Raw genomic sequence first — 56,821 nt, forward strand, 5'->3', positions numbered from 1 at the left:
AACAACGGCATCCTCTGGCGCGGCGACGCCCAAGGCCTGCTCGGCGCGAACTACACGATCACCATTCCGGAAATACCCGGATACTTCGACATCAAGATCCCTATCAATATTCCGGTCACAGCGTCTTCCACCCCCGCCAATATCCCAGCGTTCGGAGCGGATCCGGTCGAATTCTCGGCGCTCGACGGCGCGGTCTTCGGCTTCATCGGCCCCTTCAAGTTCTCCCAAATCGAATTCGACATCGCCAATCCCGCCGTAGTGCTCAACATCGGCAATCCGGACGGCTCGACCGTGATCGACATTGCCGGGACCGGTGGCATCGGCCCGATCCGCATCCCACTCATCGATATTCCTGCGGCACCCGGATTCTTCAACTCCGGCGGTTCCTCTTCGGGCTTCTTCAACAGCGGCACCGGCAGCTCATCCGGCTTCTTCAACAGCGGCGCCAACAATTCGGGTTTACAGAACATTTCGCCAGGAATCCTGGGTAATTCGGGCTTCAGCAATGTCGGGGGGCTGCAATCCGGCCTACAGAACTGGGGCGCCGGCATCTCCGGCTGGGGCAATGCGAGTCCACTGGGTTTCTCCACTGCTGCCCAGTTGTCGGGCATCAACAACTTAGGCGACAACCTGAGCGGGCTTTGGCGCGCCGGGGTCAACGGGACGACATTCAACGTCGGCATGGCGAACCTCGGTGGGTTGAACCTGGGCAGCGTCAACATCGGCGGCGCGAACCTCGGCAGCGGCAACATCGGCAGTTTCAACCTCGGCAGCGGCAACATCGGCGTCTTCGACGCGGGCAGCGGCAACATCGGCAACTTCAATATCGGCAGCGGCAACATCGGCAGCGGCAACCTCGGGTTCGGCAACTCCGGGTCACTACTCGCGGCAGGCCTGAGCAACTCCGGCCTGGGCAACACGGGCAGCCACAACATCGGCCTGGGCAACTCCGGCGACGGCAATATCGGCTTCGGGAACACCGGCACCAACAACATCGGCATTGGTCTGCAAGGCAGCCACCAAACTGGCTTCGGCGCCCTCAATTCCGGCACTGGCAACATCGGCCTGTTCAACTCCGGCGCCAACAACATCGGCATCGGCAACTCCGGGACGGGCAACCTCGGACTGGGCAACTCCGGCACCAACAACATCGGCATCGGCAACACCGGTAGCGCCAATACCGGGTTCTTCAACGCCGGCACCGGGAACCTGGGGATCGCCAACGCGGGCAGCGCGAACACCGGTCTGTACAACGCAGGCAACGGCAATACGGGCAGCTTCAACCCCGGCGATCACAACACCGGCGGGTTCAACTCGGGTAAGTACAACACCGGTTACTTCAACGGTGGAAGTTTCAACACCGGCCTAGCCAACACCGGTGACGTCAATACCGGCGCATTCAACATCGGCAGTGACAACAACGGCTTCTTCTGGCGGGGCGATGACCAAGGTCTGGCCAGGATCGGCTACCACATCACCATCCCCGAAATCCCCTATCGCTATGACATACACATCGACATGTCGGTGCCCATCACCGGCACCATCGGCGCAATCACGTCGGCGCAGTTCACGATTCAGGAGATTCACTACGTGATCTTTGCCGCCGGCGGCGAGAAACTCAAAGAGGGTGACTTCGGTGGATGGACCATCGACCAGAGCACACTCCTGTCGCCGACGCCGATTGATTACGTCATTCAGGAGGTCCTCGACTACCCCGGCACCGGCACCTTCGGCCCGTTCACGATCGGTTTCGACTTCCAACAGCGTCCAGGATTCTTCAACACCGCAGGCGCTCCGTCGTCCGGCTTCTTCAATTCCGGCACTGGCGCTTTGTCAGGATTCTTCAACGATGGCGCGTTCATCTCCGGCATCGCGAACCTCGGAACCGATGTGTCCGGCTTCTTCCGAAACTTCAAGCTGCCGTAAGGAATCCTTTCAGCGGCTCGGCCACCCGTTGGTGCCGCGCAACCCGAGGAGCAACCCGCCGATTCCACCGGTACCGCCGTTGCTGCCAAAGTCCGTGCCGAATCCGGCGTCACCACCGTCACCGCCGTTCCCGAGCAGGCGCGCATCGCCGCCGTTACCACCGGCACCACCGCCGCCAGAGGCAGCGATGCCTCCGACGCCGCCGTCACCACCCACTCCGATAGAGCCGGCCCGGCCGCCACCCCCGCCGGCACCACCGGCGCCGTACGTGGCAAACCCGCCCGAGCCGCCCACGCCGCCCTCGCCCCCGAAGCCGTAAAGCAGGCCGGCGGCACCGCCGGCGCCACCCGCCCCGCCGTTCGTCCCGCTGGCGCCGCCGGGCCCGCCTGCCCCACCATCACCGAACAAGAGGCCGGCATGGCCGCCACCACCGCCCGGCCCGCCCTGGACATGCCCGATGCCGCCGGCACCGCCGGCACCGCCGGTTCCGTAGAGCATGCCCGCCTCTCCGCCGGTTCCGCCTGCCCCGCCCAGAGCCCCGCTGGTTGCACCCTCGAGGTGGCCCGCACCGCCCGTACCGCCCGCCCCACCCAGGCCGAACAGCCTTGCTGCACGGCCGCCGTCTCCGCCCTCACCGCCCGCGGCACCGCCGGTACCACCGGTACCACCGGCACCGCCCGCGCCGTACAGCAAGCCGGCGTCAGCACCGGCCCCGCCGCTGCCTCCGTCCACCCGACCCGCGCCGCCGGCCCCGCCGTTCCCGCCGGTACCGAACAGCCAGCCGGCGTGGCCGCCGGCACCGCCGGCTCCACCGGTGCCGTTGACGCCCAGCCCACCGGTGCCGCCAGCCGCGCCATTGCCCCACAACTGGGCGGCTCCCCCGGCCCCACCGACTCCACCGAACCCCGTTACGCCGAGCCCGCCGATACCGCCGGAACCTCCTGCGCCGAAAAGACCGGCCACTCCGCCGGCACCGCCGGCCCCGCCGTTCACCTGTCCGCTACCGCCACCACCGCCGGAGCCGCCCCTCCCGAAGACTCCGCCCGGTCCGCCGATGCCGCCCGCACCACCGTCGCCCGTCGTGGACGAGCCGCCAGCGCCGCCGGCGCCACCCCGGCCGAAATACCCACCCGCTCCGCCACTTCCGCCGTTCTGACCGCTCGCACCCGAGCCCCCGTTACCCCCGTTGCCGTAAAGCAAGCCGCCGACACCACCCGCGGCGCCGGTTCCCGGCGCCCCGTCGGCGCCATCACCGATCAACGGGCGGCCCCACAAGACTTGCGCCGGTGCATTGACGGCGTTGAGCAATTCCCCAAGCAACGTGGCACCGCCGGACTCGGCGGTCGCATAGCTTCCCGCACTGACGGCTATCGTCTGTGCGAACACGTCGTAGCAGGCTGCCGCTCGTGCGCTTACGACGCGGAACTGCTGCGCGTAGGACGCGAATAGCGCGGCCGCTGCGGCCGACACTTCGTCCGCTGCCGGGGCGAGGATCTCAACTGTTGCACCGGCTGCGACCAGGTTGGCTTCGGTGATGACTGAGCCGATGCCGGCCAGGTCGGCGGCAACAGCTGCCAGTGTGCGGGGCTCCACGTTGATAAATGACATCGTGTTCCTAACGCGAGCATGACGGGTCGTCAGCTTTGACGCTAGGCAGGGCGCCGATCCGGGACCAGCACAATGTTGAGAACAGACCGTTGCGTGTCTGACAAATACCGGCACACCTGTAACAAGTTGCGCCTCAAGCAATCTTAGGTGCGAAAGCTTCTGATGGACCCCCGATGCAGTGCACCGATAGCCTAGGTGGCGAACAGAATGGAGCGCTGTCATGGAAACCTGGCTGGATTGCCAATGAAACACACAGCGGACCAACCGCTTTCATCGTTATTGGTCGCCGACTTCTCCCGGATACTGGCCGGGCCCTATTGCACGATGACACTCGGGGATCTGGGCGCCGACGTCGTCAAGGTGGAAAGACCCGACGGAGGCGACGACACTCGCGCCTGGGGTCCTCCCTACGTCGACGGGGACAGCACCTACTACCTCGGGGTCAATCGCAATAAACGCAGCGTCGTCCTCGATCTGCGCGACGCGCAGGACCTGCGGCTGGCCAAGACACTGGCCGACAACGCCGACGTGCTGGTGGAGAACTTCCGACCCGGAACCATGGCCCGATTCGGCCTGGACGAACCCACCATCCGACAGGCCAATCCCGCGTTGGTGTATTGCAGCGTAACGGCTTTCGGAACCGACGCCGGCGCTCACCTGGCCGGTTACGACCTGCTCGTACAAGCGCTCGGCGGCCTGATGAGCGTCACCGGCAACGACCCGGAGCACCCCACCAAAGTCGGGGTGGCTGTTGTGGATGTGTTGGCGGGTCTGTTCGCCACGGTGGGCATCCTGTCGGCCCTGCGGGAGCGCGACCGCACCGGGCGGGGCCAGCACGTGCAGATCAACCTCATGTCGACATTGTTGTCCGCCCTGGCCAATCAGTCAGCCAGTTATGTTCTGGCGCAGGAAATCCCACGCGCAATGGGAAACTCGCACCCGAGCATCGTCCCGTACGGCACGTACTCGACCGGTGACGGAATGATCGTACTGGCGGTAGGAAACGATAAGCAGTTCGGCGGACTGTGTGAGGTCCTGGGTGTCACCGAACTCGCACAGGATGAGCGATTCAGCACCAACGACGCAAGAGTCCGCAATCGGGCACACCTGCGGGACCGGCTGGAATGGGTGCTGTCTGCCCAGTCCGCCCAACATTGGACCGCCGCGTTGGCCGATATCGGTGTGCCCGCGGGAGCGGTCAATGATCTCGCCGAGGCTTTCAGCTGCGCGGACCGCCTGGGGCTGCAACCGGTTCGCCAGACGCGCGACGACGACGGACCCCTCGGTCGGCAGGTAGCCAGCCCGGTCAATTTGTCCGGCACACCGGTGACCTACCGGACCCGGGCCCCTCGACTGGGAGAGCACAGCACCGAGATCCGTTCCTGGCTCGCCAGTCTCGAGGCAGAACGTCAAACCGCCTAATGGAGGCAACCATGCTCAACGCCACCCGTCCATATCAACGAGCCTGGCCCTCAATCGAACGTTTCGGGTCATTGCTTGCCGGTTGCGCAACTAACATCTGACCTCGTGGAACTTTATCAGCTGCGATACTTTCAGACCGTCGCCGAAGTCGGCACGCTGCGCGACGCTGCGGAAAAACTTGCCGTGTCGCAATCGGCCGTCAGTAGGGCAATCGCCATGCTCGAACACGAAATCGGAGTGGAGTTGTTCACCCGTCGCGGTCGGGCCAACGAACTCAACCGGTTCGGGGAGGCATTCTTGCGAACCAGTCTGGCCTCCCAGCGCAGCCTGGAAACAGCCGTCGCGGGTGTGCGACAGCTCGCGGACGTCGACGCGGGGACGGTGGCACTCGGTTTCCTGGTTTCTCTGGGCGTGTCCACGGTTCCGCGACTCATCCGCCGCCATCACGACCAGCATCCGGCGGCGCGCTTCGAGCTGCGTCAGTGCGCCGGTCCCGCCTTGGTCAACGATCTGACCACCGGTGTCATCGATGTCTGCCTGAGCTATCCGATGGCGTTCGACGAATCGCCAGGGGTCAAGTGGCACAAGCTCTTCACCCAACAGCTCTACGCTGTGGTGGACCGGGACCACCCGCTGGCACACCGGAACATGATTGGCTTCGAGGAACTCGAGAATCAGAAGTTCGTCGCCCTTGACCGCAACCACACGCTGCGCAGAATCTTCGACGACGCGTGCGTACGCCACGGTATGACGCCCGCCATTGCCTTCGAAGGCACCGACATCACCACCCTGCGCGGTCTGATCGGGGCACGGTTGGGCGTCGGAGTGCTCCCGAAGGCGGCCACTCCACCGCCGGACATCGTCGAAATCGCAGTCGACGACCCGAAGTTGGTTCGGCCCATCGCCGTCGGATGGATGATCAACCGATACCTACCGCCGTCGGCCGCCGCATTCCGTGACACTGCGATAGCCTCCTGCGGCCTGCCAGACCAGGACTTCAACGCGTAACCAAGTGGTCAAAGCTCGACCAGCACAACCTCATTGGGCTTCAGGCGGGTCCGTCGGCCCCGCCCTGTCCGAACAGCTGACCGCCACGGCCACCAGTACCCCCGGTGCCGCCCTGGGCCGCTCCCGCGCCGGCGCCGCCGTCGCCGCCCTTGCCGATCAGTTGGGCGCTGCCCCCGTTGCCGCCCAGGCCATTGTTCAGCGGCGCAGCGAAACCCGATGGTATGGCGCCCGCATTGCCGCCGTTGCCGCCATTGCCGAAGAAGAAGCCGCCCTGTCCGCCGTCGCCACCGACACTGGTCTGCCACACCGCGCCTTGTGCGCCCGGGGTGCCGGTAGCTCCTCCATCGCCGCCGGCGCCGCCGCTACCCCAGAGTTGGGCATCTCCGCCGTATCCGCCGAGCGCGCCCGGGCCGGCATCGCCGCCGTGGTTGCCGCCGGTGCCGCCGTTGCCGCCGTTTCCACCCGCACCGGCGTTGCCCCCGTTACCGATCAGGCCGCTCTGGCCGCCACTGCCGCCGAAACCCCCGAAACCGCCGTTGCCATTGAATGTCAGGCCGCCCGGATTGACGCAATCACCGCCGTTGCCGCCGGTGCCGGCGGCGCCGCCGGCACCGCCGGTTCCCCAGATCAAGCCGCCGGTGCCGCCGCTGCCGCCGTCGGCGCCGAAGCCGCCCGCACCGCCACCGATTGCACCTGCCACGGTCGCTGATTGGCCCGCCCCCCCATCGCCCCCGGCGCCGCCCGCCCCACCGTTGCCAAACAGCCCGGCGTTGCCGCCGGCACCACCCCTGACGTCGAGATTTCCTCCGTTGGCGCCGCTGACCACGGCGGTATCCGGCACGAATGCGCCGCCGTTGCCGCTGTTTCCGCCGGCTCCGCCATCCCCGTACAGCCAGCCCCCGTGACCCCCGTCGCCCCCGTTGCCTCCGGCTCCGGCGCTGCCGCCCACCGGGCCTGACGCAGCCGTACCGGTAGCGGCGCCGCCGTCGCCGCCCGTGCCGCCGACTCCGCCCTGTCCGAACAGCAGACCCCCGGCGCCGCCGGCACCGCCGGCACCGCCATTGCCACCGTTCTGGCCAGGATTGAAACCAGGAAGGGCCGCACCCCCCACACCGCCCTCGCCTCCAATGCCACCCTGGCCGCCGAGCCCGTACAACCACCCGCCCGCGCCGCCGGCGCCACCATTGCCGCCGGCCCGGCCGGGCTGACCCACAGCGCCGTCAGCGCCCGCCCCACCGGCTCCACCCACTCCGCCGGCGCCGATGAGGCCGGCCGCGCCGCCGTTGCCGCCGTTCTGCCCGGCACCGCCAGAACCGCCGCTACCGCCGTTGCCCAGCAGCCAGCCGCCGTTGCCACCGTTCTGACCTGTCCCGGGGGCGCCGTCGGCGCCGTTGCCTATCAGCGGACGCCCCGTCAGTGTCTGTACGGGGTCAGCGAGTAAGCCCGAAAGTTGTTGTAGCGGCGAGGTATTTGCGGACTCAGCCGTGGCGTACCGGCCCGCTCCGGTCGCGATCAACTGCACAAATTGATCGTGGAAGAGTCCTGCTTGAGCACCGAGGGTCTGATACCACTGGCCGTGCGAGCTGAACAGGGCCGCAATGGCGGCCGATACCTCATCAGCGCCGGCGGCCAGGACGGTGGTGGTGGGCGCGGCGACGGAGAGGTTCGTGTCACTGATCATGGAGCCGATAGCAGCGAGATCGGACGCCGCCGCGTTGAGGACGTCCGGCGCTGCAATCAGATACGACATCGAAACTCCCTACCGTCTAACCGCATGCATTGAACTGGCACCAACGGTATGGACACCCGATATCGGCTTCCAGTAGAAGTTTGCGAACGCACTTTTGCGGATAGCGCAACTGAGCGCGGCGAGCGCCGGGAAACGGGCAGCCCAAACCGCCCGGCTGCCCGACGACGGGCACGGACCATTGGGCTGGCTCTACACGCCGTCGGGCGACGTCACCGCCCTGCGGACCGGCTCGCTGATGATCAGTTGGATCAAGCGACTCGCTGGGCGCACCGACATCGCACTCGCGGGCCTGCGGCAGCGGGGTCGCCGCTTGGGGGATCTCGAAACAATTGCTGCGCTTAAGAATTCACTTTGAATCGGCCGACGCCCAGCTCCACAGGAGCCAGGGTGCCGTTACCTTGGCGGTAAGTGTTTCATCCATGTAAACAAGTGCTCACACTCGGTTCCGCCGCGTCGAGAAAGGGGTCGACCCAATGAAGGCACGCCACAGTCGCGTCGTGCTGGCGCTCGCCAGCCTGGTAGCCGCCGCGATGACGGTTCCTCCGGCCGCCGCCCAGTCCCATCCCAACAATCTGCCGCCCTACCACAAGTTCTACGGCGCCATCGCCTACGGCCACGACGGCTCATCGGGCAAGGCATGGCGCCAGAAGAGCCAGTCGATGGCCGAGCGACTGGCATTGGAGCGCTGCGGCATCGACACCTGCAATGTACTGACCAGTTTCACCAAGTGCGGCGCGGTCGCGCACGACGGCGCGACCTATCACGGCGGCACGGGCCTCACGCGGGAGGCGGCTGAGCAGCGCGCGATCGCCAACCTCGGCGGCGGTTGGGTGGTCAACTGGGCGTGTCACTGACGCGCCCGTTCAATCACGTTTCCGGACAGGGTAATTCGCTCACCGCCTAGACTCCTGGCTACTCAACCAGTGGCAAAGGAGCACAGCAGTGGACAGCGAAACGTACCGGCGGGGCCGGCAGATCCGCTCGGAAGTCCTCGGCAAGGACTACGTCGACAAAGCGCTCGCTCAGCCTGACGCCTTCACCGGGCCGCTGCAGGACCTCATCACCGAGTACTGCTGGGGGGCGGTGTGGGGCCGTGACGGGCTGACGCGCAAGACTCGCAGCATGCTCAACCTGGCCATGACGTCGGTATTGAACCGACCGCACGAGCTGCGGACCCACCTTCGGGCCGCGATCACCAACGGCGTGACGCGCGAGGAGATCCGCGAGGTCTTTCTTCAGGTCGCCATCTATGCCGGGGTGCCCGCCGCAGTCGACAGCTTCCGGACCGCCGGCGAGGTGTTCGCCGAGTTGGAGGGGGTTGAGCGTCCGGCAACCGAGGTCACCTTGGCGCGTTTAGCGACGCTCTGAGTTACATTTCCGATAGAGAATGTTATTATCCGGATTTAAGAACAATACTCGCATCTAAAGCAGTAAAGGCGCCGCTACCAGGACCGATGTGTCCAGACGCCGCCGCGGCGGGAGGATGGTTTCCGTGATCGAACACGCTGACGGGACACGTACGCCGGTCATCGACACCAGCGTGCACATCTTCTTCCCGACCAACAAAGACCTGCGTGGCTACCTGCGCGAGCCGTTCAAGAGCCGCGGGTTCCCCGACTATGAGATGGATTGGTACGGCGCACCCGGCAGTGAGTACGCACCCAACACCGAAGGACCCGAACGCGGCCGCCAGTACCCCGGTTCGGACCCGGAATTCGTTGCAGGTGAGCTTTTCTCGAAACGCGGGGTAGACGTCGCGATCCTGCACCCGATGGGGCGCGGCATCATGCCCGACCGCCACCTGGGCACCGCGCTGCATGCCGCCCACAACGAGATGATGGTGGGACGCTGGCTCGAGCACGACCAATTCGGCGAACGATTCCGCGGCACCATTCGGGTGAATCCCGACGACATCACCGGTGCACTGCGCGAACTGGAGAAGTGGCGCGAGCATCCGCGGGTCGTGCAGATCGGCGTACCACTGCAATCGCGTGAGGTCTACGGCAAGCCGCAGTTCTGGCCGCTATGGGAAGCCGCCGCCGCGGCAAATCTGCCGGTGGCCGTGCACATCGAATCGGGCGAGGGCATCGGCTTCCCGCCCACCCCGTCCGGGCACACCCGCACCTACGAGCAGTACGTGAGCTTCATGGCGCTGAACTACCTGTACCACCTGATGAACATGATCGCCGAGGGCGTATTCGAACGTTTTCCCGCACTCAAGTTCGTGTGGGCCGACGGCGCCGCAGATTTCGTGACGCCGTTCATCTGGCGGATGGACACCTTCGGCCGGCCGCACCTCGAGCAGACGCCGTGGGCACCGCGGATCCCCAGCGATTACCTGCCCGGCCATGTGTATTTCGTGCAGGGCGCCATGGACGGGCCCGGTGACGCCGACTTCGCCGACCAGTGGTTCGGCTTCACCGGGAAAGAGGACATGGTGATGTTCGGGTCCAGCTACCCCCACTGGCAGTGCGCTGACGTGCGCGACATACCGAGCGCCCTGTCCCCCGAACAGCGGGACAAGTTGTGTTGGCGCAATGCCTCCGAGCTCTACGGCATAGACATCGCCGTCGGCTCGAGCGCACAGTAGAAGTGAGTGAGACCTAGAAGATGGCCAGGGATGGCAGGGAGAATGCAATGTCGCTGACTCACATGCATGAACGGGTTCCCGCCGCCGAGCGCATCGCCGTCCGGTGCGTCGACTCCGACGTCCACCCAGTGCCGAAACGCGGTGAAATCACCCAGTACATCCCGGAGCCGTGGCGCAGCAAGTTCTTTCTCGACCACAAGGTCGGCGAGCTGATCTACTACGACGCACCCGATTATGCCCACTCGTTCGCAATGCGGGTCGACACTTTCCCGCCCGACGGCGAGTTCCCGGGCAGCGACCCGGACATGGCGTTTCGTCAGCTGATCATGGAGGCGGGCTCGGACATCGCGATCCTGGAGCCGGGTGGGCGTACGCCGCGGCTGCCGGAGGCACACCAGGCCTACTCGACGGCGTTGAACCACTGGCAGGCCAACCACTGGCTGGACAGCCACAACAACTGGCATCAGCGCTGGCGCGGTTCCATCTGCGCAGCCGTCGAGGATCCCGCCGGCGCGGCCCGCGAGATCGAGGAGTGGGCGGGCCACCCCTATATGGCTCAGATTCTGATCAAGGCCGAGCCGCGCCCCTCATGGGGCCACCCCATGTACAACCCGATCTGGGCAGCGGCCACCAAGCACGACATCACGGTGAGCTGCCACCTGTCCCGCAGCAACTACGAGATGCTGCCCACGCCGCCCGTCGGCTTCCCCAGCTACAACCACGACTTCATGGTCACCTACTCGCTGTTGGCCGCCAACCAGGTGATGAGCCTGATCTTCGACGGCGTCTTCGACCGGTTCCCGACGCTGCGCATCGTGTTCGTCGAACACGCCTTCACCTGGATCCTGCCGCTGATGTGGCGGATGGACTCGATTTACGAGGCCCGCAAGTCACGCGTCGAGATCAAGCGCAAGCCGTCGGACTACGTCAAGGAACACATCAAGTTCACCACCCAGCCGCTGGACTACCCGGAAGACAAGACCGAGTTGACCCGCATGCTGGAGTGGATGGAGTGCGACAAGATCCTGTTGTTCTCCTCGGACTATCCGCATTGGACCTTCGACGATCCGCGCTGGCTCGTGAAGCACCTGCCCAAGGGTGCCCGCGACGCGGTGATGTACAAGAACGGCATTGCGACCTACCACCTTCCAGAGACCGTCCCGGTTCTCGAGGGCCAGGTCCGGGTGCTCTGAATGCTCGAGGAACAGCCGCGACCCCGCCTGGCCCAGGGTCGCGAACACGTTGTCGCGACAGTGGATGAGATCCCGCCGGGTAGCCACAAACTGGTGCCGATCGGACGCCACGGCGTGGGCGTGTACAACGTCAACGGAACCTTCTACGCCATCGCCAATTACTGCCCGCACCAAGGCGGTCCGCTGTGCTCCGGTCGGGCACGGGGACGCACCATGGTCGACGAGACCGCCGCCGGTGATGCCGTCATGGTGCGAGATCTGGAGTACATCTACTGTCCCTGGCACCAATGGGGTTTCGAGTTGGCGACGGGTACCACCGCGGTCAAACCGGAGTGGAGCATTCGCACCTACCCGGTCCGGGTGATCGGCAATGATGTGCTGGTGCAGGCGTGACCGGCGTGTCGTCCTTCGAAGTCAACGGCGGCAACGTCATCTACGAAATCCTGGGCAAATCAGGGGATCTCATCGCCTTGACGCCGGGTGGCCGGTTCAGTAAGGACATCGAGGGGTTGCGCCCACTGGCCGAGGCTCTGGTCGACGGCGGCTACCGCGTGCTGCTGTGGGACCGACCCAATTGCGGCGCCTCGGATGTCCAGTTCTACGGCCAGAGCGAATCCCACATGCGCGCCGAAACACTGCACAAGCTGGTGACAGGTCTAGGTTTCCAACGGTGCATCCTGGCCGGAGGGTCCGGCGGCGCAAGGGATTCCATGCTCACCACCATGCTGTATCCCGAGATGGTCACCAAGCTGGTGGTGTGGAACATCGTCGGGGGCATCTACGGCACCTTCGTGCTGGGCTCCTTCTACATCGTCCCCAGCATTCTCGCGGTGCGGGGCACCGGCATGGACGGCGTGATCAAGGTCTCCGAATGGCGCGACCGCATCGAGGAGAACCCGGCCAACAAGCAGCGGTTCGTCGACTTCGACGCCGGCGATTTCCTCAAGGTGATGCTGCGCTGGCTCAACGCCTTCGTTTCCAAGCCCGGCCAGACCATCCCGGGCGTCGAGGACGAAATGTTCGACCGCATCCAGGTTCCCACGCTGATCATCCGCGGCGGCGAGAACGACATGGACCATCCCAAACGCACGTCACTGGAAGTGCATTGCCTGATCAAGGGTTCCGAGCTGATCGACCCGCCGTGGCCGGAGGACGCCTGGGAACGGGCGTCGGAAGACCGCGCGGCGGGCCGGGTGACGCATTTCAACATGTTCGACACCTGGGTGCAGGCCGCGCCCGCGATCCTCGAGTTCCTGGATCGCTGATGCGTTCACCTGGTGCGGATGTGGACCTCGCAGTTGAGCGAGGCCTCGAGGGCAGTGTGGATGCGGCTTTCCGGAACCCGATCGAGGTCGGACTCGCGCAACGTGACGTACACGATGTCATAGCCGTCATCGCCTGCCTCCCGCACGATCTCGCCGCTGAGCCCGAACGCCGACAACACGCCGTGGGCGTCGTCGTCTGTGCCCCGGCTGATGAAGGTGACCACACCGACCGCCGGCTCGCTGCGAAAGGCTCTGCTGCACAAATCGATTGCGGTGCACTTCGTCACCTCGACGTCTTCGCCGGCAATCAGCAGTTCAACCTCGCGCCGCCCGGACGGCCTGCTGGCGAGGTCGTATTCGACTACTTCGGCACCTATTTGACGAGTAAGCCCGAGGAGCGCAGTCATGCCCTCGCGTAATTGCGCCGGCGTAAGCGCTCCGCTCTGGTCGACATTGACGCGCACCACCGCAGTCCGCATGCGGCCAAGCCTAACGGGAAAGGCCTAGCCCATGACCACCGCCGACATTGCGATCAGCACCGTCGCCTGGCCCGGCTTCCCGCCCCGGCTACTCACCGAAGGCCGCGAAGACCTGGCGGCATACCGCGAGCGAGGGGGCTACCGGCTGCTCGCCGGTGCCGAGGAGTTGCTGGCCGAAGTCGAGGCCAGTGGCCTACTCGGGCGGGGCGGTGCGGCGTTCCCGCTTGCGGTCAAGCTGCGCACGGTGCGTAACAACGGGCATGGACCCGTCGTCGTCGCCAATGGCGAAGAGGGAGAACCCGCTTCGGTCAAAGACCGCTGGCTGCTGCGCAACCGGCCGCACCTGGTGCTGGACGGGCTGCGCCTGGCGGCGGCGCTCGTCGGCGCCACCCGCGCCTACGTGCTGGTTTCCGACCCGGACTCGGCGCGCAGTGTCGAGGCGGCGGTGAGCGAGCTGGATTCCCGCGGTCTACCCGTCGCAGTCCGGTCGGTGGAGCCCGGTTATGTGGCCGGCGAGGAGACCGCCGCCGTGCAGGCCATCAACGGCGGGCCGGCCAAGCCGACCGACAAGCCGCCGCGCCCCTTCGAATCGGGAGTAGACGGCCGACCCACGCTGGTGAGCAACGTCGAGACGCTGGCCAATCTGGCCCACATCCACGGCCATGGCTCGGCGGCTTTCCGCTCGCAGGGCACGACGCAGTCACCCGGCACCTTCCTGGCCACCATCACCGGTGCGGGCAAGCCGGCCGTACTCTACGAGCTGCCGCACGGCTTGCCGTTCGCCGAATTGCTTGACCGGCACGGGGTTTCGCCGGACAAGTTGCGCGGTGTCCTGATGGGCGGTTACTTCGCCGGGCTGGTCAACCGGCGGGTGCTGGACACCACACTGGATCACGAGACGATTCGCGGTATCGGCAGCGGCCTGGGCTGCGGTGCGATCTCGTTGATCACCGCCGAATGCCCGGTCGCGGTGGCGGCCTCGGTGTCGGCGTACTTCGACCGCGAGAACGCCCAACAGTGTGGGTCGTGTTTCAACGGAACTGCGGCCATGGCCGCCGCCGCCGGTGCACTGCGTGACGGCGCCGCCACCGCAGAAGATGTCGACCGACTCAAGCGCTGGTCGGTAGTGCTGCGCGGGCGTGGCGCGTGCCAAACACTGGATGCCGCATGCAACGTCGCCGCCACCCTGCTCGACCAATTTCCCGACGAGGTGGCGCGCCATCTGGACGGGACCTGCCCCGACTGCAGTCGCGGCGCATACCGCGCCGAGCGCCCCTACGAGGCCATCGGGGGATCATGAGAATCCGATTGGACCGCACCGTTTGCGACGGCTTCGGCGTGTGCGGCAAGCACGCACCCGGCTACTTCTCGCTCGACGATTGGGGCTACGCCTGTCTGATCGGCGACGGCAATGTGCCGGACGAGGACCACGACAAGGTCGTGCGGGCATTACTGGACTGCCCGGTGCATGCCATCACCGAGATCGGCGAGCCCAAGCCGAGCATCCCGCACCCCGAACTGCACGACGAGGACGATCCCGCCTCACACGTCAAGACCGAGGACAACGAAGCCGAGTGGGGTTTCATCCGTTGACAGGCGCGCCGGCAGCACCGGGACGGCCGCTGCCCCAACTCAAAGACGAGAACGAGTTCTTCTGGACGGCGGGCGCCGACGGCGTGCTCCGTTTTCAGGAATGCCGGGCCTGTCAGGCGCTGATCCATCCGCCCGCTCCGGTGTGCCGTTACTGCCGTGGTCATGACATCGGTGTGCGCGACGTCTCGGGCAGGGCGACCCTGGCCGGGTTCACCGTGAACCACCGGTTCAGTGTGCCCGGTATGCCGGCGCCCTACGTCGTTGCGCAGGTCGCCATCGCCGAGGATCCGCGAGTTCGGTTGACCACCAACATCATCGACGCCGATCCAGCAGGCCTGGCGCTCGGCCAAACCGTCGAGGTGGTGTTCGAACACATCGAGGACGTGTGGCTGCCGCTGTTCCGTCCCGTCCCCGACGCCCGGCCCGCCCCGTTGCCCGAGGACGAGATTTCGCCGGAACGCTTCGGCGAACACGTGCGCCCCATGTGGACCACGGAGAAGTTCGAGGACAAGGTCGCGCTGACCGGCATCGGCATGTCACCGATCGGCCGCCGGCAGATGGTGCCTGCGCTGTCACTGACCGTGCAGGCCTGCGAGACGGCGATCGCCGACGCCGGCCTGACTTTCGCCGACATCGACGGCCTGTCCACCTATCCGGGCGGCGGAAACTTGGGCGGCTTCGGCGAAGGCGGGGTCACCGCTGTGGAAGCCGCTCTGGGTATCCGGCCGACGTGGCACAACGGCGGAATCGAAACCTTCGGTCCGGGCGGCTCGGTGATCGCGGCGATGCTCGCCGTCTCGGCCGGCTTGGCCCGTCACGTGTTGTGCTTCCGGACGCTGTGGGAAGCCACCTTCAACGAGCTGATGAAGCAGGGCAAGATCATTCCGTCCGGCGGCCGCACCGATAGCTGGCAGTGGCCTTTCGGGGCCACCTCGGCCGCGCATACGCTGGCGCTCAACGCACAACGCCATTTCCACCGTTACGGCACCACCAAAGAGACGCTGGGCTGGATCGCGCTGAATCAGCGCACCAACGCCGCACTCAACCCGACCGCCGTGTACCGCGACCCGATGACCATGGACGACTACCTCAACGCGCGGACCATCACCACACCGTTCGGCCTCTACGACTGTGACGTCCCGTGTGACGGCGCGATCGCCGTCATCGTCTCCGCCGTCGACGCCGCCCGCGACCTGGCCAAGCCTCCCGTCCTGGTCGAGGCGGTGGGAACGCAGATCATCGAGCGCATCGACTGGGATCAGAGCACGCTCACCCACGAGCCGCAGGTCCTGGGGCAGGCCGCACATCTGTGGACGCGAACATCGTTGCGCCCCAACGATGTTGACGTGGCCGAGTTGTACGACGGGTTCACTATGAACTGTCTCTCGTGGATCGAGGCGCTCGGGTTCTGCGGCATCGGCGAAGCCCGGGAATTTCTGGACGGCGGTAGGAACATCGCCCGCGACGGCGTCATACCGCTCAACACGCACGGCGGCCAGCTCTCGCACGGCCGCACCCACGGCATGGGCCTGCTGCACGAAGCCGTCACCCAGTTGCGCGGCGAGGCCGGTGACCGCCAGGTCGCCGGCGCGCGCGTCGGGGTGGTGAGCAGCGGCGGGCTCACGCCCAGTGGTGTGATCCTGTTGCGGACTGACGCATGAATCCCCGCCCGCGCGTGGTGATCGTGGACGGCGTGCCCATGTCCGGCGTGATCGCCGAGGCCGACGATCCCAAAGCCGTGATCGTGGCGATCCACGGCGGCGGCACCACCGCCGTCTACTTCGACTGCCCGGGCCATCCCGAGTTGTCGCTGCTGCGGTTGGGCGCGGAACGGGGTTACACGGTGATCGCGCTGGACCGGCCGGGACACGGCAGCTCGGCGCCGTATCCGGAGGCGGTGCAGACTGCCGAGCAGCGCGTCGACCTGGCATACGGTGTCGTGGACCGGATTCTGGGCGAGCGGCCGCGCGGTGCGGGAACGTTTTTGCTGGGACATTCCGGCGGCTGCGAGCTGGCGACCAGAATGGCCGCCCACGACCGGGGCGCCGCCCTGCTGGGTCTGGAACTGGGCGGCACCGGCCGGCGCTACCACGACGCCGCCAAGGAGATCATGAAGGCGGCCGCGGTGAAGGAGCGCCCGCCCGGCACCCGCGAGCTGCTGTGGGAGCCGATGCGGCTCTACCCGCCCGACATCCTGCGCGGAGTCACCAACTCGTCGACGTCTCCGGCATACGAGCGCGACGTGGCGGTGAACTGGCCGCACCGCTATTTCCCGGAACTGGCGCCGCTGGTGCGGGTGCCGGTGCGGTTCACCATCGGCGAGCACGATCGGGTGTACCGGGGCGACGACGACAACCTGGCCGAAATCTCCGAAATGTTCCGTCGAACGCCGGTTTTCGTGAGCCACCGGCAACCCGACGCCGGGCACAACCTCAGCCTCGGCCTCAGCGCCGCCGAATACCACCGCACCGTATTCGAGTTCGTCGACGAGTGTGCGGCCGCCCACGCGTCGATCGTGAAGCCAGCTTCACAGTCGGACTCGAGTGTGAAGCCAGCTTCACCCTCGGCGGGCTGCGACGCCGATCCGGACGCCGGGTGATGCGCGCCGGATCCGCGGTCTTCCGCTCCTTTTCGCCGCGCCCCGAACCCGCTACCGTTAGCGTTACAGTCAGGCGTTCAGCTGTAATGGTGTCAGCCCGCAGCTCAGCAGCAAGGAGCGTTCAATGACCAAATCGAAGGTCATCTTCGATCCCTTCTCCGAGGACTTCTTCAACGGCGCCTGGGACACCTATCGGCGCATGCAGGAGGAAGCGCCGGTGTATTACAGCCAGGAGTACGACTTCTATGCCCTCACCCGCCATGCCGACGTGGCGGCGGGCCTGAAGAACTTCGAGACGTACTCCTCGGCCTACGGCATCGATTTGTCGATGGTGCGGACGGGCAAGCGGCCGGAGCAGAAGTCCATCATCTTCATGGACCCGCCCGATCACCGGCACATGCGCAGCCTGCTCAACAGGGTTTTCACGCCGCGCGCCATCGAGGCCCAGCGGCAGATGGTCGGCGAGAAGATCGACAAGTACCTCAGCAAGGTCGATCCCGACCGGTTCGATGTGGTGCAAGACTTCTCCGGGCCGTTCCCCGTCGAGGTCATCACCACGATGCTCGGGGTGCCCGAAGAGCATGCCCAACGGGTGCGTCATCTGATCGACGAGTCACTGCACCGCGAGCCCGGTCAAGTCGAGGTCGGAGAGCGGGGCATGCAGGCGAACATCGAAACCTGGATGTTGTATTACGGGCTGCTGCAGGAACGCCGGGCCGAACCACGCGACGATCTGTTCACCAGGCTGATCAACGCCGAAATCACCCGCGAGGACGGCCAGCAGAGCAAGCTGGATGACATCGAGATAGCGGGCTTCGCGACGCTATTGGGCGGCGCCGGCGCCGAGACGGTGACCAAGTTGCTGGGTAACGCGCCAGTGGTGTTCGCCCGGTTCCCCGACCAATGGCAGAAGCTCCTCGACGACCGCAGTAAAGTCCCGGCGGCGGTCGAGGAGTTGTTGCGCTATGAGGCACCGTCGCAGTATCAGGTTCGTTGCTCACTCAAAGACGTTGAGCTGCATGGTGTCACGATCCCGGCGATGAAGCCGGTGTTCCTGATCAACGCCGCAGCCAACCGGGACCCGGCAGCCTGGACCGATCCGGACAAATTCGACATCGACCGCGACCGGCACGAGGCGCTGAACCTCAGTTTCGGCTACGGCATACACAGCTGTCTGGGCGCGGCGCTGGCGCGCATGGAAAGTGTCATCGCGCTGGAAAAGCTGCTGGACTTCATGCCTCGCTATGAGGTGGACTGGGAGAACTGCAACCGCGTGCATATGCAGAATGTCGCGGGCTGGCAGAACGTACCGGTAAAGGTGTTGCCATGAGAATCGAAGTCGACTGGGATCTTTGCGAAAGCAACGCCGTGTGCATGGGCATAGCGCCCGACGTGTTCTTGCTCGGTGACGACGACATGCTGACCGTCTTGCAGCCGGAAGTCACTCCGGAGAACGAGGATCTGGTTCGTGAAGCGGTGCGGCAGTGCCCGCGCCAGGCGATCTCGATCGTTTAGCGGCGCCTTCACGCCGAGCGTGAACTGGCGGCGGCCGCACGCCGATATTCTCGCCCTGACTGCACGTTCGGCGACGGCGTCTGACCAAGTCCGGTCAGCGCTCTTTGATGGCCTGCTCCGGACAGCACTCGATGGCCTCGCGGGTGGCCGCTTCGAATCCTGTTGGCACATCCGTGGTTATCGCTTCGGCGTACCCGTCGTCGGTCAGGCTGAAGACTTCCGGGCACAGCGTCAGGCACATACCGTGCCCACGGCAGCACTGGTCGTCAACCCAGACCCTCATGCCTGCGTGAACTCCAGGTGCAATTCGGTCAGCCCACGCAGGATGTACGTCGGAACGTATTGGTAGCGGCGATCATTCGCCGGCCCGTGCGCCCGCTCGTCGATCCTGATGTCCGACGTCCGGTCCAGCAGACGCTCGATCGCAACCCGCGTCTCCGCTCGGGCCAGCGGAGCTCCCGGGCAGCTGTGGATCCCGCGCCCGAAGGACAGATGCTGCCGCGCGTTCTTGCGGGCCGGGTCGAACGTCGCCGGCTCCTCGAAGCGACGCGGATCGCGGTTGGCGGCCGCTTGCAACACCATCACCGTGGTGCCGGCCGGTAGGTCGACGCCTCCGATAGTGGCGGCCACCCGATTCAGGCGGAAGTCGCCCTTCACCGGGCTTTCCACGCGCAGCGCCTCTTCGATGAAGTTCGGGATGAGGCTGCGGTCCCGGCGCAGCTGCTGCTGAATGTCGGGGCGCTCGGCCATGATCTGCAGCGCCGCGCCCAGCAGTCGCACCGTGGTTTCCTGCCCGGCCGAGAAGACGTTGCTGGCGACGCGGGCCACATCTTCGACTTCCGGTATCGAACCATCCGGATAGGTGGCGGTCGCGAGACCGGTCAGCACGTCGTCGCGGGGCTCGCGGCGACGGTCCCGGACATAGTCGGAGAACAGTCCGTACAGGAACTCCAGCGGACTGTGCGCCAGGGATTCCTTGCCGGTGCCGCCCACGCCGCCGCCCGAGTGCTGGCGGATGCCCCTGACGAAGGAGTCCCGATCCTCCATCGGCACACCCAGCAGATCGGCGATCACCAGCAGCGTGAACGGACCGGCGAAGCCTTTGATGAAGTCGCCCTCCCCCGGCGCCAGAAACTCGTCGAGCACCTGGTCGGCGAGTGCCCACATGGCGTCCTCGTTCTCCTTGAGGCGCTTCGGGGTGATCAGCCGCATCAGCAACGAGCGGTGGTTGGTGTGGGTCGGCGGGTCCAGGGTGGGCAGCTGGTCGCTGAACGGCAACTCGTTGCGGTGCCGCTCGATCAGCTCCGTGACATCGGATTCGCCGTCCAAGGACACCGGGAAGCCGGGGAATGGGCCGGTCACCGAGATGCAGGAGGAGAAGGTCTGCGCATCGTTGAGCACGGCACAGGCCTCGTCCCAACCGGTCACCATGGTGACGCCGTGGTGCGGTTCGCGGGCGACCGGACACTGCCGGCGCAGTGCCTCGTAGTACGGGTAGGGGTCCTCGACGAGCTGCCGGTCACGGAAGAAATCCAGTTCGGTGAAGTCATTCACCATTTCGTGCTCCGTTCGAATCTCGGCTAGCGAGAATGCGCCTCTCATCTAGGAGTATTACATTTCCACAGCCGCCGCGGGACCGCAAACGCCGCGATGGCCGGGTCAGGCCGGAAGCAGATCCGCGGCCACCGACCGGCTTGCCAGAAGCCCGCTGCGGAAGGTCTCGACGGGTCCGATCGAGTCCAACGGCGCGGCGGCCGCGGACAGTGCCCGGGCCTTGAAGATCTGGGCGGCCATGCTGAGCCGGTGCTGGACCCGCCCCACGCTGTCGTCGAGTTCGGCGGGCCAGGTGGTGCCCCAGAGCGTGACTTCGGTGACGCCGTGGTCGAGCGCCTGCAAGACGCCACTGCGCACCCGCGGGTCCGAACCGAGGAGGTCCGGGGCGGCCGCCAGCGCTTGCGGGCGCGGATGCGTCCCCACCGACGCCAGCACGCCGTCGAGGTCGAGCGTCTTGGCGCCGAGGATGTGCAACGGCCGGTCGTCGGGGTGGTCGGTAAGCAGCACCGTGACGTCCCAGCCCGCCATTGCCCGGTCGAACAACCATCCACCGGCGAACGTCACCACATCGACGACGCTGGACGCGACGACGTCGAGCCGGTATCTCATGTCGTGCTCGTCGGGTTGAGCGGGGCGAAGTCGCGCGCCAACGTCTCCGCGTACTCCTTGAAGACCTCGGTCAGGGGTATCGAAGGATCGAGCAACCATGTCATTTCCATTCCGTGGATGAACGCGAGGATTTCTACTGCCTTGACGGCGGGATCTATGTCGGCGCGGTAGCGGCCCGCGGCTTGGCCTCGGCGGATGCCGGCGGCGACGATCTCGGTCGCGTCGCGTTGCCGATTGACCAGGCGGTCGTGCAGCGGCGCGTCGGGGGCGATGTTCTCGACCAGCAGCACGGTGAAGGTGCCCACCAGATCGGGCTGCCGGTTGAACCGATCGGCGACCTGGGCGATCTCCCCCAGCAGATCCCCGCCGCGGTCGGAGTGCGTGTCGTCGTCAAGGTCGCGCGCATCCAGCACCGCGTGCAGCAGTTGTTCCTTGGATTCGAAGTGATGCAGCAGACCCGCGGGAGTCACCCCGGCCTCGCGGGCGATCTGGGCGAGCGTCGTGTTGCGCCAACCGTTGCGCGACAGCAGCCGCTGCGCCACCTCGAGGATGCGCAGTTTGCGGTCTTCACCTTTGGCGAGAAGCGTCTCGTACGGCCGTGCGTCGGGCACCGAATTCCTCGTCGAACCGCGTGGGCAACCAACCTAGTGAATACACAGTAGGTTGGTTTTGCCGACCTGACAAGCCCCGGATGGCGCCGGGGTCAGCTCACCAACTCAACCAGCGTGGCGTTTGCCGTGCCGCCGCCTTCGCACATGGTCTGCAGTCCGAAGCGGATGCCGTTGTCGCGCATGTGATGGACCATGCGCGTCATCAACACGGCACCTGACGCGCCCAGCGGGTGGCCCAGCGCAATCGCGCCGCCCAGCGGATTGAGCCGCTCCGGGTCCGCGCCGGTCTCGGCGAGCCAGGCCAGCGGCACCGGCGCGAAAGCTTCGTTCACCTCGAAGACCCCCACCTCGTCGATCCGGACACCGCACCGACCCAGCACCTTCTCGGTCGCCGGAATGGGACCGGTCAGCATCAGCACCGGGTCGGCCCCGGTTACCGCACCGGCGCGGTAACGCACCAGCGCCGTCAGACCCATTTCCAGCGCAAGCTCCGACGTCGTCACCAACAATGCGGCGGCGCCGTCGGAGATCTGCGAGGAGTTGCCGGCATGGATCACACCGTCTTCGAGGAAGGCCGGCTTCAGTCCGGCCAGTTTCTCCACGGTGGTCCCGCGTCGCACCCCTTCGTCCCGGTGGACCAGACCGGCCTCGTCATCGGTGAACACCGGAACGATCTGTTCGGTGAAGGCGCCGCTGTCCTGGGCGGCAGCGGCCCGTTCGTGCGACAGCGCCGAGTATTCGTCGAGCCGGGTCCGGGACAATCCCCACTTCCTGGCGATCAACTCTGCCGAGATCCCCTGGTTGAACGAGAAATCGTCATAGCGCGCAAGGACTTTCGGTCCGTAGGGCATACCGGTCGCCCGAGCCGAACCGAGCGGAACCCGGCTCATCACCTCGACACCGCCGGCCACCACGACGTCCTGCTGACCTGACATCACCGCCTGCACCGCGAAGTCGAGGGCCTGCTGACTGGATCCGCAGGCCCGATTCACCGTGGTGCCGGGGATGCTTTCCGGCCAACCCGCCGCCAGCACGGCGTACCGGCCGATATTGCTGGACTGGTCACCCACCTGGCTGACGCAGCCCCAGATGACGTCGTCCACGAGATCCGGGCTGACCCCGGCACGTTCCAGCAGTTCGTTGAGGACGACGGCAGACAGGTCGGCGGGGTGCACGCCGGAGAGTCCGCCGTTGCGCTTGCCGACTGCCGTGCGCACCGCCTCGACGATGACCGTTTCGCGCATCGCTTCGCCCCGCCTCTCGATCGTCGAACGTGAACTCACGGCGCGGAAAACGCGAAAATTCCGCCATCAGTTCACGTTCGATGATTAATAAGGTACGTCAGTAGCTTCTGGGCAGCTTAAGCACGTGCGATCCGAGGAAGTTCAGGATCATCTCCTGACTGATCGGTGCGATCTTCATCAGCCGCGCCTCCCGGAAATAGCGCGTGACGTGATACTCCTCCGCATAGCCCATCCCGCCGTGGGTCTGCAGCGCCCGGTCCGCGGCGGCGAACCCGGCGTCGGCACACAGATATTTGGCCGTATTGGCTTCGCGTCCGCAGGGTTTGCCGTTGTCGTACAGCCACGTGGCCTTTCGCAGCATCAGCTCGGCGGCGTCGAGGCGGGCCAAGGCGTCGGCCAGCGGGAACTGAATCCCCTGGTTCATCCCGATCGGCCGGCCGAACACCTCACGGTCGTTGGCGTACTTCACGGCCTTGTCCAGCGCCACCCTGCCGATGCCGAGAGCCTCGGCCGCGATCAGCATCCGCTCCGGGTTCAGGCCGTCGAGAATGTACTGAAAGCCCTTGCCCTCCTCTCCGATTCGGTCTTCGACCGGGACTTCGAGGTTGTCGATGAACAGTTCGTTGGAGCTGACGGCGTTGCGGCCCATCTTGTTGATCGGCCGGACGTCGATCCGGCTGCGGTCGAGGTCGGTGAGGAACAGCGTCATGCCGTCGGTCTTCTTGGTGACTTCGTCATAGCCCTGCGTCCGGGTCAGCAGCAGGATCTTGTCGGACTCCATTGCCTTGGAGATCCAGACCTTTCGACCGTTGACGACGTAGTGGTCGCCGTTGCGCTTGGCGAACGTGGTGATGCGCGACGTGTCGAGTCCGGCACTCGGTTCGGTCACCCCGAAACACACGTGGACTTCTCCGGTCGCCACCCGCGGCAGAGTGCGCGCCTTGAGCTCGTCGGAGCCGTGTACCACCACGGGCTGCATGCCGAAGATCGACAGGTGGATGGAACTGGCCGCGTTCATGGCACCGCCGGACCTGGCGACCTCTTCGAGTAGCAGGGTGGCTTCGGTGATGCCCAGACCGTGGCCGCCGTACTCGGTCGGGATGGTCATGCCCAGCCAGCCGCCGTCGGCGATGGCGCGGTAGAACTCGGTGGGAAACTCGTGCGCCTGGTCTTTTTCCATCCAGTAGTGGTCGTCGAACTTGGCCGCCAACTCGGCCACCGACCGCCGGATCAGTTCCTGATCCTCGGTGAGCTCGAACTCCATCTCCCGCACCTTCCTGCGCCCGAGTCCTCTGCGCGAAAAGACACAAACTCGCACTCTGTCAGCCCAGATGATGCGAGTTTGCGACTGCTCGCCGGAGAACGTCAGTCCGTGTTGCCGGACAGCGATTTCGCGTTGGCCGCAAAGTCGGCGAACGACGAACCCGCCCGGGTGTCCTTGTGGTGGCTCGACGACCGGATGGACACGTCGTGCCCTTCGGCGGCCTTGCGCAGCGCGCCGACCGTCGCCTGCTCACGCGTGATGTGGGTGAACGGGTCGAACGAATACCAGCGCATCGCGTTTTGGTAGGTGATCTTGTGGATCTCGTCGTCCGGCACGTTGTTGAGCGACAACACATCCCACAGCTCCTCTGGGGCACCCGGCCACATCGAGTCGCTGTGCGGGTAGTCGGCCTCCCAACAGATGTTGTCGATGCCGATCATGTTGCGCAGGGCGACGCCCACCTTGTCGCTGATGAAGCAGGTGAGGAAGTGCTCGCGGAAGACCTCGGACGGCAGCTTCCCGCCGAAGTTCTGGTGCGTCCACGTCGAGTGCATCTCGTATGTCCGGTCGGCCCGCTCGAGGAAGTACGGAATCCACCCGGTGCCGCCCTCGGACAGCGCGACCTTGAGGTCCGGATACTCCTTGATGGGCCGCGACCACAGCAGGTCCGCGGCGGCCTGCACGATGTTCATCGGCTGCAGCGTGATCATCACGTCCATCGGGGCGTCGGGCGCGGTGATCGCCAGTCGGCCCGACGAACCGATGTGCACATTCATCACGGTGCCCGTGTCGCACAACGCTTTCCACAGCGGATTCCAGTATTCGTTGTGGAAGCTGGGGTAGCCCATCGCGGCCGGGTTCTCGGTGAAGGTGAGCGCGTGCACACCCTTCTTGGCGACCCGGCGCACCTCGGCGGCACACGCCTCGGCATCCCAGATCACGGGTATCGCCATGGGGATGAACCGCGCCGGATAAGCGCCACACCACTCGTCGATGTGCCAGTCGTTGTAGGCCTGCACCAGCGCTATCGAGAACTCGGGGTCGTCGGTGGCGAACAGGCGTCCGGCGAAGCCCGGGAAGGAGGGGAAGCAGATCGAGGCCAGAATGCCGCCGGCATTCATGTCCTTGACGCGTTCGTCGACGTTGTAACAGCCGGGCCTTATCTCGTCGAGACCGGTGGGCTCGATCCCGTACTCCTCCTTGGGCCGGCCGGCCACCGCGTTGAGCGCCACGTTCGGAATGACGGTGTCCCGGAACTTCCACATGTCCGAACCGTCCGGGTTGTGCACCAGCCGCGGTGCGTCGTCCAGGTACTTGGACGGCAGGTGGTTCTTGAACATGTTCGGCGGCTCGACGGTGTGGTCGTCCACGCTGATCAGGATCATGTCCTCTTTGTTCACGGGTTTTCCCTTCTCATCTGATCCACCTGATCGGGTGGGTGAAGCAGGCTTCAAGCCGCTGAGCAGAGCCCACCTGCGCCGAGCTCTCTATAGGTTGAAAACTATCTTCTCGCGAATCGAGAATCAACATCCAGCATAGGCGCCGCGACGGCTGCATGACCTGATCCCGCCGCGGAACAGGCACCGTCACCACCGCTTCGGATGCTGCGGTGCGAGCCGGCATTGACCCGCCGATCGATTCATGCAAGTCTATTGGTTGGAAATGAGAATATGATTCTCTCATGGCGAGAGGATGAACGGGGAAGGGTTTCCGGGATGCGCCTACCGCCGCTGCCCGCCGACCGGTGGGACGAGGCTGTCGACGGGGCATTAGCCGTCATGCTGCCGCCGGAGCGCCGCAACCCGCGCGACGCATCCAACGTGTTGTCCACCATGGCCAACCACCCCGATCTGGCCAAGGCGTTCCTTCGGTTCAACGTCCACCTCTTGTTCTCGTCCACCCTGCCGCCGCGCATTCGCGAACTGGCCATTCTGCGCGTCGCGCACCGCCGCGAGTGCGCGTACGAGTGGATGCACCACGTCGACCTGGCCAAGCGAGAGGGCATCACCGATGCCGAGATCGACGCGGTCCGCCGGGGTGGCGGCGCGTTCGACGAATTCGAGCAGGCGGTAATCGCCGGCGTCGACGAGCTCGACGAGAGATCCCAGTTGTCCGACGAGACCTGGGCCACGCTCGGGCAGCGCTTCGACGACCGCCAGCGCATGGACTACGTCTTCACGGTCGGCTCTTACATGATGCTGGCCATGGCCCTGAACACTTTTGGCGTTCAGCTCGAGACACACACCGAACTTGACGAGGAGAGCTAACAGTGGGCCATTTCCCCAAGCCAGCCGCCGGCAGTTGGACCCAGAACTACCCCGAGTTGGGAACCGCCCCGGTCGACTACACCGACTCCATCGATCCCGCCTTTTTCGAAGCCGAGCGCGACGCGGTCTTCAAGCGCACCTGGCTCAACATCGGCCGCGTCGAGCGCGTGCCGCGCACCGGCAGCTACTTCACCAAAGAGCTGCCGTCAGCGGGCCGGGGCATGTCGGTGATCATCGTGAAAACCAGGGACGGATCGGTCAAAGCCTTCCACAACGTCTGCCGGCACCGCGGAAACAAGCTGGTGTGGAACGACTTTCCGAATGAGGAGACCTCCGGCACCTGCCGGCAGTTCACCTGCAAATACCACGCCTGGCGCTATAGCCTGGACGGCGACCTGACCTACGTCCAGCAGGAGGACGAGTTCTTCGACCTCGACAAGGGTGACTACGGCCTGGTGCCGGTGCGCTGCGAGGTGTGGGAAGGCTTCATCTTCATCAACCTCGACCACAACGCCCAGCCGCTCGTCGACTATCTGGGCCCGATGGGCAAGGGCATCGAGGGTTACCCCTTCCACGAGATGACCGAAACCTATTCTTACCGAGCTGAAGTCGGCAGCAACTGGAAGCTGTTCATCGACGCGTTCGCCGAGTTCTACCACGCGCCGGTGTTGCACCAGGGGCAGTACACCAAAGAAGAAGCCGCCAAGATCTTGAAGTACGGCTTCGAGGCGCTGCACTACGAACTGGCCAGCCCGCACGGGATGATCTCGACCTGGGGCGGCCAGGCACCGCCGGCGGACATGCGCATGGTCAAGCCGATGGACCAGGTGTTGCGTAGTGGGTTGTTCGGCCCGTGGGACAAGCCGGAGGTCATCGCGAAGCTCGACACGCTGCCGCCGGGGGTCAACCCGAAGAAGGTGAAGCAGTGGGGCATTGACTCCTGGCACTTCTACCCCAACTTCATGTTGCTGATCTGGGAGCCCGGCTGGTTCCTGACCTACCACTACTGGCCAACCGCCGTAGACAAGCACATCTTCGAGTGCACGCTGTACTTCGTTCCACCGCGAAATGCCCGCGAGCGATTGGCGCAGGAGCTCGCCGCGGTGACGTTCAAGGAGTATGCGCTGCAGGACGCCAACACCCTGGAAGCGACCCAGACCATGATCGGCACCCGGGTGGTGAACGACTTCCCGTTGTGCGATCAGGAGATCCTGCTGCGCCACCTGCACAAGGTGACCGGTGATTATGTGGCCGACTGGGCAAAGGAGTGCCAGCTCAATGGCAAAGTTACCGTCTGAATTCGCCGACCTGGAACCGTTTCTGGATTGGGATCTGGCCACCGAACCACAGCGCTACGCCAAACGGCTGGCCTCGACGATGGGCCAGCTGCAGGAGTTCTACGACGTCGCCTTCCCGCGCCTGAACGACGTGATCGCCTACTGTGACAACTACCCGCTGGACGATCTACCCGAGGAAGCCCGCACGCTCATGCATTTGATGCAGTCGTTGGTGATGGTGTCGTTTCCGATCGAGGCATGGAAGCAACCGCGGGTGCCCGACAGCGGCGCGGCCTGGGTCGAGTGCATACGGGAACCGGTGATCTGAGCGGTGCTGACGCTCAAGGCGGCCGGGCTACTGGATGTCGATGCAGGCGAGATCGTCTCGCCCGGCATCGTGCGGATCGACGGCGACCGGATCGTCGGCGTTGGCGGTGAGCCGGAGGGTGACCTGATCGATCTCGGGGACCGAATCCTGTTGCCCGGGTTGATGGACATGGAGGTCAACCTGTTGATGGGCGGCCGCGGCGAGAAGCCAGGCCTGTCCCAGGTGCAGGACGACCCGCCGACCCGGGTGCTGCGCGCGGTCGGCAATGCCAGGCGCACCCTGCGTGCCGGGTTCACCACCGTGCGCAACCTGGGTCTGTTCGTCAAGACCGGGGGCTATCTGCTGGATGTAGCGCTGGGCAAGGCCATCGACGCCGGCTGGATCGACGGACCGCGCATCGTGCCTGCCGGACATGCCATTACACCCACCGGCGGACACCTGGACCCGACGATGTTCGCCGCCTTCGCACCGCACGTGCTGGACCTGACGATCGAGGAGGGTATCGCCAACGGCGTCGACGAGATCCGCCGGGCGGTGCGCTACCAGATCAAGCACGGCGCCCAGCTGATCAAGGTGTGCTGCTCCGGCGGGGTCATGTCGCTGACAGGACCACCTGGCGCGCAACACTATTCGGATGAGGAGCTGCGCGCGATCGTCGACGAGGCACACCGCCGTGGCCTGCGGGTGGCCGCACACACACACGGCGCCGAGGCGGTCAAGCATGCGGTGGCGGCCGGTATCGACTGCATCGAGCACGGCTTCCTGATCGACGACGAGGCGATCGCGCAGATGGTCGAGAATGACACGTTCCTGGTGAGCACCCGCCGCCTCGCCGAAGGCATGGACGTCTCGCACGCGCCACCGGAACTGCAGGCCAAGGCCGCCGAGATGTTCCCGAAGTCGCGCACCTCGATACTGGCGGCCTATCAGGCCGGAGTGAAGATCGCCGTCGGCACCGACGCCCCCGCGATACCGCACGGCCGCAACGCCGACGAGTTGGTCACCCTGGTGGAATGGGGCCTGCCGGCCCTTGCCGTGTTGCGAGCGGCCACCGTGACCGCCGCGGAACTGATCAACTCCGCCGACCTGGGACGCCTCGCCGAGGGCATGCTGGCCGACGTCATCGCGGTGCCGGGAAACCCGTTGCTGGACATCACCGTTACCCGCAACGTCAGCTTTGTGATGAAAGGGGGCAAGGTCTATGCCAACCAGAACTGACGACCTGGTGGAAATCCAGCAGCTGCTCGCCCGCTACGCCGTCACCATCACCCAGGAAGACATCGAGGGGCTGGTCAGCGTCTTCACGCCGGACGGGACCTACAGCGCCTTCGGCGACACCTACACCCTGGACCGCTTCCCCGACCTGGTGGCCGCCGCGCCCAAGGGGCTGTTCATGACCGGCACCTCTCTGGTTGAGCTGGACGGTGATTCGGCCACCGGGACCCAACCGCTGTGCTTCATCGAACACTCGGCGCACGACATGCGCATCGGCTACTACCGCGACACCTACGTGCGTACCGGGGACGGATGGCGACTGAAAACCCGTGCCATGACCTTCATTCGGCGCAGCGGTGTGCATGATTCCGGACGCCCGCACGCCGTGGGCCGCCCCTCGCCGTGAAGGTCGAGCAGTTCCGGACGGACTTGTGCGCCTGGCTCGACGAGCATGACCTGACGCCGGATCCCGACCACACGCTGCAGGGGCACCTGCAGCAACTCGCCCGCGTGCACGCCGCTCTGTACCAGGCAGGTTGGATGCGCTACGGCTGGCCCACCCACGTCGGCGGACTCGGCGGGCCCGCCCTGCTGCGCGCGATCGTCGGCGAGGAGGTGGTGGGCCGGCGGCTGGTCGAACCCGGCCCCTACTCGATGGTGGAGGTACTGGCGCCCACCATGATCGATTACGCGCCAACCGAACTCGCCGCCGAGATGGTGCCGCGGCTGCTCAGCGGGCGCGAGCAGTGGTGTCAGGGCTTCTCCGAACCGGGATCCGGCAGCGATCTGGCGTCCTTGACGACCCGGGCGGTCCGGGACGGCGACAACTGGATCGTCAACGGGCAGAAGGTCTGGACGAGCTTTGCGCAGTTCGCCACCCGTTGCGTCCTGCTCACCCGTACCGCGCCGGGCCATGAGGGCATCACCGCGTTCTTCGTCGACCTGGACACACCGGGCATCACCGTTCGCCCGCTACGCACCATGCACGGCGTTGACGAGTTCTGCGAGGTGTACTTCGACAGCGTGGCGATCCCGTCCAGCCGCATGCTCGGGGAGCCCGGGGACGGCTGGCGGCTGGCGATGGACCTGTTGCCCTACGAACGCTCGACCTGCTTCTGGCAGCGAATCGCCTACCTGTACTCGAGATTCGACGCGCTGATCGCCGAGGCGACCGATCCAGACGAGTCCGCTTTGGGTGCCGCGTATCTCGCTCTGCATACGCTACGCTGCCGATCCCGGGCCACCCAGCACCGGCTGGCCGCAGGGGCGCGGCTGGGGCCCGACACCTCCATCGACAAGGTGCTGCTGGCGAGCGCCGAGCAACGGCTCTACGACGCCGTCCACGACCTGCTGCCCGGCCGGCTCGAATTGGACGACACGGCCTGGCGTCCGGAGTACCTCTATTCGCGGGCGGCAACCATCTACGGCGGCACCGCGGAGATCCAGCGCAACATCATCGCCCGTCGCCTGCTCGACCTGGGCAAGGAGTGACATGGACCCGGAGCTGACGCTGCTGGCCGACTCGTTGCGGACCGCGATGACGGCCGCCAGCGGCGCCGCGCTGGACGCCGCGCTGGCCGACCTCGGCTGGCTCGACATGCTCGACGAAATACCTTCGACCGCAATTCCTCTGGTGTTCCGGTTGCTCGGTGAGACCGGTGCGCACGCACCGGTGCTCAACGACGTCGTGCTGCGAGTCGGCGGCGGTACGGTGCCGCTGCCGTACGCAGGAGGTTCGTGGGTGATCTGGGAGCGCACCGACTCAGCCGCTTCGGCACTCGACGACGAACTCCCCATCCACCGGACCGCAGCCGGGGATCCCGTACCGCTCGGCATCGGCCGGCAGGCGCTGGGCTGGTGGCTGGTCGGGACCAGCCGGGCCATGCTGGCACTGGCTCGCCAACATGCGCTGGATCGCGTCCAATTCGGCAGGCCCATCGCGTCTTTCCAGGCAGTCCGGCACCGGCTGGCCGAGACGCTGGTCGCCGTCGAGGGCGCCGAGGCCACGCTGCAGGCCGCCACCGATCATCCCGATGAGCTGGCCTGTCTACTGGCCAAGGCTGCGGCGGGCCAGGCGGCACTGACCACCGCCCGCCACTGCCAGCAGGTACTGGGTGGCATCGGCTTCACCGCCGAGCATCGGTTGCACCGTCACGTCAAGCGGGCGCTGGTGCTCGACGGCTTGCTGGGCAGTTCCCGCGAGCTGACCCGCGAAGCGGGAGCGCACCTCCGCGCCGTGGGCTCGGCGCCCCGGCTCGTCCATCTCTGACCTGCGGCGTCGCGCCTCACCCACCTCTGACCGCCGAGTGTGAATTCTGCGACGCGACTCGCGGGAACAGCGTCGCGAGATTCACAGTGGCGCCGGTCATTGCACGCTAGTTGCGCGGCATCCCGAGTACCCGCTCGGCGATGATGTTGCGCTGAATCTCCGACGTGCCTCCGGCGATCGTGCCGGCGAAACTGCGGGCGTACCGATCGAACCAGCTGCCATAGTGGGCGTCCAGGTTCAGGGGTGCGAACGGCGCGGTGATCGCCGGATGAACCAGACCCTCGGCGCCCCTGGCGTTCAAAGCATCTTCAGAGGCGCGCTGCACTGCCTCGGAGCCGAGCAGCTTGAGCACCGACTGGCCGGGTACGTCCTCTTCCCCGCGCGCGGCTTTGGCCAGGGTCGCCGAACCGAGCAGCCGCATCGCCCAGGCGTCCATCACCAGGGTGGCGTAGCGGTCCCGTTCGAGCACTCCGGTGGGTGTGAAATCGGTTGTCTGCTGGTCCAATAGGTTCGCATAGTCGATCCACAGCATCGCGCGCTCGTGCCCCAGCGCGCCGGTCGCCACCCGCCAGCCACCGTCGAGCGCACCCACCAGATTCTCGGCGGGCACCCGCGCGTCGGTGAAGAACACCTCGTTGAATTCCACGTCGTCGTGATCGCATACCGATGCGAACGGCCGTCGCACCACCCCTGGTGTATCGGTAGGGATCAGTAACACGCTGATGCCCTTGTGTTTCGGCGCATCGGGATTGGTACGCACGAAGGTGAGCAACACATCGGCGTCGTGAGCACCCGATGTCCATACTTTTTGGCCGTTCACCACGAAGTAGTCGCCTTGCGAATCGGAATGGCGCACCGCCCGCGTCTTCAGTGACGCCAGGTCAGAGCCGGCTCCGGGCTCACTCATTCCCAGTGATGCGGTGATCTCGGCGCGCAGGATCGGCACCGCCCAGCGCTGCTTCTGTTCCGGAGTCCCGAACGACAGCAACGACGCCGCGATGATCCCGACGCCCTGGGGGTTGAAACTCCGGTAGATCCGCCGCCGCGCCATCTCGTCTGCGTGTACGTACTGCTGCAGCAGGGTGGCGTTGCGGCCGCCGAACTCAGGCGGGTTGCCCGGCAACAGCCAGCCGTTGTCGAACAGCAGCCGCTGCCACCGCGCCGCCCACTCCGGCACGTGGGAGCACGAACGCGGCCGCACCACCCCTTGGGCCTGATCGGGCAGATGCTCGTCGAGAAACGCGATGAATTCGGCGCGGAATGCCTCGACATCGGCATCGAAAGTCAGCTGCACAGAATCTCCTCGCGACTTGTGCGGGCTTCTGGGTTCTCACTCTCAGGAATGTACTTCCCAAAGGCCCGTGCAAGAGAATAGTATTCTCGTCGTGAGAAAGTTACAATCTCAAAGACGTCGTCCGTAGGGGGTCGAGCGCAGCGATGGCCCGACGTTCTCCGGTACAGTCCAACCATGTTCTCTCCTCGCGGCAGTCTCCCGAGTCGCCCGTGACCAGCCCGGGCGAAGAGCCGGCGTGGAAACAGCGGGCCGTCGAGCGATCCATCAAGACCGCGAAATTGCGGGCGGCGCAGCGCGTCCAACGCTTCCTCGACGCCGCGCAGGCCATCATCATCGAGAAGGGCAGCACGGATTTCACCGTGCAGGAGGTCGTCGACCGCTCCCGCCAGTCTCTGCGCAGCTTCTACCTGCAGTTCGACGGCAAACACGAGCTGTTGCTCGCCCTGTTCGAGGACGCCCTGAGCCGGTCGGCCGACCAGATCCGGGCCGCCACCGAGAGCCACACCGATCCGCTGGAGCGCCTCAAGGTGGCGGTGGAACTGTTGTATGAGGCCTCGCGTCCAGATCCCACCGCCAAGCGGCCGCTGTTCACCGACTTCGCGCCCCGGTTGCTGGTCAGTCATCCGGTCGAGGTCAAGGTGGCCCACGCACCGCTGCTGGCATTGCTCACCGAACTGATGGAAGCCGCGTGTGAGGCCGGAAAACTGCGTGCCGGCCTCAACCCGAAGCGGATGGCCGCCATGACCATGCAGACGGTGATGTTCATCGCACAGTCCAGCGGCGGCTCTGACGACGCCACTGTGCATCCGATCAGCGCCGACGAGGTGTGGGACTTCTGCTCACGCGGATTCGCCGGCAGCTAGCTCTTTCACCACCCCGATTCACCGATTCCTTCTTGAGCGGATATCGCACGCCATCATTCGGTCGAGAACGCTATTCTCGAAATTGAAGAACCTGAAATAGCCGAAACGGATTCGGCGTTGACACCCCTCGGTGGGTGATGACAGAGTTCAGAAGCGGCATGTTCGCGCTTCCAACGGCAGGGGCGCGGTACCGGCGAGAGGGCAATTACCCGTGACAGTAAGCGCAGCCAGCGACGTCTACTTCGACCCGTACGATGTCGGGCTCAACGCCGACCCCTACCCGATGTTCCGGCGGCTGCGCGAGGAGGCGCCGCTGTACTACAACGAGCAGCACGACTTCTACGCGCTCAGCCGTTTCACCGATGTCGACAACGCGATCGTCGACTATCAGACCTTCAGTTCCGCCCGCGGCGCCATCCTCGAGCTCATCCGCGCCAACATCGACATGCCACCGGGCGTGCTCATCTTCGAGGACCCGCCGGTTCACGACATCCACCGTAAGTTGTTGTCGCGCATGTTTACTCCGCGCAAGATCAGCGACCTGGAACCCAAGATCCGCGAGTTCTGTGCGCGCAGTCTGGATCCGTTGGTCGGCACCGGAAAGTTCGACTTCGTCAACGATCTCGGCGCACAGATGCCGATGCGCGTGATCGGCATGTTGCTGGGCGTTCCAGAGGAAGACCAGGCAGCCGCACGCGATTTCGCCAACGCGCAGATGCGGACCGAAGCCGGAAAGCCGATGGAGTTCTCGGCCGAATCGATGCTCAACGGCGAGTTCTTCGGTCAGTACATCGACTGGCGCGCGCAGCACCCGTCCAACGACATCATGACCGAGCTACTCAACGCCGAGTTCGAGGACGAGACCGGAACCGTTCGGCGGATGCGGCGCGACGAACTGCTGACCTACGTCACCGTGGTCTCCGGCGCCGGCAACGAGACCACCACGCGGCTGATCGGTTGGGCGGGAAAGGTATTGGCCGACCATCCCGATCAGCGGCGGGCCTTGGTGGCGAATCCGGCGCTGATCCCCGCGGCCGTCGAGGAGTTGCTGCGCTACGAGCCGCCGGCGCCGCACGTGGCCCGGTATGTCACCCGCGACGTCGAGTACTACGGCCAGCGGGTGCCCGAAGGCAGCGTGATGATGATGCTCATCGGTGCGGCGAACCGCGACCACCGTCAATTCCCGCCGGACGGAGACGTTTTCGACATCCGTCGCGAGCCACGTCAGCACCTCACGTTCAGCGTGGGCACCCACTACTGCCTCGGCTCGGCGCTGGCGCGCCTCGAGGGCCGGATCGCGCTCGAAGAGATCTTGAAGCGATTCCCGGAATGGGATGTCGATCTGTCCGAGGCCACGCTTTCCCCGACGTCGACCGTACGGGGTTGGGAATCCATGCCGGCCGTCTTCGGCTGAGCTACTGAGGAGGAATGATGACTGGACGGGTTGAAGGCAAAGTCGCCTTCGTCACCGGGGCGGCGCGTGGTCAGGGCCGCAGCCACGCGGTGCGATTGGCCGAGGAAGGCGCCGACATCATCGCGGTCGACGTGTGCAAGCCGATCGTCAAGAACACGACGATACCCGCGTCGACACCGGAGGATCTGGCCGAGACCGCCGATCTGGTCAAGGCCCTCAATCGCCGGATCGTCACGGCCGAAGTCGATGTGCGCGACTTCGACGCCGTCAAGGCGGCGCTGGACAGCGGCGTCGAGCAGTTGGGGCGCCTGGACATCATCGTCGCCAACGCCGGTATCGGCAACGGCGGCGACACCCTGGACAAGACCAGCGAATACGACTGGCAGGAAATGATCGACGTCAACCTCTCCAGCGTCTGGAAGACGGTGAAAGCCGGTGTGCCCCATATCCGCGCGGGCGGTAAGGGCGGATCGATCATCCTGACCAGCTCGGTCGGCGGGATCAAGGCGTACCCGCACTGCGGCAGCTATGTCGCCGCCAAGCACGGCGTAGTGGGCATCATGCGATCCTTCGCGGTCGAGCTGGGCCAGTACATGATTCGCGTCAACTCGGTACATCCCACGCATGTCGCGACCCCGATGCTGCACAACGAGGGAACCTTCAAGATGTTCCGCCCTGACCTGGAGAATCCAGGCCCCGATGACATGGCCCCGATCTGCCAGATGTTCCACACACTGCCGATCCCGTGGGTCCAGGCGCAGGACGTCAGCAACGCGGTGCTGTTCTTCGCCTGCGACGAATCCCGGTACATCACCGGAGTCACCCTGCCTGTCGATGCGGGGAGCTGCCTGAAATAGGGTTCGTGCATGGACGGATTCGAGGGACGCGGAGCGGTCATCACCGGCGGCGCGAGCGGAATCGGCTTGGCCACCGCAACCGAGTTGGCCCATCGCGGGGCGCGCGTCGTGCTCGCCGACGTCGACCAGCCCGGGCTGGAGTTCGCCGTCACTCATCTGCGCGGCGGGGGCTTCGACGCGCACGGTGTGCAGTGCGACGTCCGTCATCTCGAAGAGGTGATGCACCTCGCCGACGAGTCCTTCCGGCTGCTCGGCCAGGTAGACATCCTGTTCAGCAACGCCGGCATTGTGGTCGCCGGTCCCATCGCCGAGATGACCCACGAAGATTGGCGTTGGGTGATCGACATCGATCTGTGGGGATCGATCCACGCGGTCGAGGCGTTCTTGCCCAGATTGCTCGAGCAGGGCACGGGCGGCCACATCGCCTTCACCGCGTCCTTCGCCGGGCTGGTGCCCAATGCCGGGCTCGGAGCCTACGGCGTTGCCAAGTACGGTGTGGTGAGCCTGGCCGAGACGCTGGCGCGCGAGATGAAGGGCAATGGCATCGGAGTGTCGGTGCTGTGCCCGATGGTTGTCGAGACCAAGCTGGTGTCCAATTCAGAGCGGATCCGCGGCGCGGACTACGGCCTGGCGTGGGCACCCGACGTGACCGGTTCGACGGGTCCGCTGCCCGAGCAGGACCAGACGCTCGGCGTCGGTGACCTGGCCCGCTTGACCGCCGATGCCATCCTGGCCAACCGCCTGTATGCGCTTCCGCACGAGGCTTCCCGGGCGTCCATCCGGCGCCGGTTCGAGCGCATCGACCGGACGTTCGACGAGCAGGCCGCCGAGGGCTGGCGCCACTAGCGCCGCCCAGCCCCGCGTCTGATCGCGCTAGGAGGGCGGGCCAAGGCGGTAGTCCCCGGTGCGCGGGTCGTGGTACCAGCCGCCCGCTGCGTGGGTACCGCCGTCGACGTGCAACGTCTGGCCGGTGATGTATGTCGCCATGTCTGAGGCGAGAAATATTGCTGTGCCGGCTATTTCGTCGACGTGGCCGGGCCGCCCGCACGGCACTATGGCATCCATGGCACCCATCCCGTCCGTTTCGCCCTCGCCCGCCAGTTGTGCCAGGCCTTCGGTCAGCGTGATGTCGGGCGCTATCGCGTTGACCCGGATGTGGTGGGGGGCCAGTTCGAGCGCGGCGGTCTTGGTGTAGTTGATGACACCGGCCTTTGCCGCAGCGTATGCCGCGTAGCCGGGCGCGGCCCGCACGCCCTCGATCGACGTGAGCGCGATGATGCTGCCCGGCAGTCCATCGGCCACCAGCTGTCGCGCGACCCGCTGGGTGCACAGCAATACGTGGCGCAGGTTGGCCCGATACATTGCGTCCCAGCCATTCTCGCTGGTTTCCAGCAGCGGCGAGGCGAACACACCGCCGGCGTTGTTGACCAGGATGGTCGGTGTTCCCAACTCGGCCACCGTGCGCGCGAGCGCCGCGTCGACCTGCTCACTGTCCCGGACGTCAGTCGGAATACCTAGCGCCCCAGTCGATTCCGCAGCCTGTGCGCAGGATTCGGGGTCGCGCTCCCAAATCGCCACCCGCGCACCGAAGGCCGCGAGGCCCGCTGCGATACCCCGCCCGATCCCCGCTCCCCCGCCGGTGACCACGGCGACCCGGTCGGTCAGCAGAATGTTCGACGGATCGACTGCCATGGTCCCCCCTATCACGCGTGAGCAGACGCGAAATCGCACGCGCGGAGCCCGCGCCGTGCGATTTTGCGCCTGCTCGCGCCAGGGCGGGTCACCGCGGGCTCCGGCCGATCACGCCGTCGGCCGCCAGATCGGCAATCTCCGCCTCGGTCAGGCCCAGCTCGGTCAACAGCTCATCGTTGTGCTGGCCCAGCAGCGGTGCCGGCCCTCGGTGGAACCGGCACGGTCCACCTGGCAAGCGCATGGGCACGCTACTCAGCCTAGCCGGGCCGCACACCGGGTGATCGACGACTTCGAAGAAGCCCCGCGCGGTGAGTTGCTCCAATTCCGTCTGTCGATGCGGCTGCATGACTTTGGCGACGGGCACCCCGGCCTCCCACAACCTCGCCACGATCTCATCGCGCGTGCGGGGCGCGCACCACTGCGCGAGCCTTTCATCGATGAGGTCCTCCTGCACACGCCGGCCGTCCGCCGTGGCCAGCGCCGGATCCGTTGCCCACGAGGGTGATCCGAGCGCATGGCACAGCCGGCTCCACTGCTCGTCGGAGGCCACCGCGACTGCGACCCAGCTGTCGAGGCGGCCGAACTCGTCGATGTCTGCACTCAGATACAGGTTCTGCGGCGCCGCCGCCGGTCCGCGATTGCCCGCTCGCTGCAGCAGTGCCCCGTACGCAGAGAATTCGATCACCTGTTCGGCCGCGATGTTCAGGGCCGCGTCGACCATGGCCGCCTCCACCAGCACACCCTCGCCGGTGCGGCGGCGGTGCTGCAGTGCCAGCAGCAGCGCATTGAGCGCGTGGACACCGGCGTTGGGATCACCGACCGAATACGGCTCGAAGGGTGGGCGGTCGGGGTAACCGGTGAGCCAACTCAGCCCTGCCGCCGATTCGATGACGTAGGCGAAAGCCGGGTTGTCCCGCCACGGCCCGTCCAGCCCGAAGCCGGGCATGCGCAGCAGGATCGCGTCCGGCCGCACCGCCTGCACCCCCGCGAAATCCAACCCGATCTGATCGAGAACGCGGGGAGTGAAGCTTTCCGCGATCACGTCGCAGGTTCCGATGAGCTTGAGCAACAGATCGCGTCCCTGGGGTCGGGTCAGGTCCAGTGTCAGGCCCTTCTTGTTGGTGTTCAGCGCCGCGAAGATCGGGGACTTCTCCCACCACAGCTCCTCGGTGACGGGGATGCCGGCAATGAGCCGGGTGCCGTCCGGACGCCGGGTGGATTCGACGTGGATGACCTCGGCGCCGAGCATGGCCAGCAGGTGGGTGCAGGACGGACCCGCCCAGAACGCCGTCATGTCCAGCACCCGAAGTCCTTGTAACGGAGGTTTTTCCGGAACCGCAGCAGGTACCGGCCGCGGTGTCAGCTCGGCTCTGCGGTAATGCCCGGTGTGTTCGCCGAGCCTGGGCGCGAGACCCGGTTCCCGCAGCTGCGCCGGCTGCATCCGGTACGGGTGGCCCGGCTGTACGAAGCCGTCGCGCGGGTTGGGCATGAACGATCCTCGTTCGACGAAGTGATCCAGTGCGGCGACAGTGGCGCCGTTGGCCACCGGCGCGTTGGGAATCCGGAACGCGGTGGCCAGGTCGCGAACCTCGCCCGCGGGGTGGTTGTGCACCCACTCGTAGATCTCCGCTGCGTACACGTTGGCCAGTTCGGTGATCGACAGCGGAGAATCCTCGTCGATCCACTCCGGGCGGCCGATCATGGCGCACAGGTCGAACCACTGCTGTGCGGTGCCGCAGCCGAGGTCCACCAGTCCGTCCTGCGCGGCCGCCACCCCTGGGACGGTGAGCCGACGGGCGTCCCGCCACGGCCGGCCGAGCATTTCGAAGTACGTCACGGGATAGTAAGTCAGACCGAGGATCTGGGTTTCCAGCATCGAAAGATCGATGAGCTGACCCTTATCGCGACCGCCATGCAGCAAGGCCAGGATCGCGGCGCTGGCGTAGGCGCCGGCGAGATACTCCCCGACCTGACCGCCGACGAATACCGGGGCGCGGTCTGCCACGCCGCGGCCAAGACCGATGATTCCACCCGACCAGGCCTGCAGCGTGAATTCGGTTGCGGGACGGTTCCGCCAGGGGCCGGCCAAACCGAACGGGGTGATCGAAGCGACGACGAGGTGCGGATACCGCTCCCGCATCGAATCTGGCGTAAAGGTCTCGGCCACAGTTGATTCGGACGACCATACCACCACGTCGGCCGCCGCCAGCAAGCGTCCGACCAGCTCGATGTCGTCTTCGGCCGCCGTATCGGCGACCACACTGTGCTTGGAGCCGGCCAGGAAGCTGAACAATGCGCCGTCGGTGTCGGCACACGAGCCCGACGCCGACCACGACCGAAGCCAGTCACCTTGCGGTGACTCGACTTTGACGACGTCGGCACCGCCGTCGGCGAGCAGCTTGGTGCAGTAGGCACCCGCGATCCCGGAGGAAAGGTCGACCACGGTGTAATCGGTGAGTGGTGCCGGCGCCACTAGCGCTTGGCCTTCCGGTCCTTGCGGCGCGCCTTCTTGCTCAACCGCCAGTCCGGCGGGAAATGGTCGTCGTTGGCTTTGACGGCATCGCCGAGCCCCCGCTCGATTGCGTCGTCGAGCCGGAAGTCGCCGCCATCGGCGCGCGCGCTACCCCCGGCGGATTCGAAGAAGCCGCTGAGCAGACTGCCCAGGTACTCGCCCTGGAACTGCTTCATGATCTCGAAGAACGTCTTCTGCATGAACACGGTGTCGGTGGGGGGGTTACGGGCGCACGCCAACGCGTGCTTCTGGACTTCGGCTTCGAGTCGTGCACGGGGCACCACACTGTTGAGAAAATTGCAGTCATACATTTCCGCGGCCGTGAACGCCCGCCCGGTGAACACCATCTCCTGAAACTTGCGAATGCCCATGGTCTGGGCCCACCACCACATAAGCGGTCCCCAGCCGTAGTACCGGAAAGACGGATGCCCGAAAAGCGAGTCGTCGGAGGCGATTACCAGGTCGGCATCGGCGGCCTGATAGAAGTGCCAGCCGTAGCAGTAGCCTTTGGCTTCCAGGATGGAGATCTTCTTGAAGTCCTGCAGCCCGCGGATTCCCGAGTTCGGATTGGCATACCACTGACCGATCGAGGCACCGTGCCGGAAGGATCCCTTGGGTGGATAGCTCACTTCGTCTGCCGTGAGCCGGAATTCGGCGAGCAGCGGTCCGGATTCTGCGGCGTCCCTGGCCCGCATGAACTCTTCGAGGTCCGCCCCGGAGCCCAGATCGTCGCCGACTCCGCGGATCACGACGACCTTCACGTCGTCGTCGATGCTCGCCCGGTGCAGCAGGTCGGCGTAGCGCTGCCGCGCGGCGATCGTGGGTCCGTTCAGGTACTCGGGCCGGTCGAAGGTGATGGTGGCGATACGGGTATTCGCGTCCTTGTCGTACCGGATGATCTTGTCTGCCCGGGGCTCGCGCCGCGCGCCCATCGCCTACGCCTGCCAGGCAGGGCTGACCGTCAGCACCTCGGCGCCGCCCGCGTTGATCAACAACGCTTCTCGGCCGAACACCGCCCCGACGCCCTGCTCCCAGACGTAGCCGGTGACGGCGAGCACCATGCCGGTTTCGAGTCGCTCCTCCTCGGCGGTCCGCGGCAGGCGAGCCGAGATGACCGGCGGGTCGAAACCCATTCCCAGTCCCCGCGCCACCGGCATGGGCGGCGCCGGTTCACCCGCGGCGGCGTAGGCAGCCAGCAGCTCGCCCGCTCCCGCTCCCGGTTGACACACCGCGACCAGCATGTCCCACAGTCGGTGCCAGCGGTCGAACAGCGCCGCCGCACCGGGGACATCTCCCACCGGCCAGGTGCGGCCTACCTCTGCGATGTACCCTCCGGCCAGTACGCCGGCCGACAGCGCCACCAGATGGCCGGCCTGCACACGGCCGTCCCCTTCGGCGCGCCGCCAGGGATGTTCACGCGAAGTCGCCCATGCCACATCCTGATTGGACGGCGTGCTGACTCCGCCGGCGGCCACCGCCTCCAACAGCACCCCGGTCAGTTCCCGTTCGCTTACCCCGGGCCGCAATTCGGCCACCGCCGCGGCCAGACCGGACTCGGCGACCGCGAGGGATTCGCGCAATGCGCCGATCTCCTCGTCGGTCTTGATCCGCCGGGCGGCGCGCATGGCGAGTTCACCGTCGACCAGTTCGGCGTCGGGAAAGGCGGTGGGCAGCAGTTGCGCGAAAACCGGTGACAACGCATCGGTTCCGACTCGTCGGGCGGTGGACGCACCTTCGATCCGGCTCAGCGCGGCAATGGTGTTCACCGGGTTCCAGGAGATGCCGTACAAGTTCTGCCGGGGGATGTCCTCTGGGATGCCCTCGTCCCAGGTACTGAGCAGATGAACGGCACCCGTTGCCCGCACCAGCACACAGGACGGGCCGAACGGACGGGTGCCGGCCACCCAGAGTTGCGGTGCGCCGGTCACATAGCGAACGTTGGCCTGCCGGCCCAGCACCAGCACGTCCAGGTCGTGGGCGGCCATCTGGACCAGGGCACGCTCCCGGCGCCCGAGGCGCAGCGCCCGCGCGTCGGGCAGGACTTCAGTCGACATAGGGGTCATAGGGGTAGTCGGTCAAGCGAATCGAGCCCTCCTCGGTGATCACCAGCACCTCTTCGCTGCGATAGCCGCCGGTGCCGTCCTCCCACACCACCGGCTCCAGCACCAGCACCATGCCCGGTTGCAGGACGAAACCCTCATCGAATTGCTCGCCGAGATCCGTTCCGATCATAGGCATTTCGGCCGCATTGACGCCGATGCCGTGGCCCAGGTAGAAGTGCGGCAGCCACGGCCGGGTGCCGCCGTTGGCCGCCGTGGCCGCGCGACCCAGATCCGCGGCGGTGGCTCCGGCGCGGGCCACGCCCACCACCGCGTCCATGATCGACCGCCACCTGTGGAACTGTGCCTGCTGGCGCGGCGACGGGTCCTGCCCGACAATCCAGGTGCGGCCGAAGTCGGAGCAGTAGCCCGCATAGGTGATGCTGACGTCGGTCCACAGCACGTCGCCCTTGACCAACTCGCGTTCGGTGCTCAACAGCGGCAGGGCCAGGTCACCGTGTGTGGTCCAGACGCCCTCGGCCTTGCTGTGCGGCATCACCTGCCAGATCGGTTCCAGCATGCTGGTCATCGCCCCGAGTTCGAAGGCCCGGCGGACGAAGCGTGCCGACAGGTCGATCTGGCGTATGCCGGGAGCAAGCGCCCGGTGGACTTCGACCATCGCCTCGTCGGTGATGCGGACCGCGGTGCGGATACAGGCCAGTTCATCGGAAGTCTTGATGACCTTGGCCGCACTGACCACCGCGGCCGCATCGACGGGAAAACCGCCGGGGAACAACGCGTTGCGGGCGCGCGACATGGCACCGGTCAGTTCGTCGGCCGCGACCGTGGCCCGGACCGGGATCAGATCTGCCAACACCCGCGCGAAATCGGCTACTCCCTCGTCGAATTCGAGGTATACCGGGGCGTGCAGGTGGTCGGGCGGCAGCTCGGACTCGTGGGCGGCGCCCTCGCGGAACGGCAGGAACAGATGTGGCCATTCGTCGTCGGCGAGCACCACGGCCACCGGCCGCTCGACATAGGACAGGCCTGCGTCGCCCAGCGGCCAGCTCGTCCCGGTGGCGTAGACCACCGCGTTGTTGCCGAGCAGCACCAGGGCGTCGACGCCGCGCTCGACCATCGCCGCGCGCAGCCGCGCCCCGGTTTCGCGGCGCATCCTGGTCAGATCAGGAGTCTCCGGGATCGTCAGACCACCGTCTTGCTGCGCGAAAGTGGTCCCCAAAGTGGTCACAGCCCGAGGAATTTGCTGATGTTGCCGCTGACGATCCGGGTTGCATCGTCCGGGCCGACGGCCTCGACGACGGCCGCCAGTGATTTCTCGGAATATCCGTACGTGCTCTCATTGTGCGGGTAGTCCGAGGACCACATCACCTTGTCGACCCCGATCCGGTCGATCAGTTCCAGGCCGAGCGGGTCGACCATGAATGAGGCGCTCATGTGGGTGTCCCAGTAGTAGCGGACGTCGTGCTCCAGCGGCCGGTTGAACATGTGCTGATACGACGCCACCAGGTGCTCGGCGTCCTGCAGCGCCCAGGGCACCCAGGCGATCCCGCCCTCGAACCAGCCGATCCGTAACCTCGGGTGCTGATCGAGGATTCCACCGAAGATGTACTTGGAGAACGTCTCCCGGAATCCGTCGATGTTGATCATCATGCCGACCACAACGCTGTTGAACTCGCACGGGCTCTTGGGCGGGGTCTCGCCGATGTGGTGTGTGACGGGAATTCCGGCAGCCTCGATCTCGTCCCACACCGCACTCATGGATGTGCAGGAGTAGTCGATCGGATTGCCGTCGTCGTCCTTACCCGGATTCAGCGGCATCAGAAATGTCCTCAGCCCCAGTGACTTCAGTTCGGCGAGGGTCCTGCGGGTGCCATCCGGGTCCCACCAGTTGATCAGACCGGCGCCGTAGAAGTGGCCGTCGGAACGCTCCTGCAACTCGGCGATGTACTCGTTGTAGATACGGAAGGTGAGTTCGCGCAGTTTCTTGTCCGGGTAGTGGAAAAGAGCCAGCACCGCGTTGGGGAAGGCGAGTTCTTTGTCGACGCCGTCCTCGCGCAACTCCTGGATTCTGGCCTCGATGTTGGTGCTGGCCGCTCCGGGTAGGTCGTCGTATTGCATCAGGACCGCGCTGAAGTCACCCGGCAGGAACGACTGGCCCTTGCGGCCCACCTGATACGCGCCTTCCTCGTACCAGATCCGCGGCGCCTTGTCCTTCAGGTCCTCGGGGAATCGTTCGTAGAAGATGTCCGCGGCGAGCGAGATGTGATTGTCGGCCGAGAACACCTCGGTGCCGGGCGGCAGCCCCACGTTGCTGCCGAGCGCGTGGCCCTTGCGATCCTTGGGCGCGCCAAAGCCTTTCGGCGGGTACAGCGTGCTTGATGTAGTCATCGTTGGCCTTTCGTTACCAGGTGACCGGCAGTTCGTAGACGCCGTAGGCGAGGCGGTCGTGCTTGAACGGGACGTCGTCGAGTCCAACCGCCAGTTGCAGGGCGGGAATCCGCCGGAACAGCGTGCGGAAGACGATTTGCATCTCGGCGCGGGCCAGCTGCTGACCGACGCACTGATGCCGTCCGTAGCCGAAGGCGACGTTGCGGTCGGCCCCCGAGCGGTGCAGGTAGAGCCGGTCTGGATCGGTGAAGGCGTGTGCGTCCCAGTTCGCCGGAGCCAGGTCGATGATGATGCCCTCCCCGGCGCGGATCACCTCCCCGGCGATCGCAATGTCCTCCACGGCGACCCGGCGCTGACCGTTCTGGATGATGCTCAGGTAGCGCAGTAGTTCCTCGACCGCGTTAGCCACGATCATGGGATCATCGGCATCGCGGATGGCCGGCAATTGGTCGGAATTTTCCAGCAGCGCAAGCACTCCGAGGCCGATCATGTTGGCGGTGGTCTCGTGTCCGGCGATCAGCAGGCCGGTCGCCAGCTGAGCGGCCTCTTTGACACTGAGCTCGCCGGCCTTGACGCGCTCGGCCAGATCGGACACCGCGTCCTCGGCCGGGTTCTCCATCTTGGCTTCGACCAGCTGGGCCAGGTACTTGTGCAGGCTCATCGCGCCTTTGACGGTGTCCTCACCCGTTGCATAGCGGGCCAGCCCGACATTGGCGTGGTGCTGGAACATTTCAGCGTCCTCGTAGGGGACCCCGAGCAGTTGACTGATCACCAAAGACGGCACCGGCAACGCGATGGCGGTGACGAGATCGGCCGGCTTCGGGCCGGCCAGCATGGCGTCGATGTGCTCGTCGGTGATCTGCTGAATGGCCGGTCGCAGCCCTTCCACCCGCCGAAAGGTGAACGGCTTGGACAACATCCGCCGAAAACGGGTGTGCTCCTCGCCGTCTGCCGTGAACACCGACCGGGGGCGCTTGTGCACGGTCGCCAACATCCCGGCATTCCAGTGCGGAAAGCCGGGCATCCGGTCGTCGACGCTGACCTTCGAATCCGAAAACAATTCGCGGCACTGCTCATAACCCGTGATCAGCCATGGGGTGCTGCCGTCCCAGATCCGCACCCTGGACAGCGGCCTGGCTTCGGCCAGCGCCATCACACCCGGTGGCGGGGCGAATGGGCAGCCGGCCGCCCGGGGCATCGGATACTCCGGGACGTCGGTATCCGTTTCCGTGGTGGTACTCGCCATCGTCTCTGACACGCCTCACTCCTCAATATGGATGGCCAGAGCCGGGCAGAATGCGGCGGCCTTGCGGGTGGCCTCGGCCTGATCGGCAGGTGGATTCGGGTTGAGCAACACGACGACCCCATCCTCGTCGCGTTGGTCGAAGACGTGCGGCGCGTTCATCACACAGTTGCCCGACGACGCGCAAAGATCCTGGTCGACAGTGACTTTCATGAAAGGAGCTCTTCGGTAGGAGTGACGGGCGCCAGCCACAGCCCGACGATCGCGTCGATAAGACCGGTAGCGGCGGCGCGCCAGGACTGTCGCGGCATCGAGGTTCCCTCGGCCAGGGCACGCTCCAGATCCGCGCAGGTATGCATCAACAGGTTGCGCGCCATGATGTTTCGCTCAAACCGGACGGCCACCGGCAGCTCCGGGAGACAGCTGTTGATCCCGTCGATGACCTGTACCAGCGACGGCGAGCTGAGCGCGTCCTTCACTACGATGTTGTGGTACGCCGGATCGGTCATGGCCTGGGCGGCGAACCGCGCGTACCAGGTGGGGTTGCCGAGCACCTCCAGGTGCTCGGTGAGCGGACAGACCAGGCAGGCCACCCAGTCACGCATCCCGGCGGATTCGGGCAGGGCGGCCACCATCTGCTCGCGCAGTTCCTCGACGGGTCCGCGATGTTTCTGCTCGATCGCACGCACGAGGTCGGCCTTGGTGCCGAAGTGATAGCCGACCGCGGCATTGTTACCCTGCCCGGCGGCCTCGCTGACCTGCCGGTTCGACACCGCAAAGACGCCGTGCTCCGCGAACAGTCGCTCGGCCGCAATCAGGATCGCTTCTTGGGTTGAGCTGGCCCGGTCGCCGCGAACAGCCCGCCCGACTGTGGTCATACCCGCCAGTCAACGCGCATCCTCGAATTAAGTCAAGCGATTGATTTAATCCCTGCTCCCAGATCGCCGCCGATACGCCGACCATGCACCCGTGCACCAAAGCGCCCAGAGCACGAGCAGCGGCTGGAACAGCAGCCGGATTCCGCGCGCAAGGTCGGAGTTGAGCCCGAAAGCATCCGCGTGCGAAGTGAATTGGGCGATGTTGCCGGGAAACACCAGGACGAGGAAGAGCGCCACGATCCATCCGACCACTGCCCGCCACCTGGTCAGCGCCAGCAGACCGGCGCCGAGCCCGATTTCCACCAATCCAGAAGCGATGACCACGAAGTCGGCATTCACCGGCAGCCACGCCGGCACCTGGGCGTAGAAGTCGGTGCGGGCGAAGCTCAGGTGGGCGACCCCGGCAAATACGAGGAAGGCTCCGAGAACCAGGCGGGCGACGGTCCGGATTCGCACCGACGGCCGCCTATCGTCCGGCTTGGAAACGTGCCGTCATCGGCCCAAGGATGCGCTGGTAACCCGCCGGTGCCAGACGCACCAACAGTTCGTAGGCTTTGGCGTCCGGCCCCACCACCACTCGCGCCTTCTTCTTGCGCACCGCCTTCAAGATGATCCGCGCCGCCCGTCGCGCGCTGGTGATCGCCACCTTGTCGAAAAACCTGATGCCGGCTTCCTTGTCGAGTCCCTCGGCGTGGCCGGCGTTGGCCGCGATCGCCGTCTTGACGAAGCCGGGGTGGACGACGGTCACTGCGACCGGGTGGCCGGCGATCGCCATCTCCTGGCGCAGCGCCTCGGTGAATCCGCGCACCGCGAATTTGGCGGAGTTGTAGGCGGCCTGTCCCGGGACGCCGAACAGGCCGAACATGCTGGACATGTTCACCACATGGCCGTCGCCGGAGGCGATCAGGTGCGGCAGAAACGCCTTGGTCCCGTTGACCACGCCCCAGTAGTCGACGTCCATCACCTTCTCGATGTCCTTGAACTGGCTGACCTCGACGTCCCCGAGGAAGGCGATGCCCGCGATGTTGTAGATCTGGTGGACGGTTCCGAAGTAGTCCTTGACGTTGTCGGCGTAGACCAGGAAAGCCTCCCGTTCGGTGACGTCGAGCCGGTCTGCCCGTACCGGTGCGCCGATCCGCCGGATGAGTTGCTCGGTTTGCGCAAGCCCTTCGATATCCACATCGCTGATCGCCAGCCGCGCCCCGGATGACGCCAGTTCCACCGCGAGCGCCCTCCCGATGCCCGAACCGGCTCCGGTGACCGCTGCGACCTTGCCGGCGAACCCCGCTATGGCCTGATCCTTTCGCGCCGAGATCGCACCCATGGTCGTCATTGTCCGCCCAACCACAACCGCGACCGCAATCTGGCCGCGAATGTGCGCGCAAGCGGGCTACCCTTCGCGTCTTCCCGACCGAATCGCCTTGCCCGCCACGGTCCCCCCGTCGACCGGCAGTACCGTACCCGTGACGTAGCGCGAGCGGTCGGTAGCGAAATACAAGGCCGCTTCGGCGATGTCATCGGGCGTGCCTTCGCGCTTCAGCGGCCGGTCCTCCCGCATCATCTGCCGGATCGCCGCCTCGTATCGCTCCAGCTTTTCCTTATCCATGTCCTGCGCCGAGGTGGACAGCAACGGGGTGGGTATATTGCCCGGCGCGATCGCGTTCACCCGAATCCCGTGGGATGCCAATTCGATTGCCGCGGACTTGGTGAACTGGATGACCGCGGCTTTGGAAGCGCGATACGTCATCACCCCGCCGCCGGCCTGGATCCCGCCGATCGAGGTGATGTTGATGACGGATCCCCCGCCGTGGGCGGCCATGTGCCGTGCGGCGTCCCGCGTACCGGCCATCACACCCAGGACGTTGACGGCCATGACGCGGTGGAAATCGGCGAGATCGTCCTCAAGAAATCTACGGTGCATGGTTCCGGAGACGCCGGCGTTGTTCACCATGATGTGCAGCCCGCCGAACTCCTCGACGGCCGTGCTGACCGCCATCCCGAGTTGTTCGGGATCGGAGACATCGGTGCGACGGAATACCGCGGCCGTCCCCAGTCCGCTCGCCAGCTCCGCACCGAGGTCCCGTTGGACATCGGCTATGACGACTCGGGCCCCCTCCGCGGCAAAGCGCTCCACTATGCCGCGACCGATTCCCGACGCACCGCCCGTGACGAGCGCGACCTTGTCCGCCAGTTCGTTGGCCACTCGTCGAGTTAAACGGGGCAACGTTGTTAAGTCAAGCAGTTGATTTAAACATCGCTCCCACGTAGTGAGTAATCTCAACGTCCAGGTGAGCAACGCTGATCAAGCACCACGTCTACGGGGGCGGCGCACGGAATGCACGGCCCTGGAGCGTCTGACGTCCCTCGCGCGGTCGGGCGAGAGTCAGGTGCTCGTCCTGCGCGGTGAGGCAGGTATCGGCAAGACGGCGCTGCTGGAGTTCGTGGCCGGGTGCGCCTCGGGGTTCCGGACGGCTCGCGTGTCGGGAGTCGAATCCGAGATGGAACTCGCGTTCGCCGCCCTGCATCAACTCTGCATGCCGCTACTGGACTGCCTTGACGAACTCCCCGCGCCGCAACGCCACGCACTCGAGATCGCGCTGGGCCGTAACGCGGGACCCGCTCCTGACCGCTTCCTGGTGGGTCTCGCGGTGCTGAACCTGGTCGGCAGCGCCACCACGCGCCGGCCGTTGCTCTTCCTGGTCGACGACGCGCAATGGATCGATCGTGTTTCGGCCCAGACGCTGGCTTTCGCGGCTCGCCGCCTGGTCGCCGAGCCGGCATGCATCGTGTTCGCGATCCGGGACGGCCTGGGCAGCGACGAGCTGGCCGGACTGCCCGAACTGATCGTGCAGGGACTCGATGCCGGCGACGCGCGCACATTGCTGGATTCGGTAATCGTGGGCCGGCTGGACAATCAGGTGCGCGATCGCATCGTCGCCGAAACCCGTGGCAATCCGCTGGCCTTGTTGGAACTGCCCAGGGGATTGACGACCGAGGAGTTGGCGGGCGGCTTCGGCCTGCCCGACGCGCGACCGCTGGCCGGGCAGATCGAGCAGACCTTCCTGAGACGGATCGAGCGATTGCCCGACCACACCCAGCAACTGCTGTTGACCGCTGCCGCCGAGCCGGTCGGTGACGCGGCGTTGTTGCGGCGTGCCGCCGAGCTGCAGGGCCTGCCCCCGGATGCGACGGCCGGAGCCCAGGAAGCGGGGCTGATCAACGTCGGGACACGGGTGCGGTTCCGTCACCCGTTGGTGCGTTCGGCCGCGTACCGCGCTGCGGGTGTGCCCGAACGCCGACGGGCGCATCGGGCGCTGGCCGAGGCGACCGACGGTGCGGCCGATCCCGACCGCTGTGCCTGGCACCTGGCCATCGCGGCAACCGGCGCCGACGAGTCCGTCGCCGTTCAGCTGGAACGGTCCGCCGAGCGCGCGCAGGCCAGAGGCGGAGTGGCGGCCGCCGCGGCGTTCCTGGAGCGGGCCACCCAACTCACCGCCGACCCGGTCCGTCGCGCTAGTCGGGCGCTGGCCGCCGCCCAGGCCAAGCGGGACGCCGCGGCGTTCGAGTCGGCCGAGGAGCTGCTGGCCGTCGCGGAGTCCGGCGCCGCCGCCGGACTGGACGACCTGCAGCGCGCCCGGCTCACCCGGCTGCGGGCCCAGATCGCCTTCGCCCGGAGTCGCAACGGCGACGTCGACGCGCCGACGGTGTCGGATTCCGCCGTCGGGTTGCTGGATGCCGCACGCCAACTCGCCACCGTCGACACCGGACAGTCCCGGGAGACCTATCTGGAAGCGGTGGGAGCCGCACTCTTCGGCGGACGGCTGTGCCCGTACGGCGGCATCCGGATGACGGCGGCAGCCGCGCGCGCCGCGCCACCCGGACCGCAGCCCGTACGGGCCGTCGACCTGCTGCTCGACGGTATTGCCGTCCGTGCCACCGATGGTCATGCCGCGAGCCTCGGGAAGCTGCGCGACGCGCTGACCCTGATCCGTTCGGAAGCCGAGGGTGGCGGCGCCGATGTCATGCGGTGGTTCTGGCAGGCCTTCCCGATCGTGCAGGAGTCGGCGGCCCACGAACTCTGGGACGACGAACTCTGGCACCAGCTGGCCACCCATGCGGTGCGCCTGGCCCGCGACGCGGGCGCACTGGCCGTCTTGCCGCTGGCACTGGTCTACCGCGCCGGCGTACACGTCCAGGCGGGTGAGTTCGCCGCGGCCGCCGCACTGATCGAGGAGGCCGACGCCATCACCACCGCCACCGGATACGCGCCGGTGAAGTACCACTCGGTATTGCTGGCCGCCCTGCGCGGCAGCGAGCCGGACGCGCTGCGCCTGATCGAGTCGGCGCATCATGACGGCGTCGCCCGGGGCGAAGGCCGGGTGGTGGGCCTGACGAATTTCGCCCTCGCCGTGCTCTACAACGGCTTGGGCCGCTACGACGAGGCGTTCACTGCCGCGCGGCAAGCATGCGAGGACGAGGACTTGGGCCTGTTCGGCTGGACCCTGGTCGAGGTGATCGAAGCCGGAGTCCGATGCGGTGACCCCGACGCGGCGCGCGACGCGCTCGGCGAACTCGAGGAACGCGCACGCAATAGCGGAACCGATTGGGCGGCGGGCGTTTTGGCTCGATCGCAGGCTTTGTTGGCCGACCACCGCCGGGCCGAGGCCCATTACCGGACAGCCATCGAGAAGCTCGGCAACACCAGGATCGCGGTGCAACTGGCCCGCGCGCACCTGGTCTACGGCGAATGGCTGCGCCGCTGCAACCGCCGCGTCGACGCCCGCGCCGAGCTGCACACGGCTCATGACATGTTCACCCGGATGGGCGCCGAGGCCTTCGCCGAGCGTGCCCGCCGCGAGCTGCTGGTGACCGGGCAGAAGGTGACCAGGCGCTCGACCACACGGCCGGCGAGCTGACCGCCCAGGAGGCGCAGATCGCCAAGCTGGCCGGTGACGGACTGACCAACCCCGAGATCGCCGCGCAACTGTTCATCAGTACCCACACCGTGGAATGGCACCTGCGCAAGGTCTTCGTCAAGCTCGGCATCAAGTCGCGCCGCCAACTCCGCACCGCCGCCACGGACGGACCACGCGACTGACTACGGACTTTCAAGGGCTCGATCGGCCCGGCTGCCGGGTCATGCTCGGTACGCCAGACATCGGGAAGCTTGAAAGGCGGGGCAATGAAGGTTTTGGTCATCGGCGGCACCGGGCTCATCGGATCACAGGTGGTCGCCAACCTCACTGAGCTGGGACACGAAGCCATCCCGGCCTCGCCCAGCTCCGGCGTCAACAGCGTCACCGGCGAGGGCGTCGCGGACGCCGTGACCGGCGTCGACGTCGTGGTCGATGTGTCGAACTCACCGTCGTTCGCCGACGACGACGTGCTCAACTTCTTCACCAGTTCAACGAGAAACCTGTTGGAGGCCGAGCGCGCCGCCGGTGTCCGCAACCATGTCGCGCTGTCGATCGTCGGAACCGACCGGGTACCGCAAAGCGGCTATCTGCGCGCCAAGGCCGCCCAGGAGAAGCTGATCACCGAGTCCGGCGCCCCGCACTCCATCGTCCGGGCCACCCAGTTCTTCGAATTCGTCAAGGGCATCGCCGATTCGGCGTCCGACGGTGACACCGTCCGCCTCTCGCACGACGCGGCCATCCAGCCGGTCGCCGCCGAAGACGTTGCGGCAGGCGTGATCCAAGCCGCGGTCAACGAACCGACCAACGGAATCACCAATATCGCCGGCCCGGTGAAGTACGGCATGGACGACTTTGTGCGCATCGGTCTGGCCGCACACGGCGACCCTCGCGAGGTGGTCACCGATCCGACTGCCCGGTACTTCGGCGCCGTCCTCGACGGTCTCAGCATCGTTCCGGTCGACGGTGAAGAGGTGACGATCTACCAAACCCGCTTCGAGGACTGGGCCGCCGCTCACCTGCCCAGCGCCGCGCACTGAGGGATCAATCCCGATGGAGCTGATCAACCACACTGCGGTCGTCACCGGAGGAACGGCCGGAATCGGGCTGGAATCGGCGCGGTTGCTGGCCAGCGAAGGGGCCGGCGTCGTCATCTCGGGCCGGGACCGCGCCCGGGGCGAACGGGCGGTCGAGTTGATCGGCGCCCACGCACGGTTCATTCAGGTCGACATGGGCGATGCCGAGTCGGTGCGTGCGCTGGTGCAGCAGTGCGGTGCGGTCGACATCGTCGTCAACAACGCCGCCGGCTTCCGGTCGGCGCTGACCGTTGATCAGGATCCGGAGAGCTTCGAGGCGATGTTCGACACGAATGTCCGCGGCGCCTACTTCCTGGTCGCCGGCCTGGTGCCGGGGATGTTGCGACGTGGTCGCGGCAGCATCGTCAACATCACCACGATGGCCGCCTTCAAGGGCATCCCGGGCGGGTCAGGTTACAGCGCATCCAAGGCCGCCCTGGAGTCTTTGACCCGCACCTGGGCCGCGGAGTTCGGCGCGAGTGGGGTGCGGGTGAACAGTGTGGCACCCGGCCCCACCCGCACGGCCGGAGTCGCCGCCGAATGGGAGGACGTCAACGACGAACTCGGCAAAGCGCTGCCGCTGGGACGCACCGCCCACGCGGCCGAGATCGCCGAGGCGGTGCTGTTCCTCAGCTCGCCTCGGGCCAGCTTCATCACCGGGTCCACGCTGCATGTCGACGGGGGCGGCGCGGCGGTCTAGGCGGATTGTGCGGCACTATCGGCGACGTCGCGGTCGGGCGACGCCGGTCGGGAGATGAACAGTCCGGACAACCCCGCCGCCGCGACCAGACCGACGAGAATCATTCCACCCCAGACTATTTCGTCGGCGTTCAGCCGCTGCGCTACGCCCGTCAACAACCCGACCAAAACGTTGCCGGCAAGGATTCCGACTCCGATGATCGTGCTGTAGAACCCGTAATGCGTGGCGACCAGCCTGTTTTCGGACAGCGCGACCACGGTACGCATCTCGAAGGGGAACAGTGCCGCCGATGCGATGGCGAGCAGGCCGGCGGTCAGCAACAATGCCGCTACCGCGGCTGCCGTTCCGAAACGCCGGTCTGGAACCAGCACCAGCGGGAGGAAGGAAGCCGCCGCGATGGTGGCACCGACAACCAGACTGCGCCCGGTTGACCAGCGCGCCGCGAACCATCGGGTGATGCGAAGCTGACCGGCGATGGCCACCAATCCCGACACCGCGAACATCGCTGCAACGAGCGCAGACTGGTGACCGGGCACCAGCAGGGCAGCCTGCATGGGCAACGCCAGATAGATCTGGAACGACAAAACGTAGGCGCCCGTCATGGCCGCGGCGAACCCGAGGAACCGGCGGTTACCCAGCACCGTCCGCCAGTCGTGCAGGATCGGCGTCGGTGCGGCGTCGGCCGCATGCCGGGGCAGAGCCGACAGCTGGGCCACGGTGAGAACGGCGAACACCACCGCCGCGCCCAGGACGGTCGCTTTGAAGTCGTACGCCAGCAAGGCAAGTCCGAGCATCGGCCCGAGCAGGATGCCCGCCTGGTACCAGACGTTGAACATCGCGAAGGCTTCAATCTCGCGGTCACCGGCATCGGCCGCCAGGTAGGCGCGCACCGCGGGATTGAACAGCGCTCCTGCGAAACCCGTTGCGGCCGAGGCGATCAGCAGGGACGGCAGCGTCTGTGCCACCGTCAGCAGGCCGAAACCGCCGGTGCGCAGCAGACAACCCGCCACGATGAGCGGCTTGTAGCCGAACCGGTCGGCCAGCGTGCCGCCCAGGAAGAACATGCCCTGCTGGGAGAAGTTGCGCACGCCGAGCACCAGACCCACCGCCCAACCCGCCATCCCGAGCGGACCGGCCAGATAGTCCGCCAGGTAGGGCATCAGCATGTAAAAGCCGATGTTGATGCCGAACTGGTTGATCATCAGCACCCGGCTGGGGCGGTTGAAGCCGCGGAACTCGGCAAGGAACCGCATCAGGCCACCGCCTGGTTCGGGTTGACGACCGTCGTGGTACGCGTCCAGCGGGTGACCACCGTGTCCATGGGTGATGCGATCTCGTCGGGATCGGTTGCGGTCCGGCCACCGAGTAGGTCGTGTTCGTTGCAGTACCGGTCGTTGTAGATGGTGTCGAAGTACCGTTGCGGGCCATCGGGAAAGATCGCGGCGATGGCGGTACCGGCGGGCAGAGTGCGCGCGGCCCATCCCGCCACCAGCGCGACCGCACCCACACTCCATCCGCCGCTCGCGTAGTGAGTGACAGCCAGATCGCGTGCCGCCCGGACGGCCTCACCAGGGGCGACCCAGTGCACTTCGTCGAAGGCGTCGTAGTCGACGTTGGCGGGATAGATGCTCGATCCCAGACCACGCATCAGCCGGCCGGCCGCGGGCTGGCCGAAGATGGTGGAGCCGATGGTGTCGACGCCGATCAGCCGCAAGTCCGGATTGAATTCCCGCAATACTCTGGCCACGCCGGCCGAGTGGCCGCCGGTGCCCACCGAGCACACCAGGACATCGATGCACCCGAGCTGGACCGCCATCTCCAGCGCCAGCGAGCGGTAGGCGTCGACATTGTCGGGGTTGCTGTACTGGTCGGGGTTCCAGGCGTACGGGTCGGCCGCCAACAGCTGCTGGACGCGGTCCTTGCGGGCCTCCTGCCAACCACCGACCGGGTGCGGCTCGGCGACCATATCGACGCGGGCGCCCGACGCGCTCAGCATGCGGGCGACGATCGGCTCCAGACCGGGGTCGGTGACCAGGGTGACCGGGTGCCGGTACACATTTCCCGCCAGGGCCAAGCCCAATCCCAACGTGCCACTGGTCGATTCGACGATTGCCGCACCGGGGGCGAGATCGCCGCGGGCGCGGGCCCGCTCGACCATGTACATGGCAGGGCGATCCTTCATTCCGCCGGGGTTGAATCCCTCGAGCTTGGCCCAGAATCCGCGTCCGGCGGCGCCGACCGGGCTTTCGGTGCCGGACACCCACAGCACGGGCGTGTTGCCGACCATGGTTCCTGGGTGCCGATTCGGGCCCGGGGCCAGTCGGTATCCGTCTGGCAGGACGCGGTGCCGGTCCCGGCGCGGGCGCAGGGATGCCTGATGTGAGCGGTTGGGTACGTGCAGACTGTGGTTCATTTTCCGTCGCTTCTGCTCGGGCCGGCAAAAATGCGCGGCGCGGTCGGGGTCAGCAGTCACCGGTCGTGGTGAGGGCCATCACGACCTGACGCTGACCCGTCAGCGACGAGCCAGGCAGTAGCGAGTCAACAGATCCCGGCCGGAGCCTGGCAGGTGCAGCACCCCGGGAGGGCCGCGGCCGGCGGGCACCATGAACTGCTGTTGCACCGAGGCGACTGCCACGGCCCCGGCCACTATGTGTGACGCGAAAGTCATTGCGTCCGAATGGGGAAGAGCAATCGCGGCCAGGTGCAGCGGGCAGGGCTGTCCCGCATCGTCCGTAGCGTGCGCATGCGTGCTGTCGACCGCGAACTCCCCGCCCACCGCCGCGGCCAGGGGGTGACCGTGGTGGGCGGCGTGGTGTTGTGGTTGCGCCATCCAGCACTGCGCCACCGCCGCGACGACCGACCAGACAACCGCGCCCATCGCGAATCGCGTCCACATCGCGCGCCGGCCGGTCATGCGGCCCACTGTATACCCCCCATGGGTATCATGCCAAGTGGGGTCGCGCTCGCAATCGGGTTGCGCTATGACATCGACCTGAGCAGGGTGGTAGGCGCCTTCTCTCGATAACCAGCACGACGCAGACGAGGAGCAGTCAATGCCGGCACTGCCGACACCCGGTCATCCGTTCGACGCACGTCTGAGCAGGCGTGGCTTCATCGCCGCCGGCATCGCCGGCGGGTTCGCCCTGGCCGGATGCGGCCGGGCAACTCCGCCGCCCTCGCCGATGTCCGCCGCCATAGCCGCGGCCGAGGCGGCCCGGCCGCACAGTGGTCGTACCGTGACCGCCGGCTTGACAGCGCAGTCCGCCAAGATCGACATCGGCGGCCGAGTCGTCGACACCTTGGCCTACGGCGACAGCATCCCCGGCCCTCTGATCCGGGCCACGG

At 66.3% G+C, this 56,821-nt stretch carries 55 protein-coding genes and 2 pseudogenes (1 of these 57 cut by a window edge); 31 read left to right on the plus strand and 26 right to left on the minus strand.

The features are described 5' to 3' along the window. Positions 1-1,926 (plus strand): beta strand repeat-containing protein (locus AC5Y7D_RS12045; RefSeq protein ID WP_499924188.1); only part of this gene is annotated, 1,926 nt, incomplete at its 5' end. A 9-nt stretch (positions 1,927-1,935) separates the two neighbouring features. On the opposite strand, the gene AC5Y7D_RS12050 is transcribed toward AC5Y7D_RS12045, so the two are convergent. Beyond that, positions 1,936-3,534: a PE family protein gene (locus tag AC5Y7D_RS12050; protein ID WP_499924190.1), complete on the minus strand. Its 1,599-nt coding sequence runs from the start codon at positions 3,532-3,534 to the stop codon at positions 1,936-1,938. A 243-nt stretch (positions 3,535-3,777) separates the two neighbouring features. Between AC5Y7D_RS12050 and AC5Y7D_RS12055 the strand changes: the two genes are divergently transcribed. Next, positions 3,778-4,956 carry a CaiB/BaiF CoA transferase family protein gene (locus AC5Y7D_RS12055; RefSeq protein WP_499924191.1) on the plus strand — a complete coding sequence of 393 codons (1,179 nt, stop codon included), beginning with the start codon at positions 3,778-3,780 and terminating at the stop codon, positions 4,954-4,956. A gap of 105 nt (positions 4,957-5,061) precedes the next feature. Then, positions 5,062-5,964: a LysR family transcriptional regulator gene (locus AC5Y7D_RS12060; protein WP_499924193.1), complete on the plus strand. Its 903-nt coding sequence runs from the start codon at positions 5,062-5,064 to the stop codon at positions 5,962-5,964. Positions 5,965-6,004: 40 nt separating this feature from the next. On the opposite strand, the gene AC5Y7D_RS12065 is transcribed toward AC5Y7D_RS12060, so the two are convergent. Further along, positions 6,005-7,714 (minus strand): PE family protein, encoded by a 1,710-nt coding sequence (locus AC5Y7D_RS12065; protein ID WP_499924194.1) that lies wholly within the window; start codon positions 7,712-7,714, stop codon positions 6,005-6,007. A gap of 151 nt (positions 7,715-7,865) precedes the next feature. Between AC5Y7D_RS12065 and AC5Y7D_RS12070 the strand changes: the two are divergent. From AC5Y7D_RS12070 to AC5Y7D_RS12100, 7 genes and pseudogenes are all read left to right on the plus strand, one after another. After that, a pseudogene (locus AC5Y7D_RS12070) lies at positions 7,866-7,991 on the plus strand (phosphotransferase); the annotation flags it as partial. A 196-nt stretch (positions 7,992-8,187) separates the two neighbouring features. Next, entirely contained in the window at positions 8,188-8,568 is a 381-nt protein-coding gene (locus AC5Y7D_RS12075) for a DUF4189 domain-containing protein (RefSeq protein ID WP_499924196.1), read from the plus strand. Positions 8,569-8,656: 88 nt separating this feature from the next. Next, a complete protein-coding gene (locus AC5Y7D_RS12080; RefSeq protein WP_499924197.1) occupies positions 8,657-9,082 on the plus strand; it encodes a carboxymuconolactone decarboxylase family protein in 426 nt (141 codons plus the stop codon). 124 nt (positions 9,083-9,206) lie between these two features. Then, the gene (locus AC5Y7D_RS12085; protein WP_499924199.1) at positions 9,207-10,304 is read left to right on the plus strand and encodes an amidohydrolase family protein; all 1,098 of its coding nucleotides are present in this window, start codon (positions 9,207-9,209) and stop codon (positions 10,302-10,304) included. A 47-nt stretch (positions 10,305-10,351) separates the two neighbouring features. Further along, positions 10,352-11,497 (plus strand): amidohydrolase family protein, encoded by a 1,146-nt coding sequence (locus AC5Y7D_RS12090; protein ID WP_499924200.1) that lies wholly within the window; start codon positions 10,352-10,354, stop codon positions 11,495-11,497. Continuing rightward, positions 11,498-11,890, plus strand: coding sequence for a Rieske (2Fe-2S) protein (locus AC5Y7D_RS12095; protein ID WP_499924202.1), 393 nt, complete (start codon positions 11,498-11,500; stop codon positions 11,888-11,890). It begins immediately after the preceding gene. A 5-nt stretch (positions 11,891-11,895) separates the two neighbouring features. Continuing rightward, positions 11,896-12,762 carry an alpha/beta fold hydrolase gene (locus tag AC5Y7D_RS12100; RefSeq protein ID WP_499924204.1) on the plus strand — a complete coding sequence of 289 codons (867 nt, stop codon included), beginning with the start codon at positions 11,896-11,898 and terminating at the stop codon, positions 12,760-12,762. A 5-nt stretch (positions 12,763-12,767) separates the two neighbouring features. Here the strand turns inward: AC5Y7D_RS12100 and AC5Y7D_RS12105 are convergent, their stop codons facing one another. Continuing rightward, positions 12,768-13,241: a hypothetical protein gene (locus AC5Y7D_RS12105; protein WP_499924205.1), complete on the minus strand. Its 474-nt coding sequence runs from the start codon at positions 13,239-13,241 to the stop codon at positions 12,768-12,770. 31 nt (positions 13,242-13,272) lie between these two features. Here AC5Y7D_RS12105 and AC5Y7D_RS12110 point away from each other — a divergent pair, with 31 nt between their 5' ends. The 6 genes from AC5Y7D_RS12110 (at position 13,273) to AC5Y7D_RS12135 (ending at position 18,948) form a co-directional block, all read left to right on the plus strand. After that, positions 13,273-14,541, plus strand: a complete 1,269-nt coding sequence (locus tag AC5Y7D_RS12110) for an NADH-ubiquinone oxidoreductase-F iron-sulfur binding region domain-containing protein (protein ID WP_499924206.1) — start codon at positions 13,273-13,275, stop codon at positions 14,539-14,541. Then, entirely contained in the window at positions 14,538-14,834 is a 297-nt protein-coding gene (locus AC5Y7D_RS12115) for a ferredoxin (protein ID WP_499924207.1), read from the plus strand. The genes AC5Y7D_RS12110 and AC5Y7D_RS12115 overlap by 4 nt, the downstream gene beginning before the upstream one ends. After that, positions 14,831-16,495 (plus strand): thiolase C-terminal domain-containing protein, encoded by a 1,665-nt coding sequence (locus tag AC5Y7D_RS12120; protein ID WP_499924208.1) that lies wholly within the window; start codon positions 14,831-14,833, stop codon positions 16,493-16,495. The genes AC5Y7D_RS12115 and AC5Y7D_RS12120 overlap by 4 nt, the downstream gene beginning before the upstream one ends. Beyond that, positions 16,492-17,433, plus strand: a complete 942-nt coding sequence (locus tag AC5Y7D_RS12125) for an alpha/beta hydrolase (protein WP_499924209.1) — start codon at positions 16,492-16,494, stop codon at positions 17,431-17,433. The genes AC5Y7D_RS12120 and AC5Y7D_RS12125 overlap by 4 nt, the downstream gene beginning before the upstream one ends. Before the next feature lie 124 nt (positions 17,434-17,557). Beyond that, on the plus strand, positions 17,558-18,763 hold the full coding sequence (locus tag AC5Y7D_RS12130; protein ID WP_499924210.1) for a cytochrome P450: 1,206 nt from the start codon (positions 17,558-17,560) through the stop codon (positions 18,761-18,763). Continuing rightward, positions 18,760-18,948 carry a ferredoxin gene (locus tag AC5Y7D_RS12135; protein ID WP_499924211.1) on the plus strand — a complete coding sequence of 63 codons (189 nt, stop codon included), beginning with the start codon at positions 18,760-18,762 and terminating at the stop codon, positions 18,946-18,948. Before AC5Y7D_RS12130 ends, AC5Y7D_RS12135 begins: the two co-directional genes overlap by 4 nt. 94 nt (positions 18,949-19,042) lie before the next feature. Here the strand turns inward: AC5Y7D_RS12135 and AC5Y7D_RS12140 are convergent, their stop codons facing one another. The 7 genes from AC5Y7D_RS12140 to AC5Y7D_RS12170 form a co-directional block, all read right to left on the minus strand. Continuing rightward, positions 19,043-19,231, minus strand: coding sequence for a ferredoxin (locus tag AC5Y7D_RS12140; protein ID WP_499924212.1), 189 nt, complete (start codon positions 19,229-19,231; stop codon positions 19,043-19,045). Then, complete coding sequence (locus AC5Y7D_RS12145; RefSeq protein ID WP_499924213.1) at positions 19,228-20,505, minus strand: cytochrome P450; 1,278 nt, start codon at positions 20,503-20,505, stop codon at positions 19,228-19,230. Before AC5Y7D_RS12145 ends, AC5Y7D_RS12140 begins: the two co-directional genes overlap by 4 nt. 102 nt (positions 20,506-20,607) lie before the next feature. Next, the gene (locus tag AC5Y7D_RS12150) at positions 20,608-21,111 is read right to left on the minus strand and encodes a hypothetical protein (RefSeq protein ID WP_499924215.1); all 504 of its coding nucleotides are present in this window, start codon (positions 21,109-21,111) and stop codon (positions 20,608-20,610) included. Next, the gene (locus AC5Y7D_RS12155; RefSeq protein WP_499924216.1) at positions 21,108-21,722 is read right to left on the minus strand and encodes a TetR/AcrR family transcriptional regulator; all 615 of its coding nucleotides are present in this window, start codon (positions 21,720-21,722) and stop codon (positions 21,108-21,110) included. Before AC5Y7D_RS12155 ends, AC5Y7D_RS12150 begins: the two co-directional genes overlap by 4 nt. Positions 21,723-21,814: 92 nt before the next feature. Then, entirely contained in the window at positions 21,815-22,966 is a 1,152-nt protein-coding gene (locus AC5Y7D_RS12160) for a thiolase family protein (RefSeq protein ID WP_499924217.1), read from the minus strand. Positions 22,967-23,063: 97 nt separating this feature from the next. Continuing rightward, a complete protein-coding gene (locus tag AC5Y7D_RS12165) occupies positions 23,064-24,230 on the minus strand; it encodes an acyl-CoA dehydrogenase family protein (protein WP_499924218.1) in 1,167 nt (388 codons plus the stop codon). Between the two features lie 101 nt (positions 24,231-24,331). Then, positions 24,332-25,630 (minus strand): amidohydrolase family protein, encoded by a 1,299-nt coding sequence (locus tag AC5Y7D_RS12170; protein ID WP_499924220.1) that lies wholly within the window; start codon positions 25,628-25,630, stop codon positions 24,332-24,334. A gap of 315 nt (positions 25,631-25,945) precedes the next feature. Here AC5Y7D_RS12170 and AC5Y7D_RS12175 point away from each other — a divergent pair, with 315 nt between their 5' ends. From AC5Y7D_RS12175 to AC5Y7D_RS12205, 7 genes are read left to right on the plus strand one after another with little or no spacing between them, the layout of a single operon-like run. Beyond that, entirely contained in the window at positions 25,946-26,497 is a 552-nt protein-coding gene (locus tag AC5Y7D_RS12175) for a carboxymuconolactone decarboxylase family protein (protein WP_499924221.1), read from the plus strand. A 2-nt stretch (positions 26,498-26,499) separates the two neighbouring features. Then, complete coding sequence (locus AC5Y7D_RS12180) at positions 26,500-27,795, plus strand: aromatic ring-hydroxylating oxygenase subunit alpha (RefSeq protein ID WP_499924222.1); 1,296 nt, start codon at positions 26,500-26,502, stop codon at positions 27,793-27,795. After that, positions 27,776-28,102, plus strand: a complete 327-nt coding sequence (locus AC5Y7D_RS12185; protein WP_499924224.1) for a hypothetical protein — start codon at positions 27,776-27,778, stop codon at positions 28,100-28,102. Before AC5Y7D_RS12180 ends, AC5Y7D_RS12185 begins: the two co-directional genes overlap by 20 nt. A 3-nt stretch (positions 28,103-28,105) precedes the next feature. Then, the gene (locus AC5Y7D_RS12190) at positions 28,106-29,320 is read left to right on the plus strand and encodes a metal-dependent hydrolase family protein (protein WP_499924225.1); all 1,215 of its coding nucleotides are present in this window, start codon (positions 28,106-28,108) and stop codon (positions 29,318-29,320) included. Beyond that, positions 29,304-29,723 (plus strand): nuclear transport factor 2 family protein, encoded by a 420-nt coding sequence (locus AC5Y7D_RS12195; protein ID WP_499924226.1) that lies wholly within the window; start codon positions 29,304-29,306, stop codon positions 29,721-29,723. The genes AC5Y7D_RS12190 and AC5Y7D_RS12195 overlap by 17 nt, the downstream gene beginning before the upstream one ends. After that, the gene (locus tag AC5Y7D_RS12200; RefSeq protein WP_499924228.1) at positions 29,720-30,808 is read left to right on the plus strand and encodes an acyl-CoA dehydrogenase family protein; all 1,089 of its coding nucleotides are present in this window, start codon (positions 29,720-29,722) and stop codon (positions 30,806-30,808) included. Before AC5Y7D_RS12195 ends, AC5Y7D_RS12200 begins: the two co-directional genes overlap by 4 nt. A 1-nt stretch (position 30,809) precedes the next feature. Next, positions 30,810-31,586 carry an acyl-CoA dehydrogenase family protein gene (locus AC5Y7D_RS12205; RefSeq protein ID WP_499924229.1) on the plus strand — a complete coding sequence of 259 codons (777 nt, stop codon included), beginning with the start codon at positions 30,810-30,812 and terminating at the stop codon, positions 31,584-31,586. Positions 31,587-31,692: 106 nt separating this feature from the next. Here AC5Y7D_RS12205 and AC5Y7D_RS12210 read toward each other — a convergent pair whose 3' ends face one another. Further along, the gene (locus AC5Y7D_RS12210; protein WP_499924230.1) at positions 31,693-32,880 is read right to left on the minus strand and encodes an acyl-CoA dehydrogenase family protein; all 1,188 of its coding nucleotides are present in this window, start codon (positions 32,878-32,880) and stop codon (positions 31,693-31,695) included. A 209-nt stretch (positions 32,881-33,089) separates the two neighbouring features. Here AC5Y7D_RS12210 and AC5Y7D_RS12215 point away from each other — a divergent pair, with 209 nt between their 5' ends. The 4 genes from AC5Y7D_RS12215 to AC5Y7D_RS12230 all read left to right on the plus strand — a co-directional run bounded on the left by AC5Y7D_RS12215 (position 33,090) and on the right by AC5Y7D_RS12230 (position 36,860). Continuing rightward, a complete protein-coding gene (locus AC5Y7D_RS12215; protein ID WP_499924232.1) occupies positions 33,090-33,743 on the plus strand; it encodes a TetR/AcrR family transcriptional regulator in 654 nt (217 codons plus the stop codon). A 211-nt stretch (positions 33,744-33,954) separates the two neighbouring features. Beyond that, a complete protein-coding gene (locus tag AC5Y7D_RS12220) occupies positions 33,955-35,157 on the plus strand; it encodes a cytochrome P450 (RefSeq protein WP_499924233.1) in 1,203 nt (400 codons plus the stop codon). A 17-nt stretch (positions 35,158-35,174) separates the two neighbouring features. After that, positions 35,175-36,014 (plus strand): mycofactocin-coupled SDR family oxidoreductase, encoded by an 840-nt coding sequence (locus AC5Y7D_RS12225; RefSeq protein WP_499924234.1) that lies wholly within the window; start codon positions 35,175-35,177, stop codon positions 36,012-36,014. A gap of 9 nt (positions 36,015-36,023) precedes the next feature. Next, a complete protein-coding gene (locus AC5Y7D_RS12230) occupies positions 36,024-36,860 on the plus strand; it encodes an SDR family NAD(P)-dependent oxidoreductase (RefSeq protein ID WP_499924235.1) in 837 nt (278 codons plus the stop codon). Positions 36,861-36,887: 27 nt separating this feature from the next. Here the strand turns inward: AC5Y7D_RS12230 and AC5Y7D_RS12235 are convergent, their stop codons facing one another. From AC5Y7D_RS12235 to AC5Y7D_RS12290, 12 genes are all read right to left on the minus strand, one after another. Beyond that, positions 36,888-37,706, minus strand: coding sequence for an SDR family NAD(P)-dependent oxidoreductase (locus AC5Y7D_RS12235; protein ID WP_499924236.1), 819 nt, complete (start codon positions 37,704-37,706; stop codon positions 36,888-36,890). Positions 37,707-37,794: 88 nt separating this feature from the next. Then, positions 37,795-40,179, minus strand: a complete 2,385-nt coding sequence (locus AC5Y7D_RS12240; protein ID WP_499924237.1) for a CaiB/BaiF CoA transferase family protein — start codon at positions 40,177-40,179, stop codon at positions 37,795-37,797. Continuing rightward, a complete protein-coding gene (locus tag AC5Y7D_RS12245) occupies positions 40,179-41,150 on the minus strand; it encodes an enoyl-CoA hydratase/isomerase family protein (RefSeq protein WP_499924238.1) in 972 nt (323 codons plus the stop codon). Before AC5Y7D_RS12245 ends, AC5Y7D_RS12240 begins: the two co-directional genes overlap by 1 nt. Positions 41,151-41,153: 3 nt before the next feature. Then, entirely contained in the window at positions 41,154-42,272 is a 1,119-nt protein-coding gene (locus AC5Y7D_RS12250; protein ID WP_499924239.1) for a M24 family metallopeptidase, read from the minus strand. Then, positions 42,262-43,431: a M24 family metallopeptidase gene (locus AC5Y7D_RS12255; RefSeq protein WP_499924439.1), complete on the minus strand. Its 1,170-nt coding sequence runs from the start codon at positions 43,429-43,431 to the stop codon at positions 42,262-42,264. Before AC5Y7D_RS12255 ends, AC5Y7D_RS12250 begins: the two co-directional genes overlap by 11 nt. Positions 43,432-43,502: 71 nt before the next feature. Further along, complete coding sequence (locus tag AC5Y7D_RS12260; RefSeq protein ID WP_499924241.1) at positions 43,503-44,666, minus strand: amidohydrolase family protein; 1,164 nt, start codon at positions 44,664-44,666, stop codon at positions 43,503-43,505. 13 nt (positions 44,667-44,679) lie between these two features. Continuing rightward, on the minus strand, positions 44,680-45,912 hold the full coding sequence (locus tag AC5Y7D_RS12265; RefSeq protein WP_499924440.1) for a cytochrome P450: 1,233 nt from the start codon (positions 45,910-45,912) through the stop codon (positions 44,680-44,682). A gap of 15 nt (positions 45,913-45,927) precedes the next feature. Continuing rightward, on the minus strand, positions 45,928-46,122 hold the full coding sequence (locus tag AC5Y7D_RS12270) for a ferredoxin (RefSeq protein ID WP_499924242.1): 195 nt from the start codon (positions 46,120-46,122) through the stop codon (positions 45,928-45,930). Next, on the minus strand, positions 46,119-46,787 hold the full coding sequence (locus AC5Y7D_RS12275; protein ID WP_499924243.1) for a TetR/AcrR family transcriptional regulator: 669 nt from the start codon (positions 46,785-46,787) through the stop codon (positions 46,119-46,121). Before AC5Y7D_RS12275 ends, AC5Y7D_RS12270 begins: the two co-directional genes overlap by 4 nt. A 45-nt stretch (positions 46,788-46,832) precedes the next feature. Next, complete coding sequence (locus AC5Y7D_RS12280; RefSeq protein ID WP_499924441.1) at positions 46,833-47,237, minus strand: DoxX family protein; 405 nt, start codon at positions 47,235-47,237, stop codon at positions 46,833-46,835. A 16-nt stretch (positions 47,238-47,253) separates the two neighbouring features. Beyond that, positions 47,254-48,078 (minus strand): SDR family NAD(P)-dependent oxidoreductase, encoded by an 825-nt coding sequence (locus AC5Y7D_RS12285; protein WP_499924442.1) that lies wholly within the window; start codon positions 48,076-48,078, stop codon positions 47,254-47,256. 99 nt (positions 48,079-48,177) lie between these two features. Beyond that, positions 48,178-48,990: an SDR family NAD(P)-dependent oxidoreductase gene (locus tag AC5Y7D_RS12290; RefSeq protein WP_499924244.1), complete on the minus strand. Its 813-nt coding sequence runs from the start codon at positions 48,988-48,990 to the stop codon at positions 48,178-48,180. 85 nt (positions 48,991-49,075) lie between these two features. Between AC5Y7D_RS12290 and AC5Y7D_RS12295 the strand changes: the two are divergent. From AC5Y7D_RS12295 to AC5Y7D_RS12305, 3 genes and pseudogenes are all read left to right on the plus strand, one after another. Further along, a pseudogene (locus tag AC5Y7D_RS12295) lies at positions 49,076-51,885 on the plus strand (helix-turn-helix transcriptional regulator). 84 nt (positions 51,886-51,969) lie between these two features. After that, the gene (locus AC5Y7D_RS12300) at positions 51,970-52,740 is read left to right on the plus strand and encodes an SDR family oxidoreductase (protein WP_499924245.1); all 771 of its coding nucleotides are present in this window, start codon (positions 51,970-51,972) and stop codon (positions 52,738-52,740) included. Positions 52,741-52,753: 13 nt separating this feature from the next. Next, complete coding sequence (locus AC5Y7D_RS12305) at positions 52,754-53,476, plus strand: SDR family NAD(P)-dependent oxidoreductase (RefSeq protein WP_499924246.1); 723 nt, start codon at positions 52,754-52,756, stop codon at positions 53,474-53,476. Here AC5Y7D_RS12305 and AC5Y7D_RS12310 read toward each other — a convergent pair. The 3 genes from AC5Y7D_RS12310 to lpqS form a co-directional block, all read right to left on the minus strand. After that, positions 53,473-54,729 carry an MFS transporter gene (locus AC5Y7D_RS12310; RefSeq protein WP_499924247.1) on the minus strand — a complete coding sequence of 419 codons (1,257 nt, stop codon included), beginning with the start codon at positions 54,727-54,729 and terminating at the stop codon, positions 53,473-53,475. The two genes, AC5Y7D_RS12305 and AC5Y7D_RS12310, sit on opposite strands and share 4 nt — an antisense overlap. Beyond that, positions 54,729-55,889, minus strand: coding sequence for a PLP-dependent cysteine synthase family protein (locus AC5Y7D_RS12315; protein ID WP_499924248.1), 1,161 nt, complete (start codon positions 55,887-55,889; stop codon positions 54,729-54,731). The genes AC5Y7D_RS12310 and AC5Y7D_RS12315 overlap by 1 nt, the downstream gene beginning before the upstream one ends. A 99-nt stretch (positions 55,890-55,988) precedes the next feature. Then, the gene (gene lpqS / locus AC5Y7D_RS12320; RefSeq protein ID WP_499924249.1) at positions 55,989-56,390 is read right to left on the minus strand and encodes a putative copper homeostasis (lipo)protein LpqS; all 402 of its coding nucleotides are present in this window, start codon (positions 56,388-56,390) and stop codon (positions 55,989-55,991) included. Between the two features lie 139 nt (positions 56,391-56,529). On the opposite strand from lpqS, the gene AC5Y7D_RS12325 reads away from it, so the two are divergent. Beyond that, positions 56,530-56,821, plus strand: partial view of a multicopper oxidase family protein gene (locus AC5Y7D_RS12325; RefSeq protein ID WP_499924250.1) — the beginning only. 1,337 nt of this gene lie beyond the right edge of the window; 292 of the gene's 1,629 nt are visible here — the first part of the coding sequence; its start codon is at positions 56,530-56,532; its stop codon lies off the right edge, out of view.

Source organism: Mycobacterium sp. NGS49 (assembly GCF_059812565.1).

Excerpts from the sequence above, each read along its gene's own strand:
- AC5Y7D_RS12305 (WP_499924246.1), top strand. The coding sequence starts at position 52,754 with ATGGAGCTGATCAACCACACTGCGGTCGTCACCGGAGGAACGGCCGGA.
- AC5Y7D_RS12055 (WP_499924191.1), top strand. The coding sequence starts at position 3,778 with ATGAAACACACAGCGGACCAACCGCTTTCATCGTTATTGGTCGCCGAC.
- AC5Y7D_RS12130 (WP_499924210.1), top strand. The coding sequence starts at position 17,558 with ATGACCAAATCGAAGGTCATCTTCGATCCCTTCTCCGAGGACTTCTTC.
- AC5Y7D_RS12160 (WP_499924217.1), bottom strand. The coding sequence starts at position 22,966 with ATGCGCGAAACGGTCATCGTCGAGGCGGTGCGCACGGCAGTCGGCAAG.
- AC5Y7D_RS12115 (WP_499924207.1), top strand. The coding sequence starts at position 14,538 with ATGAGAATCCGATTGGACCGCACCGTTTGCGACGGCTTCGGCGTGTGC.
- AC5Y7D_RS12255 (WP_499924439.1), bottom strand. The coding sequence starts at position 43,431 with ATGCGCCGCGAAACCGGGGCGCGGCTGCGCGCGGCGATGGTCGAGCGC.
- AC5Y7D_RS12150 (WP_499924215.1), bottom strand. The coding sequence starts at position 21,111 with ATGAGATACCGGCTCGACGTCGTCGCGTCCAGCGTCGTCGATGTGGTG.
- lpqS (WP_499924249.1), bottom strand. The coding sequence starts at position 56,390 with ATGACCGGCCGGCGCGCGATGTGGACGCGATTCGCGATGGGCGCGGTT.
- AC5Y7D_RS12230 (WP_499924235.1), top strand. The coding sequence starts at position 36,024 with ATGGACGGATTCGAGGGACGCGGAGCGGTCATCACCGGCGGCGCGAGC.
- AC5Y7D_RS12110 (WP_499924206.1), top strand. The coding sequence starts at position 13,273 with ATGACCACCGCCGACATTGCGATCAGCACCGTCGCCTGGCCCGGCTTC.
- AC5Y7D_RS12175 (WP_499924221.1), top strand. The coding sequence starts at position 25,946 with ATGCGCCTACCGCCGCTGCCCGCCGACCGGTGGGACGAGGCTGTCGAC.
- AC5Y7D_RS12185 (WP_499924224.1), top strand. The coding sequence starts at position 27,776 with ATGGCAAAGTTACCGTCTGAATTCGCCGACCTGGAACCGTTTCTGGAT.
- AC5Y7D_RS12050 (WP_499924190.1), bottom strand. The coding sequence starts at position 3,534 with ATGTCATTTATCAACGTGGAGCCCCGCACACTGGCAGCTGTTGCCGCC.
- AC5Y7D_RS12270 (WP_499924242.1), bottom strand. The coding sequence starts at position 46,122 with ATGAAAGTCACTGTCGACCAGGATCTTTGCGCGTCGTCGGGCAACTGT.
- AC5Y7D_RS12250 (WP_499924239.1), bottom strand. The coding sequence starts at position 42,272 with ATGTCGACTGAAGTCCTGCCCGACGCGCGGGCGCTGCGCCTCGGGCGC.
- AC5Y7D_RS12165 (WP_499924218.1), bottom strand. The coding sequence starts at position 24,230 with ATGGAGTTCGAGCTCACCGAGGATCAGGAACTGATCCGGCGGTCGGTG.
- AC5Y7D_RS12075 (WP_499924196.1), top strand. The coding sequence starts at position 8,188 with ATGAAGGCACGCCACAGTCGCGTCGTGCTGGCGCTCGCCAGCCTGGTA.
- AC5Y7D_RS12225 (WP_499924234.1), top strand. The coding sequence starts at position 35,175 with ATGACTGGACGGGTTGAAGGCAAAGTCGCCTTCGTCACCGGGGCGGCG.
- AC5Y7D_RS12300 (WP_499924245.1), top strand. The coding sequence starts at position 51,970 with ATGAAGGTTTTGGTCATCGGCGGCACCGGGCTCATCGGATCACAGGTG.
- AC5Y7D_RS12125 (WP_499924209.1), top strand. The coding sequence starts at position 16,492 with ATGAATCCCCGCCCGCGCGTGGTGATCGTGGACGGCGTGCCCATGTCC.
- AC5Y7D_RS12260 (WP_499924241.1), bottom strand. The coding sequence starts at position 44,666 with ATGACTACATCAAGCACGCTGTACCCGCCGAAAGGCTTTGGCGCGCCC.
- AC5Y7D_RS12310 (WP_499924247.1), bottom strand. The coding sequence starts at position 54,729 with ATGCGGTTCCTTGCCGAGTTCCGCGGCTTCAACCGCCCCAGCCGGGTG.
- AC5Y7D_RS12315 (WP_499924248.1), bottom strand. The coding sequence starts at position 55,889 with ATGAACCACAGTCTGCACGTACCCAACCGCTCACATCAGGCATCCCTG.
- AC5Y7D_RS12275 (WP_499924243.1), bottom strand. The coding sequence starts at position 46,787 with ATGACCACAGTCGGGCGGGCTGTTCGCGGCGACCGGGCCAGCTCAACC.
- AC5Y7D_RS12195 (WP_499924226.1), top strand. The coding sequence starts at position 29,304 with ATGCCAACCAGAACTGACGACCTGGTGGAAATCCAGCAGCTGCTCGCC.
- AC5Y7D_RS12145 (WP_499924213.1), bottom strand. The coding sequence starts at position 20,505 with ATGGTGAATGACTTCACCGAACTGGATTTCTTCCGTGACCGGCAGCTC.
- AC5Y7D_RS12205 (WP_499924229.1), top strand. The coding sequence starts at position 30,810 with ATGGACCCGGAGCTGACGCTGCTGGCCGACTCGTTGCGGACCGCGATG.
- AC5Y7D_RS12105 (WP_499924205.1), bottom strand. The coding sequence starts at position 13,241 with ATGCGGACTGCGGTGGTGCGCGTCAATGTCGACCAGAGCGGAGCGCTT.
- AC5Y7D_RS12090 (WP_499924200.1), top strand. The coding sequence starts at position 10,352 with ATGTCGCTGACTCACATGCATGAACGGGTTCCCGCCGCCGAGCGCATC.
- AC5Y7D_RS12065 (WP_499924194.1), bottom strand. The coding sequence starts at position 7,714 with ATGTCGTATCTGATTGCAGCGCCGGACGTCCTCAACGCGGCGGCGTCC.
- AC5Y7D_RS12245 (WP_499924238.1), bottom strand. The coding sequence starts at position 41,150 with ATGGGCGCGCGGCGCGAGCCCCGGGCAGACAAGATCATCCGGTACGAC.
- AC5Y7D_RS12135 (WP_499924211.1), top strand. The coding sequence starts at position 18,760 with ATGAGAATCGAAGTCGACTGGGATCTTTGCGAAAGCAACGCCGTGTGC.
- AC5Y7D_RS12095 (WP_499924202.1), top strand. The coding sequence starts at position 11,498 with ATGCTCGAGGAACAGCCGCGACCCCGCCTGGCCCAGGGTCGCGAACAC.
- AC5Y7D_RS12265 (WP_499924440.1), bottom strand. The coding sequence starts at position 45,912 with ATGGCGAGTACCACCACGGAAACGGATACCGACGTCCCGGAGTATCCG.
- AC5Y7D_RS12140 (WP_499924212.1), bottom strand. The coding sequence starts at position 19,231 with ATGAGGGTCTGGGTTGACGACCAGTGCTGCCGTGGGCACGGTATGTGC.
- AC5Y7D_RS12235 (WP_499924236.1), bottom strand. The coding sequence starts at position 37,706 with ATGGCAGTCGATCCGTCGAACATTCTGCTGACCGACCGGGTCGCCGTG.